The sequence below is a fragment of the Pseudomonas sp. EA_105y_Pfl2_R69 genome, assembly GCF_963970915.1.
Taxonomy (GTDB): domain Bacteria; phylum Pseudomonadota; class Gammaproteobacteria; order Pseudomonadales; family Pseudomonadaceae; genus Aquipseudomonas.
Window position 1 is genome coordinate 1 of record NZ_CAXAOO010000007.1, and the last position, 56,660, is coordinate 56,660.

General features: G+C 62.1%; 51 protein-coding genes and 2 pseudogenes (1 of these 53 running past the window's edge). 26 read left to right on the forward strand and 27 right to left on the reverse strand.

Features of this window, described 5'->3' with window-relative positions; translation table 11 throughout:
* Positions 1-132, reverse strand: a pseudogene (locus tag AACY13_RS18220) (IS110 family transposase); the annotation flags it as partial.
* A gap of 151 nt (positions 133-283) precedes the next feature.
* On the opposite strand from AACY13_RS18220, the gene AACY13_RS18225 reads away from it, so the two are divergent.
* From AACY13_RS18225 to AACY13_RS18240, 4 genes are all read left to right on the forward strand, one after another.
* Complete coding sequence (locus tag AACY13_RS18225) at positions 284-910, forward strand: LysE family translocator (RefSeq protein WP_339462994.1); 627 nt, start codon at positions 284-286, stop codon at positions 908-910.
* A gap of 123 nt (positions 911-1,033) precedes the next feature.
* Positions 1,034-1,597: a hypothetical protein gene (locus AACY13_RS18230; RefSeq protein ID WP_339462995.1), complete on the forward strand. Its 564-nt coding sequence runs from the start codon at positions 1,034-1,036 to the stop codon at positions 1,595-1,597.
* 154 nt (positions 1,598-1,751) lie between these two features.
* Positions 1,752-2,102, forward strand: a complete 351-nt coding sequence (locus AACY13_RS18235) for a hypothetical protein (protein ID WP_339462996.1) — start codon at positions 1,752-1,754, stop codon at positions 2,100-2,102.
* A gap of 84 nt (positions 2,103-2,186) precedes the next feature.
* Positions 2,187-3,026: a class I SAM-dependent methyltransferase gene (locus AACY13_RS18240; RefSeq protein ID WP_339462997.1), complete on the forward strand. Its 840-nt coding sequence runs from the start codon at positions 2,187-2,189 to the stop codon at positions 3,024-3,026.
* A gap of 401 nt (positions 3,027-3,427) precedes the next feature.
* Here AACY13_RS18240 and AACY13_RS18245 read toward each other — a convergent pair whose 3' ends face one another.
* From AACY13_RS18245 to can, 3 genes are all read right to left on the reverse strand, one after another.
* Positions 3,428-3,745, reverse strand: a complete 318-nt coding sequence (locus tag AACY13_RS18245) for a CcdB family protein (protein ID WP_339462998.1) — start codon at positions 3,743-3,745, stop codon at positions 3,428-3,430.
* Positions 3,745-3,990: a type II toxin-antitoxin system CcdA family antitoxin gene (locus tag AACY13_RS18250; protein ID WP_339462999.1), complete on the reverse strand. Its 246-nt coding sequence runs from the start codon at positions 3,988-3,990 to the stop codon at positions 3,745-3,747. The genes AACY13_RS18245 and AACY13_RS18250 overlap by 1 nt, the downstream gene beginning before the upstream one ends.
* A gap of 277 nt (positions 3,991-4,267) precedes the next feature.
* The gene (gene can / locus AACY13_RS18255; RefSeq protein WP_339463000.1) at positions 4,268-4,894 is read right to left on the reverse strand and encodes a carbonate dehydratase; all 627 of its coding nucleotides are present in this window, start codon (positions 4,892-4,894) and stop codon (positions 4,268-4,270) included.
* 194 nt (positions 4,895-5,088) lie between these two features.
* Here can and AACY13_RS18260 point away from each other — a divergent pair, with 194 nt between their 5' ends.
* Positions 5,089-5,766, forward strand: a complete 678-nt coding sequence (locus tag AACY13_RS18260; RefSeq protein WP_339463001.1) for a Crp/Fnr family transcriptional regulator — start codon at positions 5,089-5,091, stop codon at positions 5,764-5,766.
* A gap of 163 nt (positions 5,767-5,929) precedes the next feature.
* On the opposite strand, the gene ubiT is transcribed toward AACY13_RS18260, so the two are convergent.
* The 6 genes from ubiT to AACY13_RS18290 all read right to left on the reverse strand — a co-directional run bounded on the left by ubiT (position 5,930) and on the right by AACY13_RS18290 (position 11,882).
* Entirely contained in the window at positions 5,930-6,430 is a 501-nt protein-coding gene (ubiT, locus tag AACY13_RS18265) for a ubiquinone anaerobic biosynthesis accessory factor UbiT (protein ID WP_339463002.1), read from the reverse strand.
* Entirely contained in the window at positions 6,427-7,314 is an 888-nt protein-coding gene (locus AACY13_RS18270; RefSeq protein WP_339463003.1) for a U32 family peptidase, read from the reverse strand. The genes ubiT and AACY13_RS18270 overlap by 4 nt, the downstream gene beginning before the upstream one ends.
* Before the next feature lie 10 nt (positions 7,315-7,324).
* Positions 7,325-8,320: a ubiquinone anaerobic biosynthesis protein UbiU gene (gene ubiU, locus AACY13_RS18275; protein WP_339463004.1), complete on the reverse strand. Its 996-nt coding sequence runs from the start codon at positions 8,318-8,320 to the stop codon at positions 7,325-7,327.
* Positions 8,321-8,566: 246 nt separating this feature from the next.
* On the reverse strand, positions 8,567-9,799 hold the full coding sequence (locus tag AACY13_RS18280) for a molybdopterin molybdotransferase MoeA (RefSeq protein WP_339463005.1): 1,233 nt from the start codon (positions 9,797-9,799) through the stop codon (positions 8,567-8,569).
* Positions 9,796-10,353, reverse strand: coding sequence for a molybdenum cofactor biosynthesis protein B (moaB, locus tag AACY13_RS18285; RefSeq protein ID WP_339463006.1), 558 nt, complete (start codon positions 10,351-10,353; stop codon positions 9,796-9,798). Before moaB ends, AACY13_RS18280 begins: the two co-directional genes overlap by 4 nt.
* A gap of 173 nt (positions 10,354-10,526) precedes the next feature.
* The gene (locus AACY13_RS18290) at positions 10,527-11,882 is read right to left on the reverse strand and encodes a coproporphyrinogen III oxidase (protein WP_339463007.1); all 1,356 of its coding nucleotides are present in this window, start codon (positions 11,880-11,882) and stop codon (positions 10,527-10,529) included.
* A 201-nt stretch (positions 11,883-12,083) separates the two neighbouring features.
* Between AACY13_RS18290 and AACY13_RS18295 the strand changes: the two are divergent.
* Positions 12,084-12,638: pseudogene (locus AACY13_RS18295) on the forward strand (Hsp20/alpha crystallin family protein).
* A 250-nt stretch (positions 12,639-12,888) separates the two neighbouring features.
* Here AACY13_RS18295 and AACY13_RS18300 read toward each other — a convergent pair.
* Positions 12,889-13,785 carry a universal stress protein gene (locus AACY13_RS18300; RefSeq protein ID WP_339463008.1) on the reverse strand — a complete coding sequence of 299 codons (897 nt, stop codon included), beginning with the start codon at positions 13,783-13,785 and terminating at the stop codon, positions 12,889-12,891.
* 219 nt (positions 13,786-14,004) lie between these two features.
* On the opposite strand from AACY13_RS18300, the gene AACY13_RS18305 reads away from it, so the two are divergent.
* Positions 14,005-14,958, forward strand: a complete 954-nt coding sequence (locus AACY13_RS18305; RefSeq protein WP_339463009.1) for a ribose-phosphate diphosphokinase — start codon at positions 14,005-14,007, stop codon at positions 14,956-14,958.
* Positions 14,959-15,024: 66 nt separating this feature from the next.
* Here the strand turns inward: AACY13_RS18305 and AACY13_RS18310 are convergent, their stop codons facing one another.
* Positions 15,025-16,038: a zinc-dependent alcohol dehydrogenase family protein gene (locus AACY13_RS18310; RefSeq protein WP_339463010.1), complete on the reverse strand. Its 1,014-nt coding sequence runs from the start codon at positions 16,036-16,038 to the stop codon at positions 15,025-15,027.
* Between the two features lie 249 nt (positions 16,039-16,287).
* Between AACY13_RS18310 and AACY13_RS18315 the strand changes: the two genes are divergently transcribed.
* The 5 genes from AACY13_RS18315 to AACY13_RS18335 all read left to right on the forward strand — a co-directional run bounded on the left by AACY13_RS18315 (position 16,288) and on the right by AACY13_RS18335 (position 24,331).
* Positions 16,288-17,202, forward strand: coding sequence for a LysR family transcriptional regulator (locus AACY13_RS18315; protein WP_339463011.1), 915 nt, complete (start codon positions 16,288-16,290; stop codon positions 17,200-17,202).
* 194 nt (positions 17,203-17,396) lie between these two features.
* On the forward strand, positions 17,397-18,635 hold the full coding sequence (gene mexE, locus AACY13_RS18320; RefSeq protein WP_339463012.1) for a multidrug efflux RND transporter periplasmic adaptor subunit MexE: 1,239 nt from the start codon (positions 17,397-17,399) through the stop codon (positions 18,633-18,635).
* Between the two features lie 87 nt (positions 18,636-18,722).
* The gene (locus AACY13_RS18325; protein ID WP_339463013.1) at positions 18,723-21,902 is read left to right on the forward strand and encodes an efflux RND transporter permease subunit; all 3,180 of its coding nucleotides are present in this window, start codon (positions 18,723-18,725) and stop codon (positions 21,900-21,902) included.
* Positions 21,899-23,302 (forward strand): TolC family protein, encoded by a 1,404-nt coding sequence (locus tag AACY13_RS18330; protein ID WP_339463014.1) that lies wholly within the window; start codon positions 21,899-21,901, stop codon positions 23,300-23,302. Before AACY13_RS18325 ends, AACY13_RS18330 begins: the two co-directional genes overlap by 4 nt.
* Before the next feature lie 402 nt (positions 23,303-23,704).
* The gene (locus AACY13_RS18335) at positions 23,705-24,331 is read left to right on the forward strand and encodes a cupin domain-containing protein (protein WP_339463015.1); all 627 of its coding nucleotides are present in this window, start codon (positions 23,705-23,707) and stop codon (positions 24,329-24,331) included.
* Here AACY13_RS18335 and gcvA read toward each other — a convergent pair.
* Positions 24,320-25,252: a transcriptional regulator GcvA gene (gene gcvA, locus AACY13_RS18340; RefSeq protein WP_339463016.1), complete on the reverse strand. Its 933-nt coding sequence runs from the start codon at positions 25,250-25,252 to the stop codon at positions 24,320-24,322. The genes AACY13_RS18335 and gcvA overlap by 12 nt on opposite strands.
* A 176-nt stretch (positions 25,253-25,428) precedes the next feature.
* On the opposite strand from gcvA, the gene AACY13_RS18345 reads away from it, so the two are divergent.
* The 4 genes from AACY13_RS18345 (at position 25,429) to AACY13_RS18360 (ending at position 28,299) form a co-directional block, all read left to right on the forward strand.
* Positions 25,429-26,202: an SDR family NAD(P)-dependent oxidoreductase gene (locus AACY13_RS18345; RefSeq protein ID WP_339463017.1), complete on the forward strand. Its 774-nt coding sequence runs from the start codon at positions 25,429-25,431 to the stop codon at positions 26,200-26,202.
* Between the two features lie 13 nt (positions 26,203-26,215).
* Positions 26,216-26,551: a carboxymuconolactone decarboxylase family protein gene (locus tag AACY13_RS18350; protein ID WP_339463018.1), complete on the forward strand. Its 336-nt coding sequence runs from the start codon at positions 26,216-26,218 to the stop codon at positions 26,549-26,551.
* A 52-nt stretch (positions 26,552-26,603) separates the two neighbouring features.
* The gene (locus AACY13_RS18355) at positions 26,604-27,683 is read left to right on the forward strand and encodes a flavin monoamine oxidase family protein (protein ID WP_339463019.1); all 1,080 of its coding nucleotides are present in this window, start codon (positions 26,604-26,606) and stop codon (positions 27,681-27,683) included.
* A gap of 136 nt (positions 27,684-27,819) precedes the next feature.
* Positions 27,820-28,299: a VOC family protein gene (locus tag AACY13_RS18360; RefSeq protein ID WP_339463020.1), complete on the forward strand. Its 480-nt coding sequence runs from the start codon at positions 27,820-27,822 to the stop codon at positions 28,297-28,299.
* Positions 28,300-28,529: 230 nt separating this feature from the next.
* On the opposite strand, the gene AACY13_RS18365 is transcribed toward AACY13_RS18360, so the two are convergent.
* From AACY13_RS18365 to AACY13_RS18380, 4 genes are all read right to left on the reverse strand, one after another.
* A complete protein-coding gene (locus tag AACY13_RS18365) occupies positions 28,530-29,762 on the reverse strand; it encodes a hypothetical protein (protein WP_339463021.1) in 1,233 nt (410 codons plus the stop codon).
* Positions 29,763-29,888: 126 nt separating this feature from the next.
* Positions 29,889-30,266: a VOC family protein gene (locus AACY13_RS18370; protein WP_339463022.1), complete on the reverse strand. Its 378-nt coding sequence runs from the start codon at positions 30,264-30,266 to the stop codon at positions 29,889-29,891.
* Complete coding sequence (locus AACY13_RS18375) at positions 30,263-31,885, reverse strand: GMC family oxidoreductase (protein WP_339463023.1); 1,623 nt, start codon at positions 31,883-31,885, stop codon at positions 30,263-30,265. The genes AACY13_RS18370 and AACY13_RS18375 overlap by 4 nt, the downstream gene beginning before the upstream one ends.
* Positions 31,878-32,345, reverse strand: a complete 468-nt coding sequence (locus AACY13_RS18380) for a hypothetical protein (RefSeq protein WP_339463024.1) — start codon at positions 32,343-32,345, stop codon at positions 31,878-31,880. Before AACY13_RS18380 ends, AACY13_RS18375 begins: the two co-directional genes overlap by 8 nt.
* 499 nt (positions 32,346-32,844) lie before the next feature.
* Between AACY13_RS18380 and AACY13_RS18385 the strand changes: the two genes are divergently transcribed.
* The gene (locus AACY13_RS18385) at positions 32,845-33,654 is read left to right on the forward strand and encodes a TlpA family protein disulfide reductase (protein WP_339463025.1); all 810 of its coding nucleotides are present in this window, start codon (positions 32,845-32,847) and stop codon (positions 33,652-33,654) included.
* A 297-nt stretch (positions 33,655-33,951) separates the two neighbouring features.
* On the opposite strand, the gene AACY13_RS18390 is transcribed toward AACY13_RS18385, so the two are convergent.
* The gene (locus tag AACY13_RS18390; protein WP_339463026.1) at positions 33,952-34,881 is read right to left on the reverse strand and encodes a LysR family transcriptional regulator; all 930 of its coding nucleotides are present in this window, start codon (positions 34,879-34,881) and stop codon (positions 33,952-33,954) included.
* Between the two features lie 144 nt (positions 34,882-35,025).
* Here AACY13_RS18390 and AACY13_RS18395 point away from each other — a divergent pair, with 144 nt between their 5' ends.
* The 5 genes from AACY13_RS18395 (at position 35,026) to AACY13_RS18415 (ending at position 38,879) form a co-directional block, all read left to right on the forward strand.
* Positions 35,026-35,430: a RidA family protein gene (locus AACY13_RS18395; protein WP_339463027.1), complete on the forward strand. Its 405-nt coding sequence runs from the start codon at positions 35,026-35,028 to the stop codon at positions 35,428-35,430.
* 267 nt (positions 35,431-35,697) lie between these two features.
* Positions 35,698-36,222 (forward strand): transporter suffix domain-containing protein, encoded by a 525-nt coding sequence (locus tag AACY13_RS18400; RefSeq protein WP_339463028.1) that lies wholly within the window; start codon positions 35,698-35,700, stop codon positions 36,220-36,222.
* Between the two features lie 255 nt (positions 36,223-36,477).
* The gene (locus AACY13_RS18405) at positions 36,478-37,458 is read left to right on the forward strand and encodes an HlyD family secretion protein (RefSeq protein ID WP_339463029.1); all 981 of its coding nucleotides are present in this window, start codon (positions 36,478-36,480) and stop codon (positions 37,456-37,458) included.
* Complete coding sequence (locus tag AACY13_RS18410) at positions 37,448-38,491, forward strand: FUSC family protein (RefSeq protein WP_339463030.1); 1,044 nt, start codon at positions 37,448-37,450, stop codon at positions 38,489-38,491. Before AACY13_RS18405 ends, AACY13_RS18410 begins: the two co-directional genes overlap by 11 nt.
* 43 nt (positions 38,492-38,534) lie before the next feature.
* The gene (locus tag AACY13_RS18415; protein ID WP_339463031.1) at positions 38,535-38,879 is read left to right on the forward strand and encodes a hypothetical protein; all 345 of its coding nucleotides are present in this window, start codon (positions 38,535-38,537) and stop codon (positions 38,877-38,879) included.
* A gap of 10 nt (positions 38,880-38,889) precedes the next feature.
* Here the strand turns inward: AACY13_RS18415 and AACY13_RS18420 are convergent, their stop codons facing one another.
* The gene (locus tag AACY13_RS18420) at positions 38,890-39,441 is read right to left on the reverse strand and encodes an ATP-dependent zinc protease family protein (protein WP_339463032.1); all 552 of its coding nucleotides are present in this window, start codon (positions 39,439-39,441) and stop codon (positions 38,890-38,892) included.
* 203 nt (positions 39,442-39,644) lie between these two features.
* Between AACY13_RS18420 and AACY13_RS18425 the strand changes: the two genes are divergently transcribed.
* Together AACY13_RS18425 and AACY13_RS18430 are read left to right on the forward strand one after the other, a co-directional pair.
* Positions 39,645-39,836: a hypothetical protein gene (locus tag AACY13_RS18425; protein ID WP_339463033.1), complete on the forward strand. Its 192-nt coding sequence runs from the start codon at positions 39,645-39,647 to the stop codon at positions 39,834-39,836.
* A 20-nt stretch (positions 39,837-39,856) separates the two neighbouring features.
* Positions 39,857-40,375, forward strand: a complete 519-nt coding sequence (locus AACY13_RS18430) for an O-acetyl-ADP-ribose deacetylase (protein ID WP_339463034.1) — start codon at positions 39,857-39,859, stop codon at positions 40,373-40,375.
* 34 nt (positions 40,376-40,409) lie between these two features.
* Here the strand turns inward: AACY13_RS18430 and cls are convergent, their stop codons facing one another.
* Entirely contained in the window at positions 40,410-41,801 is a 1,392-nt protein-coding gene (cls, locus tag AACY13_RS18435) for a cardiolipin synthase (protein WP_339463035.1), read from the reverse strand.
* Between the two features lie 362 nt (positions 41,802-42,163).
* Here cls and AACY13_RS18440 point away from each other — a divergent pair, with 362 nt between their 5' ends.
* The gene (locus AACY13_RS18440) at positions 42,164-42,673 is read left to right on the forward strand and encodes a disulfide bond formation protein B (RefSeq protein ID WP_339463036.1); all 510 of its coding nucleotides are present in this window, start codon (positions 42,164-42,166) and stop codon (positions 42,671-42,673) included.
* 278 nt (positions 42,674-42,951) lie between these two features.
* Complete coding sequence (locus tag AACY13_RS18445; RefSeq protein ID WP_339463037.1) at positions 42,952-43,959, forward strand: TRAP transporter substrate-binding protein; 1,008 nt, start codon at positions 42,952-42,954, stop codon at positions 43,957-43,959.
* Positions 43,960-44,034: 75 nt separating this feature from the next.
* Here AACY13_RS18445 and AACY13_RS18450 read toward each other — a convergent pair whose 3' ends face one another.
* From AACY13_RS18450 to AACY13_RS18480, 7 genes are all read right to left on the reverse strand, one after another.
* Complete coding sequence (locus AACY13_RS18450; protein ID WP_339463038.1) at positions 44,035-45,483, reverse strand: efflux transporter outer membrane subunit; 1,449 nt, start codon at positions 45,481-45,483, stop codon at positions 44,035-44,037.
* A gap of 139 nt (positions 45,484-45,622) precedes the next feature.
* Positions 45,623-48,730 (reverse strand): multidrug efflux RND transporter permease subunit, encoded by a 3,108-nt coding sequence (locus AACY13_RS18455; protein ID WP_339463039.1) that lies wholly within the window; start codon positions 48,728-48,730, stop codon positions 45,623-45,625.
* Positions 48,727-51,825 (reverse strand): MdtB/MuxB family multidrug efflux RND transporter permease subunit, encoded by a 3,099-nt coding sequence (locus AACY13_RS18460; RefSeq protein ID WP_339463040.1) that lies wholly within the window; start codon positions 51,823-51,825, stop codon positions 48,727-48,729. Before AACY13_RS18460 ends, AACY13_RS18455 begins: the two co-directional genes overlap by 4 nt.
* Entirely contained in the window at positions 51,822-53,048 is a 1,227-nt protein-coding gene (locus AACY13_RS18465) for an MdtA/MuxA family multidrug efflux RND transporter periplasmic adaptor subunit (protein WP_339463041.1), read from the reverse strand. Before AACY13_RS18465 ends, AACY13_RS18460 begins: the two co-directional genes overlap by 4 nt.
* 194 nt (positions 53,049-53,242) lie before the next feature.
* On the reverse strand, positions 53,243-53,743 hold the full coding sequence (tpx, locus tag AACY13_RS18470; RefSeq protein ID WP_339463042.1) for a thiol peroxidase: 501 nt from the start codon (positions 53,741-53,743) through the stop codon (positions 53,243-53,245).
* Between the two features lie 109 nt (positions 53,744-53,852).
* Positions 53,853-55,226, reverse strand: coding sequence for an alanine/glycine:cation symporter family protein (locus AACY13_RS18475; RefSeq protein ID WP_339463043.1), 1,374 nt, complete (start codon positions 55,224-55,226; stop codon positions 53,853-53,855).
* A 293-nt stretch (positions 55,227-55,519) separates the two neighbouring features.
* Positions 55,520-56,660: the 3' portion of a translocation/assembly module TamB domain-containing protein gene (locus AACY13_RS18480; protein WP_339463044.1), read on the reverse strand. Its footprint extends 2,540 nt past the window's final position; only the last 1,141 of its 3,681 coding nucleotides appear in the window; its start codon lies off the right edge, out of view; its stop codon occupies positions 55,520-55,522.

Genomic DNA, 56,660 nt, shown 5'->3' on the forward strand with positions numbered 1-56,660 from the left:
CTCGGCCTGCTCCTGTATATATCGCCTGAACGCCTCTCGGTTCAGCCGCTTACGCTGCACCACCTGGCCAGAACGGACACTCTCGGCAACTTGGTAAACGGACTTGGCCAGATCAACTGCGATTCGCTTCATCACGACACTCCCAATTTCAGTCACCACCGTTCTCGGTATAGAACTGTGGCGCGGGGAGAGTCCATTACAGCATTCAAATCGTTCGCTTCGCTCACTGGGACGGGCTAAAGCCCGCCCCTTAACCAAACGTTAGGCAACATTGGAGAACCGTATGATTCCATTAGAAACAATCAGTTTATTTGTAGTTGCGTCAATTGCATTGTCTTTATCACCAGGACCAGACAATATATTTGTTTTAACACAATCAGCAATGAATGGGAGAAAGGCTGGGATATTTGTAACGTTAGGCCTATGCACGGGGTTGTTGGTTCATACTGCTACTGTTTCATTGGGTGTTGCTTCTATCTTCCAATCTTCGGAATTGGCTTTTAATATTCTTAAATTTGTCGGTGCTATGTACTTACTTTATTTGGCATGGCAAGCATTTAGGGCTGGCTCAACTAATGTAAGTAAAGTAAAAGAAGAGCACGCAAATTGGAAGCAACTATACATGCGTGGGGTAGTTATGAATGTTACTAATCCCAAGGTTGCAATATTCTTTTTGGCCTTTCTACCTCAATTTGCAGAGCCTTCAATTGGCTCGATAACAGTTCAAATGATGGCATTTGGCTGTTTATTTATAGCAACAACGCTCTGTATTTTTACTTTGGTTGCATGGTCTGCTGGTTTTCTGGGAGAGTGGCTAAAAGGTTCAGATAAAGCACAAAAATTAATAAATAGAATTGCTGGCACAGTATTTATCGGTTTAGCCGTTAAGTTAGCTGTTAGCGAAAGGTAAAGTTGCCTAACAAGGCAATTAAATCGGACGCATTACGGTTCGTCGTCTATTTTGCAAAAACAAAAGCCGCAAAATCGCCGCCAAACCTAGCGCCGTTTATTGCTGGCGTTAGAAGGCAACAACATGATCGCAGAGTTTGCAACAATCGTTGGTTTGCTGTCTGCTTTTTCTTCGGGCAGGAAGACAGCAGAGCAGACAGCCATCTCTGACTTCCTTTCATGGTTATCCGAGCACAACCATGAAGAAATAAGAGCTTCAATTGAGAACAATCAAGTTACCACCGTAAGCATCAAAGCTTTACTAAATAAAGGCCTTGATGATGTTCATCAGAAACTAGACGATATTTCAACCAGAATAGCGATACTCGCCAGTCGCTCTGATGGCGTAGAGGAATTAGCTTTAGCATATGCAAAAGAGTCAATATCCGAGCAATCCCTAGAGATATTAGCTCTGATGGAAGAATATCAAACAGAGTTTTTCCTTTTACTAAGCGGATTTAGCGGTCCCGAGCAAGCGCTAATTTTAAGCCCCGGACCAAACTACACATGCAAAGAGACTCGATTTTTAAAAGACGATCTTGCTTTAATGGTTGGCCTGGGTTTGCTTGTGCTGGACTATAACTCGAATGGAAATCCAATGTATTTTTATACCAGAGCGGCGTCTAAACTGGTTCGCAGTATGAGCTAATGCCTTCTAACTAGTGGTTCAAGTCACTCGCTTCGCTCGCTCGGGACGGGCTAAAGCCCGCCCCTTAACCAAACGTTAGGTGCTTGCGCCAATGAAGTTAAATATTGTTTCCATGCTATCTAGCCTCTTCTTTTTGGCATCATGTGGGCCAAGCATGGAAGACGTAAACAACGTAGTCGGTCTGCATGTAATATCAGATTTTGGCAGTGATTATACCTATGTATCTGAAGCGCCTGACCATATTGAAATATCAAACACGATAAAAAGGCTTGATTGGCAAAAAGGTTTTCACCAAGTAATTCTTGTGACTGCACCTGGAGTATCAATGGAGGTTGGCGGAAGCCTTGACCCTTCAGATGGTTTGTCTTCAGTCTATCGCGATATCAATAAAAGCATTTATAGAGTAACCGTAGATCCACCTATCTCTGTAAATCAAATGGAAAAAATACTTCTCTCATTTCACGCTGGAGACAATCAGTGGGAAAAAATGTATAAATATGAGTGACGCACCTAACTAGTGGTTCAAATCGCTCGCTTCGCTCACTGGGACGGGCTAAAGCCCGCCCCTTAACCAAACGTTAGGCCTCTGATGACCCCACACTCTTCTAATCTCGAACAGTTCCTCGCTGCGTTTCACGATTCAAATCCCGGAATTACCGCTCGCGCGTTTGCAGACCTTGCCGTTGTGAAAGCCGGACGTAGATTTGCGTCGTCCTACGAATGTCTCGCGAACGAGGTTCCTGAAACTGAAGCGCCCTGCACGCTCTTGGACCTCGCTTGCGGGGACGGGTTTTTACTATCTCTTTTCGCCGCACGAGGGCAATCGAATCTGTCCTTGAGCGGTATCGATCTAAGCCAAGGGGAGCTTGAAGCGGCGCACCACCGCCTCGGCCGTGCCGCAACGCTGCAACAAGGCAGAGCGCACGCCCTGCCGATGGCCACAGCCTCGCTCGACCACGTGGTCTGCCACATGGCTCTCATGCTGATGGAAGAAATCGAAGTAGTCTTGACTGAGGTTCATCGGATACTGAAGAAGGGTGCCGTCTTTGCAGCGGTCGTCGGCACAAGGCCGCCACCGTCCCCGATCTTCGATTCGTATATCGCTCTGCTGTCTCAATATCCTCGCAAGGAGGAGTTCAGCGGCATACGCTTTGGCGATCGCCGCCTGCAAACCCGCGATGACATCACAAAGCTGTTCTCCAATAGCTTCGAAGCTATCTCGGTTCAAGAACTCCTAGTCCAGCGTCGCTGTTCCCCCCGTGAACTGTGCGCGTGGTTTGAAGACATGTACGACTTCCATATGCTGGGCGAGGCCTGCCAACGCGAGTTGAACGCAAAGTTCATCGCAGCCACCGAAGCGCAATGCGACAGTGATGGAAAAGTCGAATACAGTGATCTGCTCTACCTCATCACTGCGGCAGCGGCCTAACACGCACAGAAAGCGCACGACTTCAAAAGCCTAACAAACGGTATATGGACTCTCCCCACAAGTAGTGGGCAAAGCTTTTCTTTTGCACCTGTCGTCAGCGCGGTTGCATTCGTATATCCGGCCTGTTGTGGGCTTTTCCACCCTGGCCATTCTGCAGTTCGCGCAGCGGGGGCCAAGCGTTCAATCGATCACGCGGATCATGATTGTTATCGGCCTTATTCCGCTGCAGGACTCGCCTGTTCCGACAGTGCTGCTGCTTACCACAACCACAAGAAAACCATCCCCCCTTACTGATTACCCCCGCCGTCAGGCGGGCTTTGTGCTCTGCCAATTGCCATTGAACCGCCGCTCGTGGCACCACACCGCCCAGCAGATCCGTACCAGTTTGTTAGACGCACCTATCAGATACCGGTGATCAGCAAATCAAGAGCAGCAATTATTTCATTACGCTGTGCTGAAAGGTCGGCAACTTGAGTGCCGAGTTGTTTCTTAGCGATACCGGCCAGTTGCGGAGTCACCATCACGTACTGTTGGTCATCAATTTCAAACGTTGGCGTAAGGGTTCTGAGCGTTTTTCCTTTCATGGCGGTAGCCGTGTAGAGAGGTACTACAACCCTCGTGCCAAGCTCGGCAATCAGGTCGCTTTGAACATCAAGCAGGAAGGGCACTGCAGCCTTTGTGGCGGCGTTTGTGTTCTTGTGTACTGCGAACTGAGGCATCAGAAGCTCCGTAGGTCGTCGCTGAACACGCCTTGAGCTTCCACATGTTCGTTGTAGGCATTGATGGCTTGCTGATTCTCGGCCAGCCATTGTTCGCGCTGTTTCTTCTTCAAGGCCTCAGCCAGAGCCTGCTCTAATGTCGCGGAGAGGTTAATATCCAAGTCCTTGGCTTTATTGAGCAAGTCACCGTTAACGCTTAGGTTGGCAGCTCGTTTGGGGGCATTGGGGTTGTAGGCAGCAAGCATGGGCATTCCCTCCTGGGTGTTCATGCGCAGATGGTATGCGCATGCAGGCTTGCGGTCAAAGGTGCGCCTAACAACTTATATGGACTCTCCCTCGGCGGCTGGCAATGATGTCGCTGCTTAAGCCATGACAATCGCCGCTAACTCAACCTACGGGCTACCCCTGGTGCGCACGGCGCACCCTACCCGGCCCCACGGGCATCGCGCTCTTGCTCCGTAGGATGCGCGGGGCCCGCCTAGGCCGTACGCACCAGGCGTTTACGAGGGCTGCCGAGCCCATTCACTGATCGTAAAGAAAGCTGTCGTCGAGCTGATCAGCCCCGCTGACTGTCACGTCCAGGTCGTTGACCAGGCCATCGGTCAGCCCGTAGATCCAGCCGTGCACGGCCAGGGGTTGGCCGCGTTTCCAGGCGTTCTGCACGATGGTGGTGTGGCAGACGTTGCGCACCTGGCGCTGTACGTTCAGCTCGCACAGCAGGTTGACCTGCTCTTCCGCTGCCAGGCCGCGAAAGCGTTCCAGGTTCTGGTGATAGAGCGCCTTGAGCGCGCGTAGCCAGTTGTCGATCAGCCCCAGCGCCTCATGGCCCAAGGCCGCGCGCACGCCGCCGCAGCCGTAGTGGCCGCAGACGATCACCTGTTTGACCTGCAGCACGTCCACCGCGTACTGCAGCACCGAGAGAAAATTCATATCGGTGGCCACCACCATATTGGCCACGTTGCGGTGCACGAACAGCTCGCCGGGCATCAGGCCAACCACCTCGTTGGCCGGTACCCGGCTGTCCGAACAGCCGATCCAGAGGAATTCCGGGCGCTGCTGGCGGGCCAGTCGGGCAAAGAATTCCGGGTCTCTGGCGGTCAGCGATTCGGACCAGAAGCGGTTATTGGCCAGCAGTTGTTCTACGTCCATAGCGGCTCCCAATCCCCCAGCGATGGCAAGGGCATGGCGAAGCATAGCCATGCTCCACCCGGGGCAGAATTGTCGGCAGTCAAGAATGTATCGGTCTGCCTCCTCTTTATCGCACTGCCTCCAAAGAGGTAGTGCCGAGGAGGAATGTTGCCGCCCGGCGGACGCGCCTAAGATGCGACCTACTGAGGTGAACCATGCTGAGCGACATTACAACCCTGACCATCCTGCGCGAGCACCCCCTGTTCGACAGGCTACCCGACAGTGCTTTTCAGGAAGTCGGCAACCTGGCGAATCATCGACGCTTGCACAGCCTCGATATCCTTTTCCACCAGGGCGAACCGGCGGAGCGTTTCTATCTGCTGCTGGAGGGGCAGATCATCCTGACCCGCGTGCTGCCGGAAGGTAACGAAAAGCTGGTCGAGGTGATCCAGCCGGGGCAAATATTTGCCGACTCCCTGCTGTTCTGCGACAGCCGCCACTACCCGGTAACCGCCAGCGCGCTGAAACCCAGCTGCCTGGTGAGCATCGACGGTGCCCACTATCGTCACCTGCTGGAAGGGCAACCGAGCATCTGCCTGAAACTGCTGGCCAGTTTCAGCACTCGCCTGGACCAGCGCCTGGCTGAGATCGACACCCTGGCCGTGGCCAATGCCAGCCGCCGGGTGGTGCGCTTCCTCTGCCAGGAACAGGAAGCCGGCAATGGTCAGATCAAGCTCAGCGTGCCGAAACGCCTGATCGCCTCGCAGCTGGGGATCCAGCCGGAAACCTTCTCGCGCATTCTGCATCGGCTGATCGATGCCGGGCTGATCGCCATGGAGCGGCGCAATATCCGCATCATCAATACGCCCCGGCTGGCCAGCTACTGTGAGTGAGAAGGATTGCCACGCCAGTTGCCGTGCCCTATTGGCATCACAGCCTTACCGTGATGACTGGTCGGCTCGGCAATCGCGCTGATCGCGTCCCGCCCGGTCCGACTCCCTGGCTGTCGACAGCCGACGCCACCATCACTTGACGTCTGGCTAGCCATCTTGCCGATTACGCAACCACCTCGGCCTTGGCCTGCGTCGGCGGAACTTCAACCGCCTCGCCGAGTGCGCAGATCAACTGCCACAAGCGCGGCGGCAAGCCGTCTGGGTCGAGGCTGTCGAGCAGGTTCTTGATCCCCAGGCCTAGATCGGTATCGCCCTCGATCATCAGACGGCGGCGGAAAAACAGGGTATCCGGGTCCTCCTGACGACTGGCCAGCAGGAGGAACTCGCGCCAGTTGCCGCGGATGCAGACATCCACGGGGGCCTCGGCGGCGATACGTAGACCGCCCTGGTCGCGGGTCAGGCACCAGGCCAGCTGCAGATCGCTGATTTCCAGACGCAGCCAGCGGCCTTGCAGCAGGTCGAATTCGCCCTCCGCCAGGGGCTCGGCAAACAGCCGGGCGATGACCTTCTCCAGCACCAAACGCTGCAGCGGGAACGGCACATGGCGGCCCAGCGGCAAGAGTGGCGGCGCGACCCGCATGGCCAGGCGGGCAAAGGTCTTCATAGCACCACCTCGTCGCCGCGCAGCATGCCGGGGCGGCCGTGCCAGTAACCGTTGCAGCCTTCCACCGCCAGGGGTGGCAGCGCGCCGCAGCGCACCGTATCGAAGGCCGCGATGACTCCAGCCATGCCCTCGGCGCGCGGGCTCAGGCGCAGCAGATCGGCACCGGCCGCGGCCAGCTGCGCATAGTCGGCAAGCAGGTTGTTGACCTTGGCCGACATGGTCTGGATGCCGTTGAGGGTAAACAGGGGCTCGCCCTCCTGGCTGTGCAGCACGATGCCTTCGGGGAAGCTCTCGCAGCAGATCTGGCAATCGTCCTTGGGCCGGTTTTCCGCGCGGGCGGTAAAGCAGCGCGCCGAGTAGGCCAGGGGCAGATGCCCGTAGGCGAACAGTTCCACCTCTGGCCGCGCCAGGCCGAGGCTGTCGAGTTGCTCCAGGGTGTTGCGGATCAGCGTGCCGGAGCATTCGACCGGCGGCACCCAGCGTTGCAGGCCGCAGTCGATCAGCTCGGCCAGGGCATAGCCGTTGTACAGGTTGAGGGCGGGACCGGCGACGAAAGGCAGCTTGCGCTCACGCAGCAACTGCACCGCGCCCATGTCGTTGGCTTCCACCAGCAGTTCGCCGTTGTCGCACAGGCGCTTCAGGCTCGACAGTTCGGAAGCCGCCTCGACCAGGGCCAGGCCCGAAAGCACCAGCTCGGCACGGCTGCATTCGCCCAGCTCGCGGGCCAGGCCGAGCCAGTTATCCAGGCCGAGGGCACGACGCTTGGCGCACACCGTCTCGCCGAGGTAGATGACATCTAGCGGCTGCTCGGCCATTTCGGCATAGAAATCCAGCAGCTTTTCGCGATTCCAGTAGAACAGGACGGGTCCCAGACTGAGCTTCATGATGATCTCCTCATTGCCAGGAACGGTGGTAGGCACCCAGGGTCGTCTGGCTGCCCTCGGACAAGCTGTCCAGTGCGCTGCGCCACTGCGGCTGCACCACATAGCTCTGTGGCGCGCGGCTGTAGGCATCCAGCGCCGAACGCCAGACCCGGGTGACCTGCTCGACATAGGCCGGGCTGCGCTGGCGGCCCTCGATCTTCACCGCCGTCACGCCGATGGCAGCGAGCTGCGGGATCAGGTCGAGGGTGTTGAGGCTGGTCGGCTCTTCCAGGGCATGGAAGCGCTGGCCATTGACCAGAAAGCGGCCCTTGCACAGGGTCGGGTAACCGGCCGATTCATCCTTGCCATAGCGGTCGATCAGCACGCCGTTGAGGCGCGAGCTGAGCCCCTCGGCATCTTCCTGCCAGCGCACCGCCTTGGCCGGCGAACAGACGCCACACAGGTTGGGCGATTCGCCGGTCAGATAGGACGACAGATGGCAGCGCCCCTCGGCCATGATGCACAGGCTGCCGAAGGCGAACACCTCGATCGGCACCGGGCTCTTCTCCGCCACCTGGCGCACCTGGGCCAGCGACAGCACCCGTGGCAACACCGCGCGGCGGATGCCGTAGCGCTGCTGATAGAGCGCCAGAGCGGCGGCATTGGTGGCCGAGCCCTGCACCGACAGGTGCAGGTTGAGGTCGGGATGGCGGCGGCTGGCATAGGCCAGCACCCCCGGGTCGGCGGCGATCAGGGCATCCACCCCGAGCGCCGCGGCCTGGTCGACCGCGCGTTGCCAGCGTGCCCAGCCGTCGGGCTGGGCATAGGTATTGACCGCGATATACAGCTGCCGCCCCTGCGCCCGGATCAGCTGCAGGCCGCTTTCGAGCTGCTTGTCGTCGAGGTTAAGACCGGAAAAATGGCGGGCATTGGTGTCATTGCGAAAACCGACATAGACGGCGTCGGCGCCTTGCCGAACCGCGGCTTTGAGGGCAGGCAAGCTGCCTGCTGGACAAACCAGTTGCATGAAAACTCCTTCCGGGCGGAATACTGTCGGGCACTTTAGGGGGTGGCTGCGGGCGAGGCCTTGATCGCGGTCAACAAGCCTCGACTCGCCAGGCCCATGGTTACTGCCTTGGCCACGTCGCCTGACGTGTAGGAGCCAGCTTGCTGGCGATCTCTGTAGGTCAAAAGCATCGCCAGCAAGCTGGCTCCTACATTGTTTGCTGTGCGAGCGCAGCGTTGAAGGCGGAGCGGCCCCCTCCAACGACACTTAATGCAGCAGCGCACTGAATGGCAGGTAGTCGAGCAAGTCGCCCTCCTCCAGGGTCTGGCCCACTTCGACCAGCGCCAAGCCGTCGGCCCAGCAGGCCGAGGTGAGCATGGCCGAGCCCTGCTGCGGGTGCGGGCATACGCGCAGCTGACCGTCCTGCTGCTCCAGCCGCGCGCGCAGGTACTGCCGGCGGCCGTTGGCCTTGCGCCAGGCGAAGCCAGCCGGCAGGCGCAGCGGTTGCGGCAATACGTCCTGGCAACCCTGGGCGCGCAGCAGAAAAGGCCGCGCCACCACCAACGCGGTGATAAGGGCCGCCGCCGGATTACCCGGCAAGCCGATCCAGGGTTTGCCGCCCACTTCACCGAAGGCCAGCGGCTTGCCCGGCTGGATCGCCAGACGCCACAGGTGCAATTCGCCCAGTTCGCGAATGGCCTGCTTGAGGTGATCTTCCTCGCCGACCGACACGCCGCCGGAGGTGATCAGCATGTCCCACTCCGACGCCGCCAGGCTCAGGGCATCGCGGCTGGCTGCCAGCTCGTCGGCCATGATCTCGTAATCCTGGACTTCCAGGCCGAGGCTGCTCAACACGCCCGCCAGGCTGTAGCGGTTGGCGTTATAGATCTGCCCGGGCTGCAGTGCCTCACCCGGCTCGCGCAGCTCGTTACCGCTGCTGAGCAAACCGACCCGCAAGCGCCGATAGACCGCCACCCGGTCGATGCCGAAGCTGGCCAGCAGGCCCAACTCCTGGGGGCGCAGACGCTGCCCGGCGCTCAGCACCCGAGTGCCGGCCGCCAGTTCCTCGCCGCGCCGGCGCACATGCTCGCCGCCCTGGACCGGCGGCAGCCACACCCGCCCCTCCTCGAGCTGGCAGTGCTCCTGCATCACCACGCTGTCGGCACCCGGCGGTAAGGGCGCGCCAGTGAAGATGCGCACCGCATGGCCGGCGGGCAAGGCTTGCGCCGCCGCATCGCCTGCCGCGATCCGCCCGGCCAGCGGCAGGCAACCGCCTGCATCCGGCAGATCGGCGGCGCGCAGGGCATAACCGTCCATCGCACTGTTGTCCCAGGCCGGCACCGCGAACGGCGCATGCAGCGGTTCGGCCAACACCCGACCGAGGGCCTGGCCCAGGGCGACCCGCTCCACGGGTGGCGGTACCGGGGCGCGCGCGAGCAGTTCGGCGATGGCCTGGTCAACCGGGCGCAGGTTGTTGCCGTCGCAGCCGCAGGCACTCATGAGCGGGCTCCGCAGAGGGCGGCTTGCAGCTGATCGGCCAGGCGCTTGAGGTGAGCGACGAAGTTGCACGGCCCGGTGCGGCTGTCCAGTTGCTCGCGGAGGATCTTCTCCCAGGCCGTGCGGCAGGCATTGGGCGAACCGGGCAGGCAGCAGACCAGCACGCCATTGCTGATCCCGGCCAGGGCCCGCGACTGCAGGCTGGAAGTGCCGATCTCTTCCAGGGATATCTGGCGGAACAGTTCGCCGAAGCCATCGACCAGCTTGTCCAGCAAGGGCGCGACGGCTTGCGGGGTATTGTCCCGCGCGGTGAAACCGGTGCCGCCGGTGATCAGCACCACCTGCACCAGTGGGTCGGCGATCCAGGCGCAGAGGCGCGCGCGGATCTGCCAGATATCGTCGATCACCAGGGCCCGCTCGACCAGCGCATGGCCGGCCGCCTCCAGCCCCTCGATCAGGGTCTGCCCCGAGGTATCGGTAGCCAGACTGCGGGTGTCGCTGACGGTCAGGACGGCGATGCGTAATGCCTGGAATGCGCTGCGGGACAGATGAGCCATGCTGGAAGCCTCCGTAGAATGTCTGGCCGCAGACTGCACCGCTAGATTGCGACAGCCCATTCCTCGTTGGAGGTATGCCCCAGGGAGCAGAGCGCCTTGTCTAGGCTGGCAACCCTTACGGCCAGCGGCTCTGCGCGGCCTTTATCGCGACTGCGACCCAGGGTCGCAGCGGTCTAAACCGCCCGGGAAACAGATTGCACACGCGCTACCCCGCTGTAGCGGTCGAACAAGCGGCACACCGCGTGCACCAGCAAACGCCCGGCCGGAAGAATAGCGATGGAGGCCTCGTCGAGCGCGATCAGACCGTCGCGCTGCATCTGCTCCAGGGCCGGCCAGGCATCGACGAAATACTCGCGAAACCGCAGACCGAAACGCGCCTCGATGCACCGGATATCCAGGCCGAAGTCACAGATCAGGCGCTCGATCACCTCGGCGCGCAGACGCTCGTCAGGCCCGCAGCGAAAGCCGCGCCAGCTCGCCAGCTGGCCGCTGTCGAGCCGGGCCTGATAGCCCTGAAGGTCGCGGCTGTTCTGCACGTAGAGGCCGTCGATCTGGCTGATCGCCGCGACGCCCAGGCCGATATGGTCGCAGCCCGCGTGCCGACTGAAGCCCTGGCAATTGCGCTGCAAACTGGCATTTTCCTGAGCGATGACCAGATCGTCGTCCGCCAGGGCGAACAAGCCCATACCGACATAGCGATAGCCCGCCAGGCCTAGCTGCTCGACGCATTGGCGCTGCATGGCCAGCTTGTCCTCCAGGTCGGCCAGGCCACTGCCGGCAAACCGCCCCAACGGCCGATAGCGCTGCGGCGGATCGGCATAGTCGAAGACCGTCACCCGATTCGGCTGCAGCTCGATAATGGCCGCCACCTTGCGCGCGAAACTCGCTCGGGTTTGCCAGGCACGGCCATAGCCGATATCGATATTCACCGAGCGGTAGCTGAGCGCGCGGGCGGCATCGATCAGCGAACGTATTTGCCTGGGGTCCTGCCAGGCCAGCGCTGCGCCATGGGCTGCGGCGATATCGGGTACGCCGATACTGACGTGGTTGAAGCCCAGTTCGCGCAGGCGGCCCATGGTCGCCCAATCCGAGTGAGGCAACTGGATCTCGATGCCATAGTCGCCTTCGTCGTAGTCGAGGAAATGGAAGCGTCGGCGCAGATGATCGATCAACCGGTGCAACTGATCGGCGCTGGGCATGCTGTCGCCGGCCAGGTGGAACTGCTCGACGCGCTGCTGCGCCCCCAGGTGGCAGCCGATCATTTCGATCTCGCGCTCCAGGCACTCCAGGTAGGCGGCGAAGACGCTTGGCGAGCAACTCGCCCGCTGCCGATCAGCGCGATTGATCGGCAATTGCACGGCCAGCGATAAGGCGCGCTGGGCCTGCCGGCTGCCACGCAAGGCGCGCAGCAGATCCAGTGAGCCGATACCGCGGTGAAAAGCCGTGGTCTCGGGATAGCAGCGATGGCCGGCATCGCCATGGGCGTAGCGGCCAAGCAGCTTGCTGTCCCAACTGGTGGTTTCCCGCATCTGGCGCTCCCCTATGACCGCGAGTCTCAGTGTCGGGGGATTGCCGGCAAAGCTCATTGACCTGAATCAACCGCGCAGAAATCCCGGGCCTAACAGGCCGTTGAAAAACGTTGGCGAGGCAGCCAGTGCAAGGCAAAACAGGCGAAAAAGCGCAGTTTACGAGCTGTAAATGAGCATTTTGAGCCTGTTTTTAACGCCGCGATGGCAACGCAGGTAGTTTTTCAACAGCCTGCTAAGCCAACAGCCGCCAGACTGCCGACCAGTAAAAGCCCGAGTCTGGCAGCGCCACGACATCTCTTCGAAAACCTGCGGCACCAGGTCGATCAGCTGTTCGAAGATTCCAGCCCGAGTGCGCTGCACTTGCCCTTCACCCGCTGGGCCTTTGATGTCGAGCCGTTCTGACGACGCGACCTGATCGGCCCTGGCATGCCAGCGGTGGATATCGCCGAACAGGACAAGAGCTTCGAAATCACTGCCGAGTTGCCTGGCCTGGATGAAAACAACATCGAGATCAAGCTGTCCAACGTTAACCTGATCATCAAGGCGGAGACGCGCGTGGAAAGCGAGCAGAAGAAAAAAGGCGACTACCTCTCGGAGCGCCATTACGGCAGTTTCGAACGCATCGTTCACTTGCCCAAGGGGATCGACCCCGAGCAGATTGCCGCCCACTTCAGCAAAGGCGTATCGACCATCAGCCTGCCGAAGAAGCCCGAGGCCATTAAACCGGAGAAAGTCATACCGGTTAGAAGTGGCTGAATCGGGTCCATAGGCAAAGCCCCTGCAATCCATGGCGGGGGCTTTTTCTTGGCAATGAGGCGTCGCACGCCGGCACGGCTTACCCTGAATAGTCCCCTCGCCCCTCAGGGGAGAGGATTAGGTCGGGTCATCAGGCTAGCGACAATACCGACCTTGATTACCCTCCCCCCAACTCCTCTGTCCTGGGCGAATCGCGTCCGGCACTACCACACATGTTTGATACCTCCTCGGTCTCGCCAAGCCGGGCCTGTTAAAGCCCGATCGCCAGCACGCTGCACGGCACCTGATAGAGCATATGTTCGGTGGTGCTGCCGAGCAGTTTGTCCAGGCCCTTGCGCTGCACGCGGCCCATCACCAGCACGTCGAGCCCCTCGCGCCCGGCGAAATCGGCCAGGGTACGGGTGGGTGGGCCCATGATGAAATGCCGCCGCTCGCTCGGTACCCCATAACGCTCCGCCAGCGCGGCAAAGGCAGCCGCCAGCGACTGGCGCAGCTCATCGAGCATATCCACACAGACCGCCGTCGCGGTACCGGCTTCGGCGAGAAAGGCCGGCGACAGGTCGTAGGCATGCAGCAGGTGCAGTTCGGCATTGCACTGCAGGGCCAGGCCATTGGCCGCGGCGATGATCCGGTTATTCAGTTCGCTGCGATCAGCCTCCGCATCCGTCGGATCGACGGCGGCCCCGACCTTGAGCGGTAGCGGGTTGTCCGCCGCACTGACCAGGTGCACCGGCACCGGGCATTCGCGCAGCAGTTGCCAGTCCAGCGGAGTAATAAAGGCGCGTTTGAATGCCGGCTCATGCTGCAGATCCTTGATCAACAGGTCGGCCGGCATCTCCGCGGCATGCAGGAGGATTTCCTTGAGTGGCTGGCGGGTCCAAAGGGCCTCGGCGGTCACTTGGATACCTTTGCCCTGGAGCAGACCGACCTCGTCCTTGAGCCAGTCGCGGTGCTCCTGCAGGTAAGCTTCGCGGGTTTGTTCCTGGATGCTCTTGTCCAGCAGCGGCAGGGTCGCGAAGGGCTCGACCAGGGCCAGGATATGCAACGTGGCCCCCGTAGCCTGAGCCAGTGCGGCAGCGCGTTGTAGCGCCGGCGAATGGCGCATCTGCGGGTCGGCAATCAGTAGCAGGCGTTGAAATTGACTCATGGGGCACCTCCAGGATTCTGATCGATACGCGCCCGGGCTGCGGCCTGGCAGAGAGCATGCGTACTCAACCACTCTAAATTGCAGCAGTTAAGCGGGCTGCGTCTTGATGCATATCAAGACAGCGCCGCAGTGCCAGCCCAATCCGCCGGGGCCACGGCAGCTTGACTGTACGGCGGAAAAGACGATGCTCAAGACATACTCCAGCCTGAGAGCTGTGCCATGCCGACTGAGCCCCCCCTGATCTTCGCCCTGCACGGCAGCCAGGCCTATGCCGAGCGGGTGGTGCAGCGGCTCGGCTGGCAACTGGCCGAGCACGAGGAACGCCTGTTCGAGGATGGCGAACACAAAAGCCGGCCCTTGCAGCCGGTCAATGCCCGCCAGGTGCTGGTGTTCCATTCACTGCATGGCGATGACGAACAGAGTGGCCACGACAAGCTCTGTCGGCTGCTGTTCTTCTGCGGCGCATTGAAGGATGCCGGGGCGCGCCGCGTGCACGTGGTGGCCCCTTACCTGTGCTATGGGCGCAAGGAGCGCCGCACCGAGTTTCAGGACCCGATCATCACCCGTTATGTGGCGGCCATGTTCGAAGCCTGCGGGGTGGACCGCCTACTGACACTGGAAGTGCACAGCGAGGCCGCCTTCGACAATGCCTTCCGCATCCCCAGCCACAACCTGCCGGGCGCGGAGTTGTTCGCCGAACACTTCGCCGCCGGGCTGGCGGACGCCGAGGTGGTCGCGGTATCCCCCGATAGCGGCGGAATCAAGCGCACCGAGCTGTTTCGCCGGGCCCTGCAGCAACGCATCGGTCGCCCGGTGGCCAGCGCCTATATGGCCAAGCACAGGCGCAACGACAGCGTCACGGATTCACTGCTGATCGGCGAGGTACGGGATAGCACGGCGATTATCGTCGATGATCTGATCAGCACCGGCACCACCCTGCTGCGCGCAGCCGAGGCCTGTCAGGCCGCCGGTGCCCGGCACATCTGGGCTGGGGCGGTACACGGCCTGTTCACCGGCGGCAGTGCCCTGCTCGACAGCCCCCTGCTACAGCGGCTGGTGGTGTTCGATACGGTTCCGCCCTTTCGCCTCGACCCCGTGCTGGCGGCCAAGCACCTGGAGATACTCGATTCCAGCGCCGCGGTGGCGGCGTTATTGGCCGAGGAGTATGGCTAGGCGTGAGGTTTTGTCGCCCGGATTGCGCCAAGGCTTATCCGGCTACGGGGTGAGCTTTCTGGCGATCTAGACCTGCAGCAGCACCCGGCCACGGCTCGGGCAGGTTTCCATATAACGGTGAGCGGCCACCACGTCAGCGAAGCCGAACACCTTGTCGACCAGGGGTAACAGCACGCCATCGGAGGTCAGCTGGTTGATGCCCTGCAGGGCCTTGGCCACCGCGGCCTTGTCCTGGGGAATGCCCAGTTCTTCCTTGCCGGTGAAGTTGCCGATGCAGTGGACGAAGAACTGGATGTTCTTCTGGAACGCGGCGCAGGCCGGAAACGGCGTTTCGTTGCCACCCTGCAGATCGAACAGGATCAGCCGCCCGCGCGGAGCCAGGGCATCCCCCAGCAGGCACATCTGCGGCCCGCCGAGGGCGTCCATCACCACATTGACGCCACGCCCATCGGTGAGCTTGCCGACCCGGCTGACCAGGTCCTGCTCCTCGGTGAGGATGACCTGGTCGGCACCCAGTTGCTTGAGAAAATCGCTGTCTTCGGCATGCTCGGTCGCCGCGATCACATGGGCCCCCAGGGCCTTGCCCATCTGCACGATATAGGGGCCCCAGCAACGGCTGGCAGCGGTGACCAGGACCGTCTCGCCTGGCTGCAGATGCGCCAGCTCGACAAAGCCGAACCAGCCCACCAGCGATGGCAGGTAGTGCACGCTCGCCTGTTGCGGGGTCAGGTTATCCGGATAGCGGGTCAGGGAACTGCGTGGCAGCACCACCTGCTCGGCATAGGCCGGGTAGCGATTGGCATTGTGCCCGGGAAAACTGGCAACCCGGTCGCCCACATTCAGGTCGTCGACCCCGGCACCGACGGCCAGCACCGTGCCGGCCAGTTCATGGCCGAGGCTCGCCGGCAGCTGCGCCGGGGTGTGGCCCAGGTTCTGCCGCCAGAGCACGTCGTACCAGCTGACACCCACGGCCGCCACGTCGATCAGCACTTCGCCAGCGCCGGGCGTGGGGTTCGAGCGCTCTTCGATTGTAAGGACGTCGGCCTCGCCGAACTGATGAAAACGGATGATGCGGGACATAGCAAACCTCGTCGGTTGACCCTTTCGGTACGCTCAAAACCACTGTACTACGATCTTGGCACCCGGTTATGGCCCGGACTTTATCCGGGCTTTGCCTGCAATACCACCGTGCGGGGGTGATATTCACCATGCTTGTCGATGATGATCATCGCCCTCCGCATCATTCGCATCCATGTATTGCCTGCCGGCGGCATTCGGCATTAGCCTGATACGCCTGCACTGAAGCCGCCTCGCCTGAATGGACCCCGGATGAACCGTAACGACCTGCGCCGCGTCGATCTCAATCTGCTGATCGTCTTCGAAACATTGATGCACGAGCGCAGTGTGACCCGCGCGGCGGAAAAACTGTTTCTCGGCCAGCCGGCCATCAGCGCCGCCCTCGCCCGCCTGCGCAGCCTGTTCGACGACCCGCTGTTCGTGCGTACCGGCCGCAGCATGGAACCCACCGCCCGGGCCATGGAGATCGCCGCCCTGCTCTCGCCGGCGCTGGACTCGATCTCCACCGCGGTCAGCCGGGCGGCCGATTTTCACCCCGCAACCAGCACTGCGGTGTTTCGCATTGGCCTGTCGGATGACGTCGAATTCGGCCTGTTGCCACCGCTGATCAAGCGCCTGCGCGCGGAAGCGCCGGGGGTGGTGCTGGTGATTCGCCGCACCAACTATTTGCTGATGCCGTCCTTGCTGGCCTCTGGCGAGATTTCCGTGGGCGTGGCCTACACCGATGAACTGCCGGCCAATGCCAAACGCAAGGTGCTGCGCCGCAGCAAACCGAAACTGTTACGCGCCGACACCGTGCCCGGGCCACTGAGCCTGGATGACTTCTGCTCACGGCCCCACGCGCTGGTGTCCTTTGCCGGCGACCTCAGTGGTTTTATCGACCGTGAACTGGAGAGACTCGGGCGCAAGCGCCGGGTGGTACTCGCCCTGCCCCAGTTCAACGGTCTCGGTACCCTGCTCTCCGGCACCGATATTCTCGCCACCGTGCCGGATTACACCGCTGCAGCCCTGACCTCCGCCGGCGGCGTGCGCGCCGAGGAACTGCCCATTCCGGCGCAGACCTTCGAACTGCATATGGCCTGGCGCGGTGCCCAGGACAACGACCCGGCCGAGCGTTGGCTGCGCTCGCGGATCCAGATGTTCTGCGGCGATCCGGACAGCCTGTAACGCAGCGTTGCTGGAGAACCTAGGATAGGTTCTCGCCCATCCGACCCAGGCCTTTGTTCACAATCGCCATTATCGATACAAGTCGGGCAACCATCACTAAGACTGATACTTATCTTCGCCCCGTTCGATTCGGCACCCATGGCCCCGCGCGGCAGACTCCGCTCATTCACAAATCGGACTGGCGGAGTCACCCCATGGAACAGCCACACAAGCATATCTGGATATTGCCCCTGACCCTGACGGCCACCTTGTTGCTCAGCGCCTGCGGCCAGGCTCCGGAAGCCATGCAGCAGATGCCCGCGGCGAAAGTCAGCGTGGCCGAAGTCATCGAACAACCGATCAACGAGTGGGACGAGTTCACCGGCCGCCTGGAGGCCCCCGAATCGGTGGAGGTTCGTCCACGGGTGTCCGGCTTTATTGATCAGGTCGCCTTCGCCGAAGGCAGCCTGGTGAGCAAAGGCGACCTGCTGTTCCAGATCGACCCGCGACCGTTCCAGGCTGAGGTCAAACGCCTCGAAGCCCAATTGCAGCAGGCCCGCGCCAGCCAGGCACGGACCCAGAGCGAAGCCAGCCGTGGCGAGCGTTTGCGCAAGAGCAATGCAATTTCCGCGGAACTGGCCGACGCCCGCGCCAGCGCTGCCCAGGAAGCCCGGGCCGTTACCGCCGGCATCCAGGCCGAACTGGAAAACGCGCGCCTCAACCTCAGCTTTACTCGGGTTACCGCGCCGATCGATGGCCGCGTCAGCCGGGCGGAAATCACCGAGGGCAACCTGGTCACTGGCGGGCAAAGCCTGCTCACCACCCTGGTCAGCACCGACAAGGTTTACGCCTATTTCGATGCCGATGAGCGGGTGTTCCTCAAGTATGTCGAGCTGGCCCGCCAGGCCGGCGGCCAGACCCGCGATGCCAGCCCGGTGTACCTGGGGCTGTCCAGCGAAGACGGCCACCCGCACCTGGGCGAGCTGAATTTTCTCGACAATCAGGTCAACCCACAGACCGGCACCATCCGTGGCCGTGCGGTGTTCGACAACCGAGACGGACGCTTCACCCCGGGCCTCTACGCACGCCTGAAATTGGTCGGCAGTAGTCAGTACGCCGCTGCGCTGATCAAGGATGAAGCGGTTGGCACGGATCTGGGCAAGAAATTCGTCCTGGTGCTCGATAAGGACAATGCCGTGCAGTACCGCCGCATCGAACTGGGGCCGAAGCTGGAAGGCCTGCGCATCGTGCGTAGCGGTCTGGCCAAGGGCGAGAAGATCGTGGTCAACGGCCTGCAGCGCGCCTTCCCCGGCTCCACCGTTGATCCGCAAAGCGTGCCCATGGCCGACGAGGCCACCCTCGCCCAGCTGGCCCGCCTGCGCCAATCCGTGGAGGACCGTGATGCCCCACGGGTCGCCAAACAAGACATCAACAATGGCAAGCCGCGCGGCTGACAAGACGCCTTGGTGCGCGCAGCGCACCCTACCCGATCATCCGACTCGTAGGGTGCGCTGTGCGCACCAGCGCCCGAGGACCCTCCAATGAACTTCTCGCAATTCTTTATTCAGCGGCCGATCTTCGCCGCCGTGCTCTCACTGCTGATCCTGATCAGCGGCGCCATCTCGCTGTTCCAGTTACCGATCAGTGAATACCCGGAAGTGGTGCCGCCTACCGTGGTGGTCCGCGCCACCTTCCCCGGTGCTAACCCTAAGGTGATCGGTGAGACCGTTGCCTCGCCGCTGGAGCAGGCAATTACCGGTGTGGAAGGCATGCTCTATATGTCGTCCCAGGGTACGGCCGACGGCAAGATGACCCTGACCCTGACCTTCGCCCTGGGCACCGATCTGGACAAAGCTCAGGTGCAGGTGCAGAACCGCGTGACCCGCACCATGCCGACCCTGCCCACTGAAGTGCAGCGTCTCGGCGTAACAGTGGACAAGGCCTCGCCCGACCTGACCATGGTCGTGCACCTGACCTCGCCGGACGACCGCTACGACATGCTGTATCTGTCCAACTACGCCGCGTTGAACATCAAGGATGAGCTGGCGCGTCTCGATGGCATCGGCGATGTGCAGCTGTTCGGTCTGGGCAACTACTCGCTGCGCGTGTGGCTGGACCCGAACAAGGTGGCCTCGCGCAACCTGACGGCTGCGGACGTGGTCAACGCCATCCGTGAGCAAAACCGTCAGGTCGCTGCCGGCTCACTGGGTGCGCCGCCGTCGGATGCAGGCAACAGCTTCCAGTTGTCGATCAATACTCAGGGCCGCCTGGTCACCGAGGAAGAGTTCGAAAACATCATCGTCCGCGCCGGTGAAAACGGCGAAATCACCCGCCTGAAAGACATCGCGCGGATCGAACTGGGCTCCAGCCAGTACGCCCTGCGCTCCCTGCTCAACAACAAACCCGCAGTCGCCATCCCGGTATTCCAGCGCCCCGGCTCCAACGCCATCGAGATTTCCGATGCGGTGCGTGAGCGCATGGCCGAGCTGAAGCAGAGCTTCCCTCAGGGCGTGGACTACGAAATCGTCTATGACCCAACCATCTTCGTGCGTGGCTCCATCGAGGCGGTGGTTCACACCCTGCTCGAAGCCATCATCCTGGTGGTGCTGGTGGTGATTCTGTTCCTGCAAACCTGGCGCGCCTCGATCATCCCGCTGGCCGCCGTGCCGGTGTCGTTAATCGGCACCTTCGCCGTGATGCATATGTTCGGTTTCTCGCTCAACGCGCTGTCGCTGTTCGGCCTGGTGCTGGCCATCGGCATCGTGGTGGATGACGCCATCGTCGTGGTGGAAAACGTCGAGCGCAATATCGGGCTGGGCAAAACCCCGGTGGAAGCCACCAAGCAGGCGATGAAGGAAGTCACCGGCCCCATCGTCGCAACGGCTCTGGTGCTGTGCGCGGTGTTTATCCCCACGGCCTTTATCTCCGGGCTGAGCGGACAGTTCTATCAACAGTTTGCCCTGACGATTGCCATCTCCACGGTGATCTCGGCGATCAACTCGCTGACCCTGTCCCCTGCCCTGGCTGCCGTATTGCTGAAAAGCCACGACGCGCCGAAGGATGGCTTCTCCAAACTGCTCGATAAACTGTTCGGTGGCTGGTTGTTCGCACCGTTCAACCGCGTATTCGACCGCGCCAGCCATGGCTATGTCGGCACCGTAAAACGCGTATTACGCGGCAGTGGTATCGCCCTGTTCGTCTATGCCGGGCTGATGGGTCTGACCTACCTGGGCTTCGCCACGACGCCAACCGGCTTCGTGCCGGCGCAGGACAAGCAGTACCTGGTGGCCTTCGCTCAGTTGCCGGATGCGGCGACCCTGGATCGCACCGAAGCGGTGATGAAACAGATGTCGGACATCGCCGGCAAGCACCCCGGTGTGGAAAACACCATTGCCTTCCCAGGCCTGTCGATCAACGGCTTCACCAACAGCCCGAACAGCGGCATCGTCTTCGTCGCCCTGAAAGATTTCGATCAGCGCAAGGATGAGAGCATGTCCGCCGGGGCCATTGCCGCTGAGCTTAACGGCCAGCTCAGTTCTATTCAGGAAGCTTATCTGGCGATCTTCCCACCACCGCCGGTACAGGGTCTGGGCACCATCGGCGGCTTCCGCCTGCAGGTACAGGACCGTGGCAACCTGGGCTATGACGAGCTGTACGTGCAGACCCAGAACGTTATCGCCAAAGCCCGCCAGCTGCCGGAACTGGACCCGATGTCGGTGTTCACCAGCTACCAGGTGAATGTGCCGCAGATCGATGCAGCGATTGACCGTGAAAAGGCCAAGACCCATGGCGTGGCGATCAGCGACATCTTCGACACCATGCAGATCTACCTGGGTTCGCTGTACGCCAACGACTTCAACCGTTTTGGCCGTACCTATCAGGTAAACGTGCAAGCCGAGCAGCAGTTCCGCCTGGAGCCGGAGCAGATCGGCCAGCTGAAGGTGCGCAACAACCGAGGTGAAATGGTCCCGCTGTCGGCTTTCCTCAAGGTCAGCGCCAGTTCCGGCCCGGATCGGGTGATGCACTACAACGGCTTCCTCACCGCGGAAATCAACGGCGCGGCAGCCCCCGGCTACAGTTCGGGCCAGGCTGAGGCGGCGATTGCCCAGCTGCTCAAGGAAGAACTGCCCAACGGCATGAGCTTCGAGTGGACCGACCTGACCTACCAGCAGATCCTCGCCGGTAACAGCGCGATCTTCGTCTTCCCACTCTGCGTACTGCTGGCCTTCCTGGTACTGGCCGCCCAGTACGAAAGCTGGAGCCTGCCGCTGGCGGTGATCCTGATCGTGCCGATGACCCTGCTGTCGGCCATTACCGGGGTGATCCTGGCAGGAGGCGACAACAACATCTTTACCCAGATCGGCTTGATCGTACTGGTGGGATTGGCCTGTAAGAACGCCATCCTGATTGTCGAGTTCGCCAAGGAAAAACAGGAAGAAGGCATGGACCGCGTCAGCGCGGTACTGGAAGCCTGCCGCCTGCGTCTGCGGCCGATTCTGATGACCAGTTTCGCCTTCATCATGGGTGTGGTGCCCCTGGTGCTGTCCTCCGGTGCCGGCGCGGAAATGCGCCATGCCATGGGTGTGGCAGTGTTCAGCGGCATGCTCGGCGTGACCTTCTTTGGCTTGCTGCTGACCCCAGTGTTCTATGTGCTGATCCGCGCTTTTGTGGAAAAGCGTGAAGCTCAGAAAGTGGCACGCTTGCAGGAGGTGCAGGTATGAAGCCTCTTAACGCCAAGCCGCTGGCCATCAGCCTGTTGACCCTGGCGCTGACCGCCTGCGCCGTCGGCCCGGACTACCAGGCCCCGCAGACCGGAGATGCCCAGCTGAGCAGCGCGCAAAGCAACAGCTACGACCGCTCGCGTTTCGAAGCCAGCTGGTGGCAGCAGTTCGACGACCCGACCCTCAACCAGCTGGTGCAACAATCGCTGCAGGAAAACCGCCAACTGCGCGTGGCCTTTGCCCGCCTGCTGGCAGCACAGGCCATTCGTGATGATCTCGGCAACGATCAGTTGCCGACCATCACCAGCCGCGCCAGTGGTGAATTCGGCAAGGCCCAGCAACCTGGCGTGACCGAGCAACGTGTTCGCGGCGAACGTTACGACCTGGGCCTGGACATGCTCTGGGAGCTGGATCTGTTTGGCCGCATCCAGCGCCAACTGGAAGCCAGCGATGCCGAGCTGGACGTGGCCGAAGCGGATTACCAGCAACTGCAGGTCAGCCTGATCGCCGAACTGGTGGATGCCTACGGCAGCCTGCGCGGCGCGCAACTGCGTGAACGTATCGCCCGCGATAACCTGAAAAACCAGCAGGAATCCCGCGCCATCACCGAGCAACTGCGTGAAGCCGGCGTCGGTAGCCAGCTGGATGTACTGCGCAGCGACGCACGCCTGGCTGGCACCGAAGCCAGCCTGCCGCAACTGCAGGCCGAGCAGCAGCGCGCCAAGCACCGCATCGCCACCCTGCTCGGCCAGCGCCCGGACCAACTCAGCGTGGACCTCTCGGCTCAGGACCTGCCCGCCATCGCCAAGGCTCTGCCCGTTGGCGACCCCGGCGAGTTGCTGCGCCGCCGTCCGGATATCCGCGCCGCCGAACGGCAACTGGCCGCCGCCACCGCCAATATCGGTGTGGCCACGGCGGACCTGTTTCCACGGGTGAGCCTATCCGGCTTCCTCGGCTTTACCGCCGGGCGTGGCTCGCAGCTGGGCTCATCTGCTGCGCAAGCCTGGGGCCTGGCCCCGACCATCAGTTGGGCAGCGTTTGACCTGGGCAGCGTGCGTGCACGCCTGCGCGGGGCCGAAGCCGAAGCAGATGGCGCACTGGCCAACTATGAGCAACAGGTGCTGCTGGCCCTGGAGGAATCGGCCAACGCCTTTAGCGACTACGGCAAACGCCAACAACGCCTGCTGGCCCTGCTGCGCCAATCCGAAGCCAGCCGCGCCGCCGCCGAACAAGCCCGGGTGCGCTACCGCGAAGGTGAAGTGGACTTCCTCGTCCTGCTGGACGCCGAACGCGAACGCCTAAGCGCCGAAGACGCCCAGGCCCAGGCGGAAGTCGAGCTGTATCGCGGCATAGTCGCCATCTACAAGTCCCTTGGCGGCGGCTGGCAGCCTAACGCCTGACGCGCTTACCGACTCTCCCCCGGTTGGCTTGCCAACCCCTTCCCGCCCCACGGCAGTTGCTCCTTGCCGTGGGGCTTTTTTATTTGCGGAAGATAAAGCCGTTTGCGAAAGCGGGGTTTACAGTGGGATGGTCGGATAGCCGGGGCGGTGACAGGCAGAACGCGGCCAATAGTTGCCTGTCATTTGAACGGTCTTTGTTGAGCGGTGCTGCCCCACGAAGATTTTCTTTGCAGGTGGGGAAGAATACTTCGGTCGCCCGTAGCCTCTATTGCCAGGATCATATGCGCCAGGCATCGACGAAGCCGACCTGCCCCAGTTTCGGAGCGGGATACCCTTCAACCACACACTGACTACACAGATGCTGGTGGTCGGTAATAGGGCCAGACTGTGATTCCAGAGCGCTTGAACAACGACCTCTCGCAGCGCGCGATCATGCACGGCGCTAGCTTGCCCTGGACCGCCAGCCCACTGCCTGGTGTAGAGCGGCGCCCGCTATATCGCCTGGGAGGTGAGCAAGCGCGAGCCACCAGCCTGGTGCGCTACGCACCGGGAAGCCATTTCAGCGCGCACTTGCACTCGGGTGGCGAGGAGTTTCTGGTCATCGATGGCGTGTTCGAGGATGAACATGGTCGCTATCCCGCCGGCAGCTACGTGCGTAATCCGCCTGGCAGCCGGCATACCCCAGGGGCGAGCAAAGGCTGCATGATCTTTGTGCGGTTGCGCCAGTTCCACAGCGAAGACCGCGAGCAACTCGCCACCGAATTGAACGTCCACGGCGACCAGTTGTTGTTCGAGAATCGCCATGAGCGCGTCTGGATACAGGCGATTCAGGCCAATGCACGCATAGAGCTTTCCAATCCGCGTGGGCTGGAGTTACTGGTGCTCGACGGTGCGGTTGCTGGAGAGGATTTTCTGTTGCAACCACTGAGCTGGATGCGGCTGCCGCCGGGCATGCCATTCGAGGCCAAGGCAGGCACTGGCGGTGCCCGCCTGTGGGTTAAGGATGCTGCACCAGATTTAGGTATCTGACGCAACCTTGGCGACTTCGCTGAGCAACCAGTCGCGGAAGGCCTGCACTTTCGGTAGTTCACCACTCTCGGGGCGACACACCACGTAATAGGCCTGAGTCAGCGGGCAATCCAGGCCTTTATCGGCGAAGGGACGAATCAACCGACCCGCCTCCAGATCGTCCTTGACCATCACGCTGCGCGCCAACGCCAGCCCCTGACCGTCTATCGTCGCTTGCAGCACGGCTGCCGAGTTGTTGATGCGCAGACCGTGATCTGTCTTCACATGGCCATTGCCTGAAGCATCCAGCCACATTCGCCAGGTTGGATAGTCGGGGGAGCTGGCCATCGTCAGATCATGGATCAGCGTGCAGCGTGATATCGCCTCGGGCGGCAGGCGACCGTCTTCCAATAGCGGATAGCCCGGCGCGCAGACCGGAAAAATCACTTCGTCCATCAGGCGAACGGCACTCAGGCCGGGCCAGTTGCCGGCACCGTAGCGCACGCCGACATCGATGCGTTCAGCCTGGAAATCCACCGACCGTGAGTTGGTGTCCAGTAGTACGTCCAGATCCGGATAGGCCTGCTGGAAACGCTCGATGCGCGGTAGCAGCCATTTCGACGCGAAGGCTGGGCTTACGGTGATGGTCAGTTCGGCATGCACGCCTGCATCCTTGAGCCGAGCCAAGCCCAAGTTCAGCCGCTCGAATCCCTCTCGGATATCGGGCAGCGCCGACCGAGCCGCGTCAGTCAGCAGCAGACGTGCAGAGCCACTGGCTGCGCGAGTGAACAGGGCGATGCCGAGCCACGACTCCAGATTACGCACCTGTTGCCCCACCGCCGCTGGAGTGACGTTCAGCTCAGCTGCGGCGGCAGAAAAGCTCTGATGGCGCGCCGCGGCTTCGAAGGCGCGCAGGGCATTGAGGTAAGCAGGTGTCGTCATTGAAAGAAATTCTATCTCGTGAGGAAAAATCTTATGCGTTGTTGGGGATGCCGGGTGAATCAACAATGCGCATCAGGTCGGCAGCCAGACATCGCCAAGATAGCAGATGTCGGAGCTTCCTCAAGGCCTGGATAGCCATCATTCCTTGCGCTCAGCACCACTGAAGAGGTCAGAATATGAAAAGTTTTTCTAACAAGGTAGCCATCGTCACCGGCGGCAGTTCGGGCATCGGCAAGGAAGTTGCCAAGCGTCTGGTGGAAGCTGGCGCGTCGGTAATTATCGGCGGTCGCGACGCGGTCAAACTGGCGCAGGCTGCCCGCGAGATCGATGCCAGTGGCAGCCATGTGCGTACCTTGGCCGGCGACATCGCCCAACCCTCCACCGCTCAGGCGCTGGTCGATTTGGCGGTAAGTGAGTTCGGTGGTGTGGACATCCTGGTCAACAACGCCGGGGTCTTCAATCCGAAGCCGTTCCTGGAAGTAAATCCGGCCGAGTACGACTGGTTTCTCGATACCATCCTCAAGGGCAAATTCTTCATGGCCCAGGCTGCAGCCAAGGCCATGCAGCAGCGCGGTGGTGGTGCCATCGTACAAACCGGCTCGCTGTGGGCCATCCAGGCTATCGGTGCCACACCCTCGGCTGCTTACTCCGCCGCCAATGCCGGCGTGCATGCCCTGACCCGCAACCTGGCCATCGAGCTGGCCGCCTCGAATATCCGCATCAACACCGTAGCCCCGGCCGTTGTCGAGACTCCGGTATACGGCACCTTTATGGATGCGGAGCAGGTCAAGGAAGTGCTGCCGACCTTCAACGCCTTCCACCCGCTGGGGCGCAACGGCCAACCTGGCGATGTGGCGTCGGCCATCTTGTTCCTCGCCTCGGAACAAGCCTCCTGGATCACCGGCACCGTACTGCCTGTCGATGGTGGCGTCACCGCTGGCCGGAACTAAAGGACCCATGCAGATGAAGAGCTGGAAAGACTATTTCGCCAACCTTATGAACCGCGTCGGTGAGTTCGGCAAGTTGGCTCCGGAGGCTATGCGCGGGCTGAACACGCTCGGGAGCGTGCCAGCCAAGCACCTGGAGCCGAAAACCCATGAGCTGATCGCACTGTGCGTCGCAGTGACGACTCGTTGCGATGGTTGTATCTCGGTACACACCCAGGCAGCGCTGAAGCATGGCGCGACCAGGGAAGAAATTGCCGAGGCCTTGAGCGTGGCCATCGCACTGAACGCCGGGGCAGCGCTGACCTACAGTGCTCGGGTGTTCGACGCCGTCGCGGCCTTCGACAAGCCGTGATGATCTGCGGGTGCCTCATTGCACCCGCTTTTTTGTTTTGCTGGAGTCATTCATGCGCAAGCAAAAGATCGCCATCGTCGGCGCTGGCCTGGCCGGCGTTTATGCCGCTTACCGTCTACACAAGGCCGGAATCGACTTTGACCTGTTCGAAGCGCGTAACCGCCTGGGCGGCCGCATCCATTCAACGGAAGGAGGTCTTGATCTAGGGCCAGCTTGGTTTTGGCCGGACTTTCAACCCCACATGCATGGCCTGGTAGCCGAGCTGGGCCTGTCCTCGTTCGCGCAACACGAGCAGGGCGATGCGCTGCTCGAACGCGGGCTGGGACAGCTAATGCGCCGCCAGGGCTATCCCTCGGGGAATTTATCGATGCGTATAGGCGGCGGCACGATTCGGCTGATCGATGCGCTGGCAGCCAACTTGCCCAGCGATTGCATCCATCTCAACACACAGGTGCTTGCAGCCACACTGGACGAGACCGGCATAGCGCTGCGTCTTAGCGCCGGATATTGCGAACCACACTCTTACAGCCACATTTGGCTCGCTATACCGCCACGTCTCGCAAGCCGCATCGCATTCGCACCGCAATTGTCACAAGGCAGCATAGGGCAACTGTGCGCAGTGCCGACCTGGATGGCGGCGCATGCCAAGTATGTAGCGCGTTATTCGCAACCATTCTGGCGCGAACAGAAGTTGTCGGGTGACGCGTTCAGTACCGTCGGCCCGCTCGGTGAAATCCACGATGCAAGCAATGGCGAAGCTGCGGCGCTGTTCGGGTTCTTTGCCATCGACGCTGCCCGGCGAGAACAGTTCAGCGACGCGGAACTCCGAGCCCTGTGCCGGACGCAGCTGATTCGCCTGTTCGGCGAGGAGGCGGGCACTCCATTGGAAGACAGGGTTCAGGACTGGGCTGCAGACCCACTCACTGCAACGGCGGCTGACCAAACACCCCCTCGTTGGCATAGCCTTCACGATTTAACCAAAGCGTTTGAACGTCCTTGGGTAGATCGGCTGGCTCTGGTCGGTAGCGAGGCTGGCGGCGAACAAGGGGGATACATGGAAGGGGCCTTGCTGGCAGTAGATGCAACCTTGCAGCGGGTGCTGGAGCTACCTTCAACAGACATTGCCGGATGACTGCTTCTGACCGCTTTCTGCCTACCACCGACCACCTGTTCCAATTCGACAGTAGGCATCAAGCATGCTCTGCCGCTACTCCAGGCTATCTTCGCGGCTAGAATCCACGGGGCAATCCCAATACTGGAGAACCAGGATGATCAGCAAAAATATGATTTGCCTCTGGTACGACGGTACCGCGCTGGAGGCTGCGACCTTCTACGCCAAGACGTTCCCGGACAGCGCGGTAGGCGCGGTCCATCGCGCGCCTGGCGACTATCCTGCGGGCAAGCAGGGTGATGTCCTGACGGTTGAGTTCAGCCTGATGGGCATCCCCTGCCTGGGCCTGAACGGGGGGCCGGTGTTCAAGCATAACGAGGCGTTCTCGTTTCAGGTGGCCACTGACGACCAAGCCGAAACGGACCGCTTGTGGAACGCGATTGTCGAGAACGGCGGCGAGGAAAGCGCATGCGGCTGGTGCAAGGATAAATGGGGCCTATCGTGGCAGATCACGCCACGGGTATTGACCGCCGCGATCGCCAATCCTGATCGTGCGGCGGCCAAGCGTGCGTTTGCAGCCATGATGAATATGCGAAAGATCGACATTGCTGCGATCGAGGCTGCGCTGAAGGCTTAACCGGCACTGCCGGCCCCCTATTAACGTCCGTTTTGGCCGCTGAACGTGCGCGGGTCATAGATACAGTCGTACACCTCGACAACCTTGATCTGCTTTACGGCCTGGTGGTTGGGGTTAATGACCAGGTTACGCTCCAGAGCCAGCACGGCAGACGGGACGATCAGTCCCAGGTGGCTACTGGTCTTTAGCCAGGCAAGGAGGCAGAACGGCCATTCACATCGAGGTGGGCGCTATGGCCCGCTCTGTGGTTGCAGGGTAATGGTGCAGATGTTCTTGCCCTGGACCACCGATTGCTCCACCGCCAGGATGCGGAACGTCGTACCTGGGGCGAAGGTGTACTCGACCTTCGTCGGGTCGTCCGAGAGCGGCGTGATATAGCTTGCCGTATCCCAGACCCAGGCACCTGCGGGCGGCTCGGCAACCAGGACGATACCGTTCTGGTAGGTCATCGCCTCATCCAGCGAATCGCCGAAGCTCCAGACCATCTTGGTGGTGATCAACAGGCCAGGCTGGAGATAGGTGTCCAGTGCTGCCTGCAACGGAATCTCCAGGCTGACGCTGGTTGGCCCTGCATTTAGCGGGCACTGGAGAAACTCGATGCCGAAGTGCTCGGTGCCCAGCTGGGAGATATCCACCTGGCCACTGAACAGAAGCGGCTGACTGACGAGGCTGGTGCGCGGCATGGCCTCGAAAGCAGCGCTCAACAGCCGGTTCTCGGTGGCGCTGAAACGCTGCAGCTCGGAAGCGACCTGCGCCAGTTGCGCCTGCACATCCTCCAGCGACGAGGCCGGTGTCATCATAAAGGAGTTCATGTAATCGACGTTCTGCGGCGTGTAGGTGCCCCAGTTCGACGCCCATATCGCTGCCGCGATGCTGGGTTGGTCCAGGGGATAAGGCGGTTCGCCCATCGCGCTGTATTCGAAGATTTTCATCAGCACCAGGCGCGTGAACGAGGCGGTCGTCCAATCGTAGACCGCCATCGCCAACTGGAAGCTGTACGGCGAAAACGGGAACAGCTGCTGACCAAGCGCCTCGATCTGCGCAGTAGTCTTGCCAGGCGCGTCCGGGATGTTCTGATAAGGCACGTATTTTTCGGCAATCATCCGGTCGAGGTACGCGGCGTCCTCGGCGGATACTGCCGGCAAGGGTTTCAGGCGGCCGGACAGCGCACTCCCCGCCCCCGCCCTGGCCACGCTGAAACTGCCGTCGCCGGGCAGCGTCAGCGCCAGCGTTACGCTGGGTGCCGGGGTGTAGTCGAGAGTCGCGCCGTTGAAGTCGACGAAATCCATGACCGGCCCGGTAGGGAAACCGTTCTGAAAGTCGGTAACGTCCAAGAATCCCTGGCCGGCCACGATCAACCGGCAGGACACACCTTTACCGCCGCGCATCGTCTCCAGCGGCAGACCGTCGCTGAACCACAAGGCCAGGCCTTGCGGGTTGTTGATACTCTGAAACTGCCACATATACACGCTCCTTCGCATGGATCACGCATGTTCGGGCGCGTACAGGCAGAGGCTTCACGCCACGCACCTGGCAGCGTCTCTACATGCTGCACGGAGAGATGCAGCGCCCGTCTTTTCGGAAGGCTTCTACTGCACGCTCTTGTCGTCTTGCCAAAGGCCGAAGGCATTGCTCAGCGGGTCGCGCAGCTCGGCAAAGTAGCCCACGCCCGGTACCGGCGTCTTGCCCATCACCACCCTGGCACCCAACGCTTGCGCGCGCGCCAGGTAAGCGTCAATGCCAGTCACGCTGTAGTACTGCACCGGCGTTGCTGGCGTACCGGGGCCAGCCATGATGGCTAGATACGCAGTCTGCGGAGTACAGCCGTCGGCACCGGTGATTTCCCAGAAAGCGTTCGGCGGTTGGTGGCGGAAATGCCACTCGGGAAACAATTCGGCATAGAACCTCTTGCCGGTTTGCTCGGCATCGTCGGGGATGATGCAGTGGAAGTTCAGCGTGCCGGTCATAGTGCGACCTGCGCAGGAACCCGCGCGGACGAGTTGCCCGTCAGGCGCGCCAGAGCTGTATTGCCGTACATCACCCGCATCGCCAGGGCGACCAGGGTCAGTGTCGGGTTGGCGGCCGGTAGCGTCGGCATCACGCTGTTGCTGACGACAAACAGATTGTCCACGCCGAACACCTGCAGCTCCGGGCTGACCACGCCGGCGCTCTCATCGTTGGCCATGCGTGTGGTGCACGCCACATGGTCGCCGCGTTGCGGATAGGTTCCCCAGGTGACGTTCTGGCACCCCATCTTGGTCAGTACGTGCTGCAGTATCCCCACGTAGCCCTGCGCGGCCGCGGGATCGTAGAGCGGCATAGGCGTATCGATGAGCGTGCGCGGCAGGCCGAAGCGCGTATAACCCGTGGTCGCGCTGACGCGATTGCCATGCTGCGGCAGCGCCGAGAGATTGCCGTAGAGCTGAAACGCCGCGGGGGCGCTGCAGGCCGCGCGGATCTGCTCCGCAGTCTGCCCCTGGGCCATCAACAGTCCCAGATCGGTATTCGGCGTCTCGTAGTTCATCGAGATAAAGAACTTGCCCTTGCGCTGGTAGGCCGGCGTATCGAAGGCCCGCGAGCACAGGCTGGGAAACCCCAGCTCCTCCTCGAACGTCAGGGGGTTGGCCCGTATCCCCGAGGCGAAGAAGAACTGCGTTGCACTGACGAAACGCCCGACCAGATCGCTGTCGTTGCCGATGCCGTTCGGCCAGAAGCTGGACCTCGAGGTCTGCAGCAGCTTGGGAATCTCGAAAGCGCCGCCGCACAGAATCACGGCCTGGGCGTCCAACTCCACGCTGCAGCCTGTCTTCAGATCGGTGTAGGTGACGCCGGCAACCTGCTGCTTGCTACGCATGCGGATAGCCGTCACCACGGCGTCGAGGCGCAGACTCACATGGGCATTGCCGCTCAGCAGCGCCAGCGGCTGGTCGCCGGTGAAACGCCCGCCTACCGGACAATAGTCGCAGGTGCCGGTGGTCCTACAAGGCCCGACTTCGCCCTGGGCTTTGCCATAGCGCGCCATGGGCAGATGGCCGTAACCGATCCCCAGTTGCTCGAATGCCTTGATGAAAGGCCCCGCCGAGATCGGATAGGGTGCCGCGCCATAGGGATAAGGCCGGCTGCGCGGAGGCTGCTGGTCGTCCGAATTACCGCTGGCACCGAGGTACTGCTCTGCCTGAGTGTAGAAAGGCTCCAGGTCGTTGTAGCCGAAGGGCCAGTCGATCCCCTGGCCGGTATTGCTGTAAAGAGCGAAGTCCTCGGGCATAAATCGAGGCACCCAACCGCCCCAATGCAGGGTGGTGCCGCCCGCCCCGAAGATCCGTCCCCCCACGATATTCCAGGGATGCTCGCCAGTGGCGACGAAGTCGTCGGGTTGATCGTAATAGGCGGCGTAAGGCGCATTGCTGGTTCCACCGCCCCGCGCCACCTGATGGAACCACCATCCCGGATCGGCCATGGGGATACCGGGGCCGCAATCCAGAATAACGACGCCATCCAGCGCAGAAAAATAACGGGCCATAAGGCTGCCCGCCAGGCCCGAGCCAACGATCACGATATTGGCCGATTCTCTTCTCGATTCAGACATCGCCGCCTCCTTGGCTCGAACGCCCGTCGTCTGCCGTCCCGCTGCTCGCGAGCGCCCGATAAGGCGGCGGCGTTTGCAGGAAACTTCCACCGCCCATCCAGCCGTTGTAATTCACGAACCCGAAGGTTCTGAACCCACCGAATGCGATGTTCCAGCGCATAAACTCCAACAGCACAAAGTTGGCGATATTGCTCGGGTTGGATGACTGGTAGCGATTTTCGGCCAGCAAGGCGGCCAACGCAGGCGGCGGAGAGCCGTATTGCGCGAGCAATCGTTGGTACTCAGCAATCGTCTGCTGGTAATAGCCCAGATAGGCCGAGTCCCGCTGTACCTGCCACTGAAGCGCCTGGTGAAACTGCGCCTGAGGCATCGAGCAGTTGGCCGCGGTCCCCCAGTTCTCGCCGATATAGACGAATACGCTCCAGAGCACATCGGTCTGTGTATCGTTCAACTGGATCATCCCTGTCCTACCTCCCTGTTCGAGCGGCCTGACGATGCCCAATCCATCAGGCTGCCTGTCATCGTCCGCCGAGCCACATCCGTGAATATAAGGCCTCGTGCCTGAGGCACTAGCCTGTCATGGCATAGCCATACAGGCTGCCACCATCCAGGTAGGCTAGATCAATAATCCGCATCGCGCTCTTCCTCGGATGTTGAAGCCCGGTTGATCACCCTCTGCGATCCGTCCTTGCGACAGCCGCTAGCCGGGCTAGCAGGTCCAAGGCCGCGGCCTTCAGCGGTGGGGATACGCCAGAGGCGCTCGGTCATCGAGCCAGCTGGTCCGTGGCCACGCCAGCCCCTGAGTCGCGCACGCTAAAGCAGGTATTATCCCCGCACACTCAGGTTGACTGCGGAGCCTGAGGCATGGCGATGCTGCTGAGGGCCGCCGCCATACAGCCGCTCAAGGTGGATGCCGAGCCGTTTCTGCAAATTTGGATCAATACCCAGGAGCGTGGTTGATGTTAACGATCGATATCGGGCCGCTGGCACTCAGCACCGCCCATGTGCTGTTGATGATCAGCCTGCTGTTGGCGATTTTCACCGGTTGGTATGTTGGTCGGCGTAGCGCGGTAAATCCCGAGAAACAGCTGTTTCGTTTGCTGTTGGTGGCCCTGCTGGTCGCCCGGCTGGCCTTCGTTGCCGTCTACTTCGAGCACTACCGCGACCAACCTTGGCAGGCTCTGGATATCCGTGACGGCGGCTTTATCGCCTGGCCCGGCCTACTGGCAGCCCTGCTGCTAGGTGCCTGGCAAGCCTGGCGCACGCAGGCCATCAGAAAGCCGCTGGCCTGCGCATTGGCGGTAGGAGTGTTGAGCTGGGGCCTAGGCAGCCTGACCCTGCAAGGGCTGGAGCAAGGCACCCGCCTGCCACCGCTGTCCTTTAGAGACATCAACGGCACCACCGTGGCGCTGGAGGACTATGTCGGCAAGCCCGTGATAGTCAACCTCTGGGCCAGCTGGTGCCCGCCGTGCCGCCGCGAAATGCCGGTGTTGGCCGAAGCGCAGCGCGATAACCTCGAGCTGACCCTGCTGTTCGTCAACCAGGGTGAAGGCCAGGGTGTGGTTAACCAGTATCTGGATGCCGAAGCCCTGGGGCTGGACAACGTGCTGCTCGACAGCGGCGGCCGCATGGGCCAGCACGTCGGCTCCATGGCGCTGCCCAGCACCCTGTTCTACGACGCCGAAGGTCGCCAGGTGGGCAGCCACCTGGGTGAGCTCTCCCGCGCCAGCCTGGCTCACGCACTTGAAGTATTGAAGAAGGCCCACTAACCATGAAAACCCTGATCAATCTCCCGGTCATGGTTTCGCTTTTAACCCTACCGACCGTGCCCCTGCTTCAGGCCCAAGAATGGCCAGCCGCGATCAAGGCAGTCGAAGCGCGCGGCACCGCAATTGTCGAGCGTTTCGACGCCCACACATGCTCACCCCCCCCCCAATTACAGGCGCGGTGGTCCCCAATTACGGTGGCCACTGTATAACCACCTGTGTCTCCCGACACCTGTTACCTATGCCTCCCGGCTGAACACACGGCGCATCCTACGCAAGCAGGCCCTCACACTTAAGCGCCTATCGCCCCCCGAGCCGGTTGGCGAGCGGCGCATGCTGCGCCATCAGCTCGGCGACCCACTCGATAAATACGCGCAGCTTGATGCTGATATGCCGGTTCGGCGGAAACGCCACGTACAGCGGCATCGGATCGAGACGCCAGCCCTCGAACAGGGGGACCAACTGGCCCTGCGCCACATGGGGCGCGGACATATAATCCGGCAGCCAAAGAATCCCCATGCCCGCCAGACCGGCCGCCAGATAGGCGTTGCCATCGTCCACCGCCAGCACGTAGCGGCCCTGGATATGAATACGCTCGCCGTTGCTGTGCATGGCATACGGCAGGGCTTTGCCGGTGCGTGCCCAGAGGAAGCCGACGATACGATGCGGCGAGTCTTCCAGTTCGCGCGGGTGCGCGGGCGTGCCCAAGCGTTGCAAGTAGCTCGGCGCGGCATAAACGCCCAGCTGCAGGTCGCCGACCCTTCGTGCCATCAGCGACTGATCCGTCAGCTCGCCCCCGCGCACGACACAATCCACCTTCTCGCCAATCAGGTCGACGATACGGTCGCTGACGCCCATATCGATCTGGATATCGGGGTAGCGCGCATGAAACGCCGGCAATGCCGGCACAAGAATCATGCTGGCCAGCGGGCTGGGTACATCCACCCGCAGCCGACCTCTGGGCACCGATGAAGCACCGGACAGGCTGGTTTCGGCATCGTCCAGATCGTCCAGCAGCCTTAGCACGCGCTCGTAGTAGACCGCTCCATCAGCCGTCAGGTTGACCTTGCGGGTGGTGCGGTTGAGCAACTTGACGCGCAAGCGCGCCTCCAGTTGCTGCACCAGCTGGGTCACGCTGGTTTTGCTCATATGCAGGGTTTCGGCCGCCTTGGTAAAGCTGCCTGCCTCCACCACACGGGCAAATGCCTGCATCGCATCGAAACGGTCCATTTTCTATCCCATCGTCGCCTGGATTGTTTGGATTCTACAAACAGTGATAGCCAGAGTTGCTGGTTTATCGGCCTAACGCAACGCCCTACAGTCTCTTCATCGTTAACAAATCGGGGCGCTACCGACCCCATGATGGAGGTACCCATGAACCAGCGTGACGTTGTATTCCCGCCAGGCCGCCAGGCGCTTTATGAGCGCAATCGCTATTCCCCGGCGATCCGCAGCAATGGCTTCTTGTTTGTCTCGGGACAAGTCGGTAGCCGTGAAGACGGCTCACCCGAACCCGAGCTGGAGGCGCAGGTGCGCACTGCGTTCAACAACCTGAATGCGATTCTGGGAGCCGCCGGCGGCAGCTTTGATGATGTGGTCGACGTGACCGTCTTTATGGTCGATCCGCAAGCGACGTTCGAAAGGATCTGGAAAGTGGTCCCGGAATTCTGGGGTAGCGCGCCGCACCCGACCATAACCGCCGTCGGCGTGACCTGGCTGTATGGCTTCCAGTTCGAGATCAAGGTGATCGCCAAGCTGCCGGAAACCGCCAGCCGCTGATTCGAACGCGGCAGAGCCCAGCAGGCGCTTTCGCCATGTCCCACTATGCTTCGGCGTTCGCACTCGGTGAGTTTCTTGCTCCCTGTTTACGTCTCACGAGCCAACCTGGAAAGCCGCTCCTGATACCGCCCAGCGGTTGCTGCCAGCGGCTCAGCGGCTCGCCTGCGCAGCTCAATAAAGCTTAGTCAGGCTTGTTTTGTTCTCGATATTTAGCCGATAGTTGCGGGGTTTAAGGCCAAAAAAAATTGCAAGGGAAGGTACGACTCAATGAGTACAGCGCAGAACACAGTCCAGCCCACATCCGCCCATTGGCGCTTCAAGCTTGGCATTGCGATTATCTGTTTGATCCCGGCTCTGTGGCTTCTGGTGCCGCTGGCGGCCGCAGCGGATGTGCCAGGCTCCAAGGTGGCGGCGCTCTCGGGGGCGCTGTTTATTCTCAATAAAATTCTCCTGCTGCTGGTCATCGCCATCATGGGCAAGGCGGGTTTTCAGGAGTTGAAGCAGCATATCTACGGCTATATGTCTTCGATGGTGCCGAGCACCGAGGTTGAAATTGGCCCGCTGCGCCATCGTATTGGCCTGGTGATGTTCTGCCTGCCGCTTATTTCGTCCTTTCTCGAACCCTATATCGATGCTGTCGCTCCCGGTCTGCGGCCCAATAGCTGGGCACTGCAGATGCTCGGCGATGCTTTGCTGATCGGCAGCTTCTTTGTCCTGGGGGGCAATTTCTGGGAGAAGCTGCGCGCACTGTTTATTCGGACCGCGCGGGTCACCAGCGCGGATCCTGCCTGAACCCGTCTGGCCTGAAGGCCCGCGCCTGGAGCGTGGCCCTCAGGCCGCCTAGCCAACCGTTGCGGTTGCTACATCGTCCTTACGGAAATCTATATGTCTGAAGCACCAGAGCAGCCTGATCGTACTCCGCCGCCCGCGGCCGAGACAGCGGCCCTCCCCCCTGCCGAAAGCCCCGCCCCTCAGCCTAATCCGCTACGCCGTGTTGCGTTGATCGTCGCGTTGGTTGTCGTCACGCTGTTTGCGCTGTCCATCCTGATGGAACGCAGTACCCCTTCCACCTCGCAGGCTGTGGTGCAAGGCTATGTGGTGCAGATGGCCTCCGAAGTGGGTGGTCGCGTGGTGGAAATCGCGGTACTCGACAATGCGCGGGTGGAGGCCGGTCAGCTGCTGTTCCGCATCGATCCGCAGCCCTACAAAATTGCCGTTGCCGAAGCAGAGGCGCGCCTAGAACAGACAGGCCAGGCTCTGGGGGCCAACACCGCATCGGTCGATGCGGCCCATGCCCAGGCGGTGTCTGCCCGTGCCCAGCGCGACAATGTACGCGAGCAAGCGCGTCGGGTGAGGCAACTGGTTGAACGCGGCGTATACGCCCGGGCGCGGCTTGATGAAGCCACCGCGTCGTTGAGTTCCGCCGAGGCCGCCGTGGCCAAGGCGCAGGCCGATTTGCAACGCGCACGTCAGGAGCTGGGGCCAACGGGTACGGATAATCCTCAGTTCAAACAGGCGCTCGCGCAACTGGAGAAGGCGCGACTCGATCTGGTACGTACCGACATCAGGGCCCCTGCTGACGGGGTTATCACCAATCTGCAGCTGGCCGTCGGCCAGGTGGTCAGCCCCGGCCAGCCGGCTTTGACCTTTATCGACACCGGCACCGTATGGATTTCCGCAGCCTTTAAAGAAAACAGCCTGGAGCATGTGCAGGCCGATGATACGGCTGAGCTGGTGTTCGACGTTTTGCCGGGGCGTATTTTCAATGCACGGGTCGAGAGTGTCGGCTGGGGCGTTGCCCAGGAAGGCAGCAGCTCTTCGGCGCTGCCCTCGGTGCGCAACCAGAACGGCTGGGTACGTGACCCGCAACGCTTTCCCGTGCGCCTGGTGGTGCTGGAACCTTACCCGAAAGGCCTGCGCTACGGCTCACAGGTAAGCGTGGTGATTTACACCGGCGACAACCCGCTGGCGAATATGTTTGGCGCAATCACCGCGCGGCTTGTGGCCCTGCTGACCTATGTCAACTGAGGACTTGGCGGGCCCCTTCCCGGCAATCGATCTGGCGCGCGCCAAACGCCAGGGCTTGCGTGTCGCCCTGGCGGTGACGGTGGGTTTCAGCCTGGGCCTGATTAACGGCAGTGTGCTGCCCTTTCTCGCGCCCTTGTTTGCCGCCCAGTTCCTCCTGGCAAGCTACAGCCCGCCCGGTTTGCGTCAGGGGCTGGGTACCGTGTTGCTGATCTTTATGGTTGGCGCACTGCTGATCTTCCTCACCGGCCTGCTCGGTGACCGGCCTTTGGTGCTGCTGCCGTTGCTGTGGCTGTGCTACTTCAGCTGTTTTTTCGCTCAGGGTCGCCAGGTGGGCGGCGCGGCACCGGCGTTGGTATTGGTGATCGCCATTGTGGTGCCGCTGCTCGACATCCTGCAGCGCAACCTGGGTGAGTCTATTGTGTTGATTCTGGCCGAGGCGGTCAGCATCGGTCTGCTCCTTACCTGGGGCGCTCACGCGCTGTTCCCGGACATCGGCCAGACCGAGGCCAACGCAACGCCTTTGGCACGCCTGGATCTGGCCAGGGTGACGCACCAGGCCATGGTCAGTGGCGCAATTCTGCTGGCGATGGTTGCGCTGTGTTTGATCGATCCGCGCCTGGCCACGGCGATGGTCATACCGATCACCGTCGCCTCGTTGCTCAGCCAATTTGAGCTGGGGATGAGCACGCGAGCGGCCGCAGGACTGATCGTGATCAACCTGCTGGGCGGGGTTGCGGCATCCCTGGCCTTTACCCTGACCGAGACCCGCCCCAGCCTTTGGCTGGTGACCCTCACCATGCTGCTGGTAAGCCTGCTATTTGCCGGCAAGGCGGTTACCGGGGCAACGACGGGCAAGGTGTTTGGCGGGGGGCTTACGACATTTCTGATTCTTTTCGGCCTTGGCGTTTCGCCATTGCCGGGCGAAACGCCGGAGCTGTTTTCCACGCGGATTGCCTATGTGCTGTTCGCGATTCTGTATGCCTTGTGCATGGCCAGCCTGTTCTGGCCCAGGCCGCGCGCAGCAAGCCACTAGCTTGCCCGTCAATCGCTGTACTGCTGCTTATCGGGTGCCGTTTATGCGCAATCTATGGAGCAAGTACCTGGCGCTGCTGAATGCAGACTTAAGCGCCAATATCTTCGATAACATCAAGAACCTGCTGGTCTGCGCGCTGCTATTTGCCGCCGGCACGGATGCCTTGCAGGGCGATCACCAGCTCTTCATGGGGCTTTGGGGCTCAACCCTGGCGGGTTGGGGCCTGATCATGCTGTCGGCGATTCTGCTGCTACTGAATATCAGCGACGGGTTGAACCGGCTGTCCAAACTGCGTCATCACCTCGCCTTGCAGATCATCCTGTTCCTGCTCTACCTGATCCTGGCTGTGCGCGTGGTGGAAATCGTCTGGAGCTTCAGGACCGTGTAGCCCGCGCCACTCAACCGGCCCGCGTACAGCTCGGCTGCCCTGCCGAATAGCGCACGCCGGGGCTGACCGCGGCGTTGAACTCCTTCAGCGCGGACGAGCCGATCAGCAGCGGAAACTCGAAGGCGCTACGGTCGGTCAGGTTGACCTCGATATTCTTCAGCTCGTCACCTACGCAGATATCCATCTCGATCACCGGGCGGGCGCTGTACAGCTGCTTGTCGCCCGGCTTGCGGTCATCGGCGCGACGTTTGATATAGCTCATGCGCGTCAGCGGTTTTTCGATGACCTGCGCCTGCTTGGCGCTTTCCAGGCCCAGCTGGAAGCGCACCCACTCGCCGCCGCCACGCTTGAATACTTCAATATTCTTGGCGCTGAGCGAGGCGGTTTCGGCACCGGTATCGAGCTTGGCGGGCAACTTGAGGGCCAGTTCATGCAGGGACACCTGCTCATGCAGCCCGTAGATCTGCGGCTGGTTGGCCATGGCACCGCTGGCGAACAGTGCGGCGCACAATGCCAATGCTGCCGTGACCTGCTTATGCGGCACGAAGGCGTGATTTGTCATGGCCAAACTCCATTGCGTGTAGAAAGTGCAGCCACGATATCGGCGCTGGCTGAACTGAAGCTGAATCGGCGGGACGCGCCAAGACACGCGCCACGAGACGGCCAGGCGGAGCGCCTCGACACTGGCGATAAATCGCCGATAGCAGCAAAATCCCGATACAAGCCGCGGTTATTTACCCGGATGCAGACAACGAGCGACAGCCCATGGTTCAAGCAAACCCCGCACCACCCGTCAGCGACGAGGAAGTTTTCGCCTATATGCAGCGCCAGTTGCGCTCCGGCCGGGTCAAGCCGAACGTGCTGGTACCCCTGGCGCAGAAGACTTTTCCCGATGCCGGCCACGAACAGATCGTGCGCTGTTTCAACCAGCTGGATTCGGCGCTGCTCAAGCGCTAAGGCTGTGTGAGGTAATCGCCATGGCGACCCTATTGCGCGCCCTGCAGGGCGATATCACCCGGCTCGCGGTAACGGCTATCGTCAATGCGGCGAACAGTTCGCTGCTGGGCGGTGGCGGCGTCGATGGGGCCATTCATCGCGCGGCCGGGCCGCAGTTGCTGGAGGCCTGCCGCCCGCTCGGCGGCTGCAACACTGGCGAGGCCAAGCTGACCCGGGGCTATCGACTGCCGGCGCAGTATGTCATCCATACCGTCGGCCCGATCTGGCAAGGCGGTAGCCGGGACGAGGCGCAGCGGCTCGCCGCCTGCTACCGCAACGTCCTGGCCATTGCCGCGCGCGAAGGCATGCCCAGCCTGGCCTTCCCCTGCATCGGCACCGGGGTCTATGGCTTCCCTGCCGAACAGGCGGCGCAGATCGCCGTGGCCACGGTGCGGGCTTGCCTGCCACACTGCCCGCAGCTCGAAGAGGTGCTGTTCTGCTGTTTTTCCAGCGCCGATCTTGAGCGTTATCAACGACTACTGAGCAAGGATCCATGCTGAAGTACCAGGCCCACAGCAACACCGCCGCCGGGGCTTATAGCCAGTATTCCCAGTGCCGTGCGAGCCACTCCTTGACGCGCACCTGCAGGCCGCGATCCTGCCAGGCCTGCAGGCTGATCTCGCGCGATTGAGCCAAGTCGGCACGGAAGGCTGCGCGCATCTGCTCGCCAAAGTCCGCCCCCAGCACCACCGCATTGACCTCCTGGTTATGCAGGAAGCTGCGCCAGTCGAGGTTGGTCGAGCCCACCGTGGACCAGACTCCGTCAATTACCGCGGTCTTCACATGCAGCAGGGCATCGTCGCGCTCGTACAGGCGTACCCCGGCCTCCAGCAACTCCTCGTAATAGGCCCGGCCGGCATGAAATACCAGCCAGGAATCGGTGCTACTAGGCAGCACCAGACGCACGTCCACGCCTCGTCCCACGGCGTCCTTGAGGGTTGCCAGCAATTGCGGGTCGGGGACGAAGTAGGCGTTGGTCAGCCAGATTTCGCTCTGGGCGCTGCGCAGGGCGGAAATCAGGGTGACGTAGATCAGGCTGTAGGGTTCGTCCGGAGAACTGCCGATGGCCCGCACCACCTCATCGCCGCGCTGCTCCAGCGGCGGGAAATAATGCCGCGCGCTGAGTTCCGGGCCTTTTTGCACGGCCCAGGTGCCGATAAACAGCTTCTGCAATTCAGCCACCACCGGCCCCTCGAGGCGCAGGTGGGTGTCGCGCCAGGGCAAGTCGCCGGACATCGGCGGCAGCTCGTCGAGATCGGGCGAGCTGCCGGAATAGACACTGCTGATATTGACCCCGCCGAGAAAGGCGATGCGTCCGTCGATCACCAGCAGCTTGCGATGGTCGCGCTGATTGACCTGCCAGCCGGCCTTGGCCGTCAGCGGGTTGACCGGGTTGAATTCGACGACCTGCACGCCGGCATCGCGCATCCGGGTAAAGAAGGCCGCGGACGTGCCCAGGGTGCCGACGCTGTCGCGGATCAGATGAACCTGCACCCCGGCCTGCTGCCTGGCAATCAGGGCATCGGCAAAGCGCTGACCGATCTCGCCATCGTCGAAGATATAGCTCTCCATGTTGATATGGTCCCGCGCCGCGTCAATGGCCTCGATCATCGACCGGTAGGTGGCGGGACCGTCCTGCAGCAGTTCGACCCGATTGCCCGCCGTCAGCGGACTGCCGACTATGGCCTGCTCGACGGCCAGGTGCAGGTCGAAGATATTGGTCTCCACACCCGAAGCCTTGAGCTTGTCGATGATGACCTGGCTGCGTGCCGGCGACAGCGGCCCGCCAGGGCCGGCTAGGCGCACCGGAGCATGGCTATGGGCCATGTCCGGTACCAGGATCGGCAAACTGCTGCAGGCCGACAGTGCGCCCAGGCTCAGAATCCCGGGCAGAAGTAGCGTTGCGATCCAGCGGTAGACAGGCATGTCCTATCCTCGGCAGATGGGGTGGCTGAGCGCCGGTGCATTTGCTATGGCTGGTTGCACCCCCGTCGCGTTGTCGATGCTCTTGCAGGCGCGGATCTCACTCCTCAGCGTAGCAACTGTGGTGCACTGGCACCTCCTAACTCGCCGGCCTGTTCAACGGCCTGTGGCGGACATGGCACGCAAGCTTATTCATCGCCTCCCAGTACTCTGAGACACCAAGACGCGGACAAATGCGTCCGGGCGGCATCCCGGGGTTGATCGTCCACTCGCTTGCCATCATCCTTGCGTTCGCCCTGCCGCTGGATCTGTCCACGGCGATACGTAAAGCCTTACGCCACTGCCGGCGTGCCATGGAGATTCGGATGACTCGCCCCACCCCATTGATTGCGCTGCTGGCCCTGATCGCCGCCGCCTGCTTTGTCATGCTCGGCGCGGCCCTGACCCTGCAGCACCAATTCGGCTGGGAGCCCTGCACCCTGTGCGTGCAGATCCGTCTATGGCTGGTCTGCGGCGGGGTTGTCAGTCTTTTGCTGCTGGCCTGCGAGGCGCTCGGCCTGCGCTGGCTGAGTCTGCTGCTATGGCCCCTGCTGCTGGCAGCCGGAGCCATGGCCGTCTACGACAACAGCCACCTGTTGCTGATCGAGACTGGCGTGCTGGAAAGCTTCAGCTGCTCGCCCTTCCCCTTCTATGCCTTCCAGTTGCCGCTGCATGACTACCTGCCCGAAGTGTTTATGAGTGCCGGGGTATGCGGACACAACGACTACAGCATCCTCGGCCTGCCCTTTACCGCCTGGACCTGGCTCAGCCTGGCGCTGCTGATGGGCCTGATCCTGTTCAGCGCCTGGCGGGCACTGCGCCAGGGACGCAAGTAACACCCGCCTATCCCGGCCGCCCTCCGGCCTGCGGAGGGCACAGCGCCATGGCGAGGAAAACAGGCGGATTATTGCCGATTGCCTCAGGGAGTAACGGCGGTTAACCGCCACCCCAGTGTGACCTGGCTCACACCCGTGTAGCGCCGGCCCAGGCCCTGCCGGCCAAGCCGCACTCTGGCATAGGCATTGCGAGTGTCCGCCGCTATTGCACCGCCCAGGCCCTGCCCGAAATACCGGGTCGGCGGCGCGACCTCCCCATAAGAATAAAAGGACACGTAATGCTCAAGTCGATAGCCGCTATCGCGACCAGCACCCTGTTACTGGTTTCTGCCCAAGCCCATGCCGCCACCGAGGCGGGACCGATCCTGATCAAATTCGCCCATGTGGTGGCCGACAACACGCCCAAGGGCCAGGGTGCCCTGCTGTTCCAGAAGCTCGCCGAGGAGCGCCTGGGTGGCAAGGTCAAGGTCGAGGTCTACCCCAACTCCACGCTGTACGGCGATGCCAACGAACTCGCAGCCCTGGCCAGCAATGATGTGCAACTGCTGGCTCCGTCGCTGGCCAAGTTCGAGAAATACACCAAACAGCTACAGGTATTCGACCTGCCCTTCCTGTTCGACGACCTGGACGCGGTCAATCGCTTCCAGAAACGCGCCAAGGGTCGCCAATTGCTGCGCTCCATGGAAGATCACAACATCGTCGGGCTGGCCTATTGGCACAACGGCATGAAACAGCTGTCGGCCACCAGGGCCCTGCTGGTACCGGGGGACGCGGCCGGTTTGAAGTTCCGTATCCAGCCTTCCTCGGTGCTCGAAGCGCAGTTCCAGCAGCTTGGTGCCACGCCACAGGTACTGCCCTTTGCCGAGGTCTTCGAAGCGCTGAAAAGCGGCAAGGTACAGGGTGCGGAAAACCCCTGGTCGAATATCTACAGCAAGCAGCTGCATAGCGTGCAGCCCTTTATCACCGAGACCAACCACGGCGTGCTCGACTATATGCTGGTGAGCAATCCGCGCTTCTGGTACGGCATTCCGCACCAGGTCCGCGTGGAGCTGGAAGGCATCATCGACGAGGTCACCTTCGAGGTGAACCGCCAGGCCGAAGCGGCCAACCTGGCCGATCGCAAGCGTATCGAGAGCGCTGCCGGGACCCAGGTGATCGCCCTTAGCGACGAGCAGCGCGACGCCTGGCGTCAGGCCATGCAGCCGGTGTGGCAGCAGTTCGAGACGGCTATCGGCCGCGATGTGATCAAGGCCGCGCAAACGGTCAACCGCAACAAGCGCGACTAAATCTTAAGACCGCAGCCCGTAGGGTGCGCCATGCGCACCAGGAACCTTCAGCCTGGGCGGGTGCGCGCAGCGCCCCTACTGCTTCTGCTGCCAACCGCCGCCGAGGGCGGCGATCAACTGCACGCTGGCGGTCAGGCGGCTGCCCAGCAGGCTGAGGCTGCTGCGTTCGTTGCTCAGCGCCGTGGCCTGTACATTGACCACGCTGTTGAAGTCCACGGTGCCGGCCTTGTACTGGTTTTCGATCAGGCGCAGGGATTCGCGGGCGGCATCCAGCGCCTGCTGCTGGATCACGGACTCCTGCTCCAGCACCCGCAGTTGCACAAGGTAATCCTCCACCTCGCGGAAGCTGTCGAGCACCGCCTGGCGATATTGCGCCACGGTCTGGTCGTAGGCCGCTTCGCTGCGTTCCAGCTCGGCGCTGCGCGCGCCACCATCGAACAGGGTCAGGGCCAGCTGCGGGCCGAGGGACCAGAAACGGTTAGGCAGGTCGATCCAGTCGGCAAAGCTGCTGCCACGGTAGCCGCCGCTGGCGGAAATGCTCAGGTCCGGGTACCAGGCGGCTTCTGCTACGCCAATCTCGGCATTGGCGGCCATCACCCGGCGTTCGGCCGCGGCCACGTCCGGGCGGCGCTCCAGCAGTTGCGACGGCAAGGCCACGGGTATCTCGGGAAGTGCGGGTAATTGCTCGCGCACGGCGATGCTGAGCTCGCTGGGCGGCACGCCGATCAGCACGGCAATCGCATGTTCCAGCTGGGCGCGCTGCCATTGCAGGTCGATGGCCTGGGCCTCGGTGCTTTTCAGCTGGGTCAGGGCCTGGCTGACATCGGACTTCGGCACGATGCCGGCGTTGTACTGGTTTTCCGTGAGTTTCAGCGAACGGGCGTAGGCCGCGACTGTGGCATCCAGCAGGCGCTGCTGATCATCCAGTACGCGCAGTTGCAGGTAGTTCTGCACCAGCTCCGATTGCAGGCTGAGCTTCAAGGCAGCCAGATCGGCAGCGCTGGCCTCGAAGCCGGCGCGACTGGATTCCAGCGAGCGGCGCAGTTTGCCCCAGACATCCAACTCCCAGGCGGCATTCAGGCTCAGGTCGTAGCTCTTCGAGATGCTCGCCGCATTCGAACCGCTTACAGAGATGCCATCGGCGGTACTCAGGGTGCTGTCGCCGCCACCCTGCCCGGCCCGGGTCACTCCGGCGCTACTCGACAGGCTCGGATAAAACGCCGCTCGCGCGCCGCGCACCAGGGCGCGGGCCTGGCGATACTGCGCCTCGCTGGCGGCCAGATTCTGGTTGGAGACATTCAGCCGTTCGACCAGAGCATTCAGCTCGCTGTCGCCATACAACTGCCACCAGCTGCCACGCTTCAGCGCGTCGCCGGGCTTGGCCTGGGTCCAGCCTTCAATCTGTTTGAACTGCGCCGGGGTTTGCAGCTGCGGGCGCTGGTAATCCGGGCCGATGGCGCAGGCACTCAGGGCCAGGCTCAACGCCAGCAAGGTGGGTAAACGATATACGGCTCGGACTTTCATATGGCGATGTACCAATCGGATGATGCATAAGGCGTTTGGGCAATTAGGTAGGGTGCGCCGTGCGCACCAGCGCCAGCCATAAACCCTTGGCGCGCACGGCGCACCCTACGACGTACAACGGGCCCCGCCAAACAGTCATTCATAACGGGGTTTCCAGAGCGGCGTCGGTGCGCACACCGCGCCAGCGGTTGACCCGGTGGCGCAGGCGGTCGAAATACAGGTAGATCACCGGTGTGGTGTACAGGGTCAGCAGCTGGCTCAGGACCAACCCACCGACAATGGTGATGCCCAGCGGCTGGCGCATTTCCGCGCCTTCAGCGCTGCTGAGCATCAGCGGCAGTGCGCCGAGAATCGCCGCCAGGGTGGTCATCATGATCGGCCTGAAGCGCAGCAGGCAGGCCTGGCGGATCGACTCTTCGGGGCTGAGGTGCTGCTGGCGCTCCAGCTGCAAAGCCAGGTCGATCATCAGAATGGCGTTCTTCTTGACGATGCCGATCAGCAAAAACAGCCCGAGCAGCGAAATCAGGCTGAACTCGATGCTCATCAACTGCAGCGCAAGCAGCGCGCCGACCCCGGCCGAGGGCAAGGTGGAGAGAATGGTCAGCGGGTGGATATAGCTCTCGTACAGCACACCTAGGACGATATACACCACCACCAGGGCCAGCAGGATCATCCATGGCTGGTTCTGCTGGGTCTGCTGAAAGGCCCCGCCGGTGCCGCCGAGCATGCCCTGCACCTCGGTCGGCAAACCGACCCGCGCAACCGCGTTGTCGATGGCTCGGCTGGCCTGATCCAGGCTGACGCCTTCGGCCAGGGCGAAGCCGATGTTTTCCGCGGCGAACTGGCCCAGGTGGTGCACGCGGTCCTCTTCCAGGCTGCGTTCCCAGCGGGCAAAGCTGGACAACGGCACCCGCGCACCGTCGCTCGTGATCAGCTGAATCTGGTTAAGGGTTTCCGGGTACTGGGCGAACTGCGGGTTGATCTCCATCACCACGCTGTACTGATTCAGGCTGTCGTAGATGGTCGACACCTGGCGCTGGCTAAAGGCGTTGTTCAGCACCGCGGTGATCATATTCATGTCCACCCCCAGGCGTTTGGCCATGTCGCGGTCGACCACCAGACGGATCTGCTGGGTGCCTTCGGCTTCCTTGGCGTCGATATCGGTCAGCTCCGGCAAAGCGCGCAGCGCTTCGCGCACAGGCGGCAGCCACTTGCGCAGTTCGTCCAGGTCGCCGGACAGCAGCATGTACTCGTTTTCCGAGCTGCGCCCTTCTCGCCCGCCAATCTGCAGATCCTGATCGGGCATCAGAAACATCCGCCCGCCCGGCACTTTCGGCACCGACTGGCGCAGGCGGTTGATCACCTCCTGGGCGCTGGCCTTGCGCTCACTCACCGGTTTGAGACGCACGATGATAAAGGCGTTGTTGATCCCGCCGCTGCCGCCGATAAACCCGGCCACGCTGTCCACCGCCGGGTCGGCCAGCAGCGCGCGGCGGAAGATTTCCATCTTCGGCTGCATCACCTGAAACGACAGGCCGTCATCGCCACGGATCATGCCCATCAGCTGGCCGCTATCCTGCTGCGGCATAAAGGTCTTAGGCACGCTGACAAACAGAAAGATATTCAGCGCGATGGTCGCCAGCAGGCTAAACAGCATCAGCAGCGAATGGCGCAGCGCCCAGTCCAGGCTGCGGCTATAGAAAGCCAGCACACGCCGCTGCACGGCCCCACCCCAACGCTGCATGGCGCTGGGCTGGTGCTCGGCAGTTTCGGCCTTGAGCCAGCGCGCGCAGAGCATCGGCGTCAGGGTCAGCGACACCAGCAGGGAAATCACGATGGCCACCGCCAGGGTGATGGAAAACTCGCGGAACAGCCGCTCGACGATGCCGCCCATAAACAGGATCGAGATAAACACCGCGACCAGCGACAGGTTCATCGCCAGCAAGGTGAAGCCCACCTCGCGCGCGCCTTTAAAGGCGGCCGCCATGGGTGTTTCGCCGGCCTCGATATGCCGCGAGATGTTTTCCAGCACGACGATGGCGTCGTCTACCACCAGGCCGGTGGCGATGATCAGCGCCATCAGCGACAGGTTGTTCAGCGAGAAATCCAGCAGGTACATCAGCGCAAAGGTGCCGACCAGCGACACCGGCACGGCCAGGGCCGGAATCAGCGCCGCGCGCCAACGCCCAAGAAAGGCGAACACCACCAGAATCACCAGCACCACGGCGATCAGCAGGGTCTGCTCGGCCTCGTGCAGGGTGGCGCGAATCACCGGCGAGCGGTCCATCGCCACCTGCAGCTCGATACTGGCGGGGATCACCGCGCGCAGGGCCGGCAGCTGTTCGCGAATGCCGGCGATGGTTTCGATGATATTGGCCCCGGTCTGGCGGTTGATCACCAGCAGCACGGCCTGCTTATCATTGAAGAAACCGCTGTTGTAGCGGTCCTCGACGCCATCGGTGACGCTGGCCACATCGCCCAGGCGTACCGCCGCGCCATCCTGGTAGCGAATGATCAGCGGCAGATAATCGGCGGCTTTTTCCAGCTGGTCGCTGGCCTGCACCTGCCAGTGCCGTTCGCCATCTTCCACCGCGCCTTTCGGCCGCTTGGCATTGGCCGCACTGATGCTCTGGCGCACCTCGTCCAGGGCGATGCCGTACTGATCGAGCAGGCGCGGCTCCAGGGCCACGCGCACGGCGGGCAAGGAGCTGCCGCCGATCTGCACTTCGCCGACGCCGGTTACCTGGGCGAGCTTCTGCGCCAGGATGGTCGAAGCCAGGTCATACAGCTCGCTCTTTGGCAGCACCTCGCTGGTCAGCGACAGCACCATGATCGGTGCCTGCGACGGATTGACCTTGCGGTAGGTGGGCATGCTGCGCATGCCGCTGGGCAGCAGTTCGCGTGAGGCATTGATCGCCGCCTGCACCTCGCGGGCGGCGGCGTTGATATCACGGTCCAGGTCGAACTGGATCATGATCCGCGTATTACCCTGGCTGCTGCGGCTGTTCATCTGGCTGATCCCGGCGATGGTGCCGAGTGAGCGCTCCAGCGGCGTGGCCACGCTTGAGGCCATGATCTGCGGACTGGCCCCCGGCAGGCTGGCTTGCACGGTGATGGTGGGGAAATCCATCTGCGGCAAGGGGGCTACCGGCAGTAAACCGAAACTGACGCCGCCGAGCAGCAGAATCGCCAGACTCAGTAGCAGGGTTGCCACCGGACGGCGGATAAAGGGCGCGGAGAGGTTCATGGGTTGACCACAAGCCCGGCCGCGCTACGGCCACTGACGCGCCGCGACAGGCGATCGAAGTACAGGTAGATCACCGGCGTGGTGAACAGCGTCAGCACCTGACTGAGCAACAGCCCGCCGACCATCACCAAGCCCAGCGGCTGACGCAGTTCGGCCCCGGAGCCGGTGGCCAGCATCAGCGGGATCGCGCCAAAAAGCGCGGCCAGGGTGGTCATCAGAATCGGCCTGAAGCGCAGCAGCGCCGCCTGGTAGATCGCCGCTTCCGGCTGCATGCCCTGGTTGCGTTCGGCGTCGAGGGCGAAGTCGATCATCATGATCGCGTTCTTCTTGACGATGCCGATCAGCAGGATAATGCCGATGATCGCGATCAACCCCAGCTCGTTGCCGCTGAGCAGCAAGGCCAGCAGCGCGCCGACACCCGCCGAGGGCAAGGTGGAGAGGATGGTGATCGGGTGGATATAACTCTCGTAGAGCACGCCGAGCACGATGTACATGGTGACGATGGCCGCCAGAATCAGCAGCAAGGTGCTCGACAAGGAGGCGCGGAAGGCTTCGGCCGCACCCTGGAAGCGGCTCTGTACCGCCGGCGGAATGCCGATCTCCTGCTCGATGCGTTCGATCACCGCCACCGCCTCGCCCAGCGATACGCCGCTGGCCAGGTTGAATGACAGGGTTGCCGCCGGGAATTGGCCAATATGGTTGATCAGCAGGCTGGCGGCGCGCTCCTCGACCTGGGCCAGGCTCGATAGCGCGACCTGCTGGCCATCAGCCGCCTTGACGTGAATCTGCCGCAGCGCCGCCGGGCCGATGCTGCCGGCATTCTCGCTTTCCAGCACCACGCGGTACTGGCTGGCCTGGGTGTAGATGGTGGAGATCTGCCGCTGGCCGAAGGCGTCGTACAGCGCGTTGTCGATATCGGCGATGCTCACGCCCAGACGTCCGGCCATGTCGCGGTCGATCTGCAGAAACACCTGCAGGCCGCGGTTCTGCAGGTCGCTGGCTACATCGGTCAGCTCCGGCTGTTCACGCAGGGCGCTGACCAGCTTGGGCACCCATTCTTCCAGCAGGCTGCTATCCGGCGACTCCATGCTGAACTGGAACTGCGTGCGACTGACCCGATCCTCGATGGACAGGTCCTGCACCGGTTGCAGGTACAGCTCGATTCCGGGAATCCTCGCCAGTTCCGGACGCAGCCGTTCGATGATCTGGCTGGCGCTGACATCGCGCTCGGCCCGTGGCGTCAGGTTGATCAGCAGGCGGCCGCTGTTCAGCGTCGGGTTGTCGCCGTCCACACCGATATAGGACGACAGGCTGGACACAGCCGGGTCCCGCAGAATCACCTCGGCCAGGCGCTGCTGACGCTCGCTCATGGCGCGGAAAGAGATCGATTGCGGCGCTTCGGAAATGCCCTGGATCACCCCGGTATCCTGCACCGGGAAGAAGCCCTTGGGCACCGCCAGATACAGCAGCACAGTCAGCGCCAGGGTAGCGATGGCCACCAGCAGGGTCAGCGGCTGATGCTTGAGCACCCAGGTCAGCCACAGGCCGTAACGGGCGATCATGGCGTCGATCACCGCACCGGCGGCGCGATAGAAGCGCCCTTCTTCTTCGGGCTTTTCCGCCTTGAGCAGGCGCGCGCACATCATCGGCGTCAGGGTCAGCGATACCACCAGGGAAATCAGAATGGCCACCGCCAGGGTGATGGCGAATTCGCGGAACAGCCGCCCCACCACGTCTGCCATAAACAGCAACGGAATCAGCACCGCAATCAGCGAAATAGTCAGCGATACCAGGGTAAAGCCGATCTGTTTGGCCCCTTTCAGCGCCGCGTTCAGCGGGGTTTCGCCCTCTTCCAGATGGCGGGCGATGTTCTCCAGCATAACGATGGCATCGTCCACCACAAAACCGGTGGCGATGGTCAGGGCCATCAAGGTCAGGTTGTTGATGGTGAAACCGGCCAGGTACATCACGCCGAAGGTGCCGATCAGCGACAGCGGCACGACGATGGAGGGAATGATGGTCGCCGAGACCTTGCGCAGAAACAGGAAGGTCACCAGCACCACCAGGGAGATGGCCAACAGCAGTTCATGCTGCACGCCCTTGACCGCGGCGCGGATGGTTTCGGTGCGGTCGGTCAGCACGCTGACTTCGACGCTGGCCGGCAGGCCCTGGGTCAGATTGGGCAGCAACGTCTGAATGCGGTCGACCACATCGATGACGTTGGCCCCCGGCTGGCGCTGCACATTGACCAGCACCGCCTCGCTGCGGTTGGCCCAGGCGGCCAGACGCTGGTTTTCCGCGCCATCGATGATGGTGGCGACATCCTTCAGACGCAGGGTTGCGCCGTCCTGGTAGCCGAGAATCAGCTCGCGGTATTCGTCGACGGATTTCAGCTGATCGTTGGCATCCAGTTGCGACACCCGGGTCGGGCCGTCGAAGTTGCCCTTGGGTTGGTTGACGTTGCTGGCGGTGATCAGCGTGCGCACATCGCTGAGGTTCAAGCCATAGGCGGCCAGCGCCTCGGGGTTGACCCGCAGGCGCACGGCCGGACGTTGGCCACCGGCCAGGGTCACCAGGCCGACGCCGCTGGTCTGCGCGAGCTTTTGCGCCAGGCGGGTGTCTACCAGGTCGAACACCTGCGGCAGCGGCAGGGTTTTCGAGCGGATGGCCAGGGTCAGTACCGGGGTGTCGGCCGGGTTGACCTTGTTGTACACCGGCGGTGCCGGCAGGTCGCTGGGCAGCAGGTTGTTCGCGCCATTGATCGCCGCCTGCACTTCCTGCTCGGCGACATCCAGCTTCACCTCCAGGTTGAAACGCAGGGTGATCACCGACGCGCCGCCCGAGCTGGTCGAGGACATCTGTTTGAGCCCGGCCATCTGGCCGAACTGACGCTCCAGCGGCGCGGTGACCGCACTGGTCATCACGTCCGGGCTGGCCCCGGGGTACAAGGTCATCACCCGAATGGTCGGGTAATCCACCTCCGGCAGCGCCGAGACGGGCAGCAGGCGGTAGGCGATCAGGCCGGCGAGGAAGATCGCCAGCATAAGCAGCGTGGTGGCGACCGGACGCAGGATAAACAGGCGGGAGGCGTTCATTGGACGCGCGCTGCTCCCTTGCGCTCAGGCGTCGCCGGTTCGGTCTGGGCGGCGACGGGCTTGTCACCGATCACCTCGACCGGGTTGCCCGAACGCAGGCGGTCGGTACCCTCAAGCACCAGGCGATCCCCCGGCTTGAGGCCCTGCTCGACCACGCTGAGCTGGCCGTCGCTGGCCCCGACGCTGATCGGCGTCAGCTGCACCTTGCCTTCAGCGTCCACCACGTAGGCGAAGGTGCCGCTGGCGCCGAACTGCAGCGCCGCGGCTGGCATCAGGGTGACGTTGTGCAGGGTTTTCACCCGCAGGCGCACGTTGACGAACTGGTTGGGAAACAGCAGTTCTTCGGCGTTGGCGAAGCGCGCCTTGAGCTTGATGGTGCCGGTGGCGGTGTCGATCAGGTTGTCGACGCTCTCCAGCTCGCCTTCGGCCAGTTTGAGCTTTTCACTGCGGTCCCAGGCCTCGACCGCAAGGGTCGCGCCGCTACGCAGTTGCTGCACCACCGCCGGCAGTTCCGCTTCCGGCAGGGTAAAGATCACGGCAATCGGCAGGGTCTGGGTAATCACCACCAGCGGCAAGGCATCGCCACTGCTTACCAGGTTGCCGACATCGGCTTGGCGAATGCCCAGGCGGCCGGTGATAGGTGCGCGAATCTGGGTGAAATCCAGATTCAGCCGCGCGGTGGCGACATCTGCCTGCAGGCTCTTGAGGCTGCCGCGGAATTGATTGACCAGGGCTTGCTGGGTGTCGAGGGTCTGCTTGGCAATCGAGTCTTCGGCATACAGACCGCGGTAGCGCGCCAGGTCCAGCTCGGCATTGCGCAGCTGCGCCTGGTGTTCCTGCAGCGCGCCCTGAGCCTGCTGCAGGGCAATCTCGTAGGAACGCGGGTCAATCACCGCGAGCAGATCGCCGGCCTCGACCTGCTGGCCGTCCTTGAACAGTAACTTGACCAGCTCGCCCTCGACCCGGCCGCGCACATTCACCGTGTTATAGGCGGTAACGGTGCCCAGGGCCTTGAGTTCAACCGGAAAGTCGCCCTGGCTGACAGTCGTCACCCGCACCGGCACCGGCCCGCCATCACGCCAAGGGCCACCGCGCTTGGGCGTTTCCGCCGGGGTGGGCCAGAACCACCAGAGCAATACGGCGAGAACAGCCAGCGCGAGGGAGCCCAACAGCCATTGGCGCGACAGGTGGCGAGGACGGGTGGCGAACGGTGAATCAGGCATGGCGAGGATCACTTCCTTGGGGAGCCTGAACGATATGCAGTATCAGCCAGCCTGCAAAGCCTCTTTACCGCCTATTTACCATTTCCTTACGTAACTAACTGCCTGATCCGCAAATAAAAAAGTGCTCACCGGAAAAGCCCGTAGAAATAAAAACGGCCTGCAAGGCAGGCCGTTGGACAAGCGTTCAGCGGGTGTTACTTGAGCACGGCAGTCGCGGCGGCGTAATCCGGCTCATCGGCAATTTCGCTGACCAGTTCGCTGTGCAGCACCTTGTCGTGTTCATCCAGCACCACCACCGCGCGGGCGGCAACACCGACCAACGGGCCGCTGGTGATGGCCACGCCGTAGTCGTTGAGAAACTCGGAGCCGCGCATGGTCGACAGGTTGATCACGTTATCCAGGCCTTCGGCACCGCAGAAGCGCGCCTGGGCGAACGGCAGGTCGGCGGAAATGCACAGCACCACGGTGTTGGCCAGCTTGCTCGCACCGGCGTTGAAGGTACGCACGGAGGTGGCGCAGGTCGGGGTATCGACGCTGGGGAAGATGTTCAGCACTTTACGCTTGCCGGCCAGGCTGGCCAGGTTGACATCACTCAGGTCCGCGCCGACCAGGCTGAAAGACGGCGCTTGCTGACCGACTTGTGGCAATTGACCGGTAACTTCGACCGGAGAACCTTTGAGGGTGACTTGTGCCATGGGATCGATCCTTTATGCAGATTGGGGACGGTAAACAAGTAAGGGCGCGAGCTCGACAAATGGCAAGTCTCGCGCCCCTAACGGCCCACAATATTAACTGACCGACGAGTCAGACAGTAGCGTTCGCCGCACCCACCTGGGTTTTTTTCGCGAAATGGTCCTTGGTCAGCTTGACCACGATCGGGCTAAGCAGCAGCAACGACAACAGGTTGGGGATCGCCATCAGGCCATTGAGGGTATCGGCCACCAGCCAGGCGAAGTCGAGCTGGGCAATGGCACCGAACGGCACGGCCAACACCCAGAGGATGCGGAACGGCAGGATCGCCTTGGTGCCGACCATGAACTCCCAGCATTTCTCGCCGAAGTAGCTCCAGCCGAGAATGGTGGTAAAGGCGAACACCACCAGGGCGATGGTCAGGATATAGCCACCGACACCCGGCATGGCCGACTCGAAGGCCGCGGCCGACAGCGCCGCGCCGCTGACACCGCTGGTCCAGACGCCCGAGCAGATGATCGCCAGGCCGGTCAGGCTGCAGATGATGATGGTGTCGATAAAGGTCCCGAGCATGCCGATCATCCCCGAACGCACGGCACTGTTGGTGGTGCCGGCCGCCTGGGCGATACCGGCAGTACCCAGGCCGGCTTCGTTGGAGAAGATACCGCGCGCTACACCGAAGCGGATTGCAGCCATTACCGCGGCACCGGCGAAACCACCGGTGGCGGCAATCGGGGTAAAGGCGTAGGTGAAGATCATCTCAAAGGCTTTCGGGATTTCCGAGGCGTTGACCACCAGCACCACGATGGCGGCAATGATGTAGGCCACGCACATAAAGGGCACCAGGGTCGCCGCGACCTTACCGATACGCTTGATACCACCGAGGATGACCATGCCGACGAAGAGCATGGTGACCAGACCGGTCAGCCACAGCGGCACATTGAAGGTGGCTTCCAGGGCCGCAGCCATACTGTTGACCTGAACCATATTGCCGATGCCGAAGCCGGCGAAACCGCCGAAGATGGCAAAGGCGGTGCCCAGCCACAACCACTTCTTGCCCAGACCGTTCTTGATCGCGTACATCGGCCCGCCGACGTGTTCGCCGCGGTTATCCTTCTCGCGGTAATGCACCGCCAGCACCACTTCGCAGTATTTGGTAGCCATGCCCACCAGCGCGGTGCACCACATCCAGAACAGTGCGCCCGGGCCGCCGAGGAAGATCGCGGTGGCCACACCGGCGATATTGCCGGTACCGACGGTGGCAGCCAGACAGGTCATCAGCGCCTGGAAAGGGCTGATCTCGCCGCTCTCGGCGTCGCCTTTCTTGCGGCCTTGCCACATCAGTTTGAAGCCAGCGCCGATCTTGGTCAGCGGCATGAACTTCAGGCGCAGCATGAGGAACAGACCCGTGCCGAGGATCAGAACCAGCATGGGCGGCCCCCACACCACGCCATTGAGTTGATTGACCAGGGTGTTGATGAATTCCATGTTGGTTTCCTTATTCTTGTAGTGAACGCGAGGTGGATAGCCTTCGCTTGTCCGATTGCCGGGTAGGCCATGCTGTTAGGCAGAAGCGAGCCGGGTGAGCGCGCCTGCAAACAGCGAATCGGGCTATACCAGTCAGCACAACGACTGCCCAGTGATCAGCGGCGGCCAGTATATGAAGACTGCGATAGTTGTTTTCACTGTTTAGATTTCAACACTCAGTTTTTTTGAGCGAGGTACGCAATTTAAACGCGAATTAAGTAGGTTAATCCAGCTGCGCCCCGCAGAAACATAGCCTAGAAGTCACGCCGGTAGAAAATATCCAGGGAGCTGGCCAGCCCGCTGGCAGCCTCGAGATAGAGCCGGCGGCTCAGTTCATAGCGCAGCGCAATGGTGTTGGCCGGCTCGAATACCCCCACGCCATAACGCAGGCTGAGTCGCTCGGACAGGCTACCGCTGGCCACCACACTGGTGGTCGCCCCACTGCCTTCGGTATCCAGCTGGAAATCGCGCAGCCCCAGGCCCGCGGCCAGGTTGCCGATTAGCGGTGCGCTGCCGGCCATGCCCAGGGCCAACGCCGCCTGGGCGAGCATATTGTTGTCACCGCCGCCCTGCCCCAGCGGCCGCCCCAGCACCAGGTAAGACAGCGCCTGCTCCTGGCTCATGGCCGGCTCGGAGAACACCGTGCTGGTGGGGTGCGCGGCACTGCCGCTCAGGCGCAGCCCGGCCGTCACGTCGTCGACTCGACGAATCGCTTCGACATCCAGGTACGGCTGGTCGATGGGCCCGACGAACAGCAGGCGCGCACGGCGGATGGTCAGGCGTTGGCCATAGGCGCGGAAGCGTCCCTTGTTCAGACTCAGCTCGCCACGGGTATCGAGGTCGTTGCCGATATGCACGCGGCCGGCCAGGTCGGCATCGAGGCCAAAGCCGCTGAAGCTCAGACGCTCCTGGCCGACCTCGACATCGATATCCATGGCGATTGCCGGAGCCCGTTGCGCCGGGCTTTCGCGGCCGACGACCCGTGCATCGGCGGAGACCTGGACGGTTGACGGTGGCAGCTCGCGCACCTCGATCTTGCCGCTGGGGATCAGCACCTTGCCGGTTATCGCGAGTTCCCCATCGAGCAGGCGCAGACGCAGGTCCGGCTCGACGTCCAGCGCCGCATAAGGTTCCACCGTGACCGGCAGGCGGCTGCCGCGCAGGCGTATATCGGCCAGCATGCCCTGGCTCCAGCTCAGCTCGCCGTCGAGGCTGGCCTGACCGTGCTCGCCACTGCGCCAGCCACCTTCGAGCAGCAGGCGTTCACCGTCGATGCGGGCCTGCAGTTGCAGCTGGGTTAGGTCCAGCGGCAGCTCGCCGCCCGATACCTCGCCGTCGAGCAGGCGCAGGTTGCCGATGACCTGCGGGTCCAGCAAACCACCGGAAATCGTTCCG

Coding starts and splice junctions, on each gene's coding strand:
- AACY13_RS18330 (WP_339463014.1), top strand. CDS start 21,899: ATGAAGCCTCTTAACGCCAAGCCGCTGGCCATCAGCCTGTTGACCCTG.
- AACY13_RS18260 (WP_339463001.1), top strand. CDS start 5,089: ATGCTGAGCGACATTACAACCCTGACCATCCTGCGCGAGCACCCCCTG.
- mexE (WP_339463012.1), top strand. CDS start 17,397: ATGGAACAGCCACACAAGCATATCTGGATATTGCCCCTGACCCTGACG.
- AACY13_RS18230 (WP_339462995.1), top strand. CDS start 1,034: ATGATCGCAGAGTTTGCAACAATCGTTGGTTTGCTGTCTGCTTTTTCT.
- cls (WP_339463035.1), bottom strand. CDS start 41,801: ATGCCTGTCTACCGCTGGATCGCAACGCTACTTCTGCCCGGGATTCTG.
- AACY13_RS18375 (WP_339463023.1), bottom strand. CDS start 31,885: ATGTCTGAATCGAGAAGAGAATCGGCCAATATCGTGATCGTTGGCTCG.
- AACY13_RS18325 (WP_339463013.1), top strand. CDS start 18,723: ATGAACTTCTCGCAATTCTTTATTCAGCGGCCGATCTTCGCCGCCGTG.
- AACY13_RS18405 (WP_339463029.1), top strand. CDS start 36,478: ATGGAACGCAGTACCCCTTCCACCTCGCAGGCTGTGGTGCAAGGCTAT.
- AACY13_RS18235 (WP_339462996.1), top strand. CDS start 1,752: ATGGAAGACGTAAACAACGTAGTCGGTCTGCATGTAATATCAGATTTT.
- AACY13_RS18440 (WP_339463036.1), top strand. CDS start 42,164: ATGACTCGCCCCACCCCATTGATTGCGCTGCTGGCCCTGATCGCCGCC.
- AACY13_RS18350 (WP_339463018.1), top strand. CDS start 26,216: ATGAAGAGCTGGAAAGACTATTTCGCCAACCTTATGAACCGCGTCGGT.
- AACY13_RS18360 (WP_339463020.1), top strand. CDS start 27,820: ATGATCAGCAAAAATATGATTTGCCTCTGGTACGACGGTACCGCGCTG.
- AACY13_RS18450 (WP_339463038.1), bottom strand. CDS start 45,483: ATGAAAGTCCGAGCCGTATATCGTTTACCCACCTTGCTGGCGTTGAGC.
- AACY13_RS18315 (WP_339463011.1), top strand. CDS start 16,288: ATGAACCGTAACGACCTGCGCCGCGTCGATCTCAATCTGCTGATCGTC.
- AACY13_RS18430 (WP_339463034.1), top strand. CDS start 39,857: ATGGCGACCCTATTGCGCGCCCTGCAGGGCGATATCACCCGGCTCGCG.
- tpx (WP_339463042.1), bottom strand. CDS start 53,743: ATGGCACAAGTCACCCTCAAAGGTTCTCCGGTCGAAGTTACCGGTCAA.
- AACY13_RS18410 (WP_339463030.1), top strand. CDS start 37,448: ATGTCAACTGAGGACTTGGCGGGCCCCTTCCCGGCAATCGATCTGGCG.
- AACY13_RS18280 (WP_339463005.1), bottom strand. CDS start 9,799: ATGAGTGCCTGCGGCTGCGACGGCAACAACCTGCGCCCGGTTGACCAG.
- AACY13_RS18345 (WP_339463017.1), top strand. CDS start 25,429: ATGAAAAGTTTTTCTAACAAGGTAGCCATCGTCACCGGCGGCAGTTCG.
- AACY13_RS18400 (WP_339463028.1), top strand. CDS start 35,698: ATGAGTACAGCGCAGAACACAGTCCAGCCCACATCCGCCCATTGGCGC.
- AACY13_RS18395 (WP_339463027.1), top strand. CDS start 35,026: ATGAACCAGCGTGACGTTGTATTCCCGCCAGGCCGCCAGGCGCTTTAT.
- AACY13_RS18390 (WP_339463026.1), bottom strand. CDS start 34,881: ATGGACCGTTTCGATGCGATGCAGGCATTTGCCCGTGTGGTGGAGGCA.
- AACY13_RS18380 (WP_339463024.1), bottom strand. CDS start 32,345: ATGATCCAGTTGAACGATACACAGACCGATGTGCTCTGGAGCGTATTC.
- AACY13_RS18385 (WP_339463025.1), top strand. CDS start 32,845: ATGTTAACGATCGATATCGGGCCGCTGGCACTCAGCACCGCCCATGTG.
- AACY13_RS18240 (WP_339462997.1), top strand. CDS start 2,187: ATGACCCCACACTCTTCTAATCTCGAACAGTTCCTCGCTGCGTTTCAC.
- AACY13_RS18290 (WP_339463007.1), bottom strand. CDS start 11,882: ATGCGGGAAACCACCAGTTGGGACAGCAAGCTGCTTGGCCGCTACGCC.
- AACY13_RS18455 (WP_339463039.1), bottom strand. CDS start 48,730: ATGAACCTCTCCGCGCCCTTTATCCGCCGTCCGGTGGCAACCCTGCTA.
- AACY13_RS18245 (WP_339462998.1), bottom strand. CDS start 3,745: ATGCCTCAGTTCGCAGTACACAAGAACACAAACGCCGCCACAAAGGCT.
- AACY13_RS18305 (WP_339463009.1), top strand. CDS start 14,005: ATGCCGACTGAGCCCCCCCTGATCTTCGCCCTGCACGGCAGCCAGGCC.
- ubiU (WP_339463004.1), bottom strand. CDS start 8,320: ATGCAACTGGTTTGTCCAGCAGGCAGCTTGCCTGCCCTCAAAGCCGCG.
- can (WP_339463000.1), bottom strand. CDS start 4,894: ATGGACGTAGAACAACTGCTGGCCAATAACCGCTTCTGGTCCGAATCG.
- AACY13_RS18415 (WP_339463031.1), top strand. CDS start 38,535: ATGCGCAATCTATGGAGCAAGTACCTGGCGCTGCTGAATGCAGACTTA.
- AACY13_RS18475 (WP_339463043.1), bottom strand. CDS start 55,226: ATGGAATTCATCAACACCCTGGTCAATCAACTCAATGGCGTGGTGTGG.
- AACY13_RS18300 (WP_339463008.1), bottom strand. CDS start 13,785: ATGAGTCAATTTCAACGCCTGCTACTGATTGCCGACCCGCAGATGCGC.
- AACY13_RS18310 (WP_339463010.1), bottom strand. CDS start 16,038: ATGTCCCGCATCATCCGTTTTCATCAGTTCGGCGAGGCCGACGTCCTT.
- AACY13_RS18370 (WP_339463022.1), bottom strand. CDS start 30,266: ATGACCGGCACGCTGAACTTCCACTGCATCATCCCCGACGATGCCGAG.
- AACY13_RS18445 (WP_339463037.1), top strand. CDS start 42,952: ATGCTCAAGTCGATAGCCGCTATCGCGACCAGCACCCTGTTACTGGTT.
- AACY13_RS18365 (WP_339463021.1), bottom strand. CDS start 29,762: ATGTGGCAGTTTCAGAGTATCAACAACCCGCAAGGCCTGGCCTTGTGG.
- AACY13_RS18465 (WP_339463041.1), bottom strand. CDS start 53,048: ATGCCTGATTCACCGTTCGCCACCCGTCCTCGCCACCTGTCGCGCCAA.
- gcvA (WP_339463016.1), bottom strand. CDS start 25,252: ATGACGACACCTGCTTACCTCAATGCCCTGCGCGCCTTCGAAGCCGCG.
- AACY13_RS18355 (WP_339463019.1), top strand. CDS start 26,604: ATGCGCAAGCAAAAGATCGCCATCGTCGGCGCTGGCCTGGCCGGCGTT.
- AACY13_RS18460 (WP_339463040.1), bottom strand. CDS start 51,825: ATGAACGCCTCCCGCCTGTTTATCCTGCGTCCGGTCGCCACCACGCTG.
- AACY13_RS18425 (WP_339463033.1), top strand. CDS start 39,645: ATGGTTCAAGCAAACCCCGCACCACCCGTCAGCGACGAGGAAGTTTTC.
- AACY13_RS18420 (WP_339463032.1), bottom strand. CDS start 39,441: ATGACAAATCACGCCTTCGTGCCGCATAAGCAGGTCACGGCAGCATTG.
- ubiT (WP_339463002.1), bottom strand. CDS start 6,430: ATGAAGACCTTTGCCCGCCTGGCCATGCGGGTCGCGCCGCCACTCTTG.
- AACY13_RS18270 (WP_339463003.1), bottom strand. CDS start 7,314: ATGAAGCTCAGTCTGGGACCCGTCCTGTTCTACTGGAATCGCGAAAAG.
- AACY13_RS18250 (WP_339462999.1), bottom strand. CDS start 3,990: ATGCTTGCTGCCTACAACCCCAATGCCCCCAAACGAGCTGCCAACCTA.
- AACY13_RS18225 (WP_339462994.1), top strand. CDS start 284: ATGATTCCATTAGAAACAATCAGTTTATTTGTAGTTGCGTCAATTGCA.
- moaB (WP_339463006.1), bottom strand. CDS start 10,353: ATGGCTCATCTGTCCCGCAGCGCATTCCAGGCATTACGCATCGCCGTC.